We start from the raw sequence: 43,755 nt of genomic DNA, 5'->3' as shown, positions 1-43,755 counted from the left end.
GGGGAACGACCTCGCACGCCTGGGTGGAGTGCCGGCTGCCCGGACCCGGCTGGACGGGATTCGATCCCACGAACGCGACGCTGGCCGACGAACGCCACGTACGGGTGGCGGTGGGGCGGGACTACCAGGACGTGTCCCCCACGCGAGGCGTGCTGTTCGGAGGGGGCGATATCGAGCTTGAAGTGGAGGTGAATATGGAGACGATACCGGAAAATCCTGCCGATTCACCCTATTCGATGCACGAGGAGCCGAAACGATGAATGACCCGGGCCGGCCTTCGCACACGGTGGACACGCTGAAGGCTTACTTGCTGAGCCGTTTCTCACGGTTCGAACTGCCCGATGCCGCGACCTGGGAAGAAGAGGCCGGCAAGTTGCGACAGACCGTGCTGGACGAAGTGATTTTCAAGGGCGTGCCCGACGCGTGGAGAAACGGCGCGGCCGGCGTCGAGTGGAGCGACGTGATCGAAACCGGGAAGGGATACCGGATACGCAAGCTGACCTACCGCGCGTTGCCCGGTCAGCCCGGTCAGCCCGGTAAGGACGGTCAGCCCGGCCTGGTCATTCCGGCGCTGCTTTACGAACCGGACGAACCGGCGGTTTCGGCGCCGGGTGTGTTGAACCTCAACGGGCATGTGGGCCCGCCGGGCAAGGCGGTGGATTACAAGCAGATACGTTGCGTCAACCTGGCCCGCCGGGGCGTGTTTGCGCTGAATCCGGAGTGGCTGAACTTCGGAGAACTGCAGGGCCCGGGCTACCAGCACAACAACGCGGGCTACCTGGATCTGTGTGGTGTGGCCGGCATTGCCGTGTTCTACCTGGTCATGTGCCGCGCGCTGGAGGTGCTGCTGGGCCTGGAGCAGGTCGACCCGGAGCGGGTCGCCGTGACCGGACTGTCCGGCGGAGGCTGGCAGACGATCGTGCTCGCAGCCCTGGACACGAGGGTGCGTCTCGCCGCGCCCAATGCCGGTTACATCGGCCTGGACAGCCGCGTCAACCACCGGGCCGACCGGGGTGACATCGAACAGAACGCCTCGGACCTCGCCGCGACGGCCGATTATCCCATGCTCACGGCCCTGCTTGCGCCCCGTCCGGCCTTGCTGATGTATAACGAATATGACGATTGTTGCTTCCAGACCGCCAGGGCGCGTCCCTCGGTCTATGAACCGGTTCTGCCGCTGTACGATTCGCTCGGAAGACCGGACGCCTTTGCATTCCATAATAACCTGGATCCGGGCACCCACAACTACGAGCGGGAACACCGGGAGCGTTTCTACGGGTTCTTGAACCGGCATTTCCTGGACGGCCGGCCTGGCGCGCCGTCCCGCGACGAAGAGATTCCCTCGGAAGACGAAGTCCGCACCGAAGAAGCACTTTGGGTCGGAACGCCGGCGGATAACGCCGATTTCGTCTCCCTGGCCCGGTCCCTGGCCAGTGGACTGAAACGCCGGAAGCCGCCGGAGGATCCCGCCGCGTTCTCCCGGTGGCAGGCGGCGGGCAGGGAACGGCTGACGTCCTTGCTGCGTTACCGGCCCCTGACCGTTGAACGCGTGACCGGTCAGGCTTCGCGCACAGGAAACGGCCGGCGGCCGGAATACGCCTGTTACCATTTGCGGGACGGATGGGAACTACCCGTCGTGACCACCGTACCCACGGGCCAGGGCTCTGGAAAAAAGCGTCTGATCCTGGCGGACGAAGGGCGGCAGGGGACGGAAGCCCTGGCCGAGAAAGCCCTGCGGGACCAGGTCACGGCCACGGAGGTGGAAGTGGTCATGCAGGGCGCCTGCGGACTGGGCAAGGCGCCGCATCAGTGGACGATGATGATGGCGTCGGGCGGAGGCAGGATGCTGGGTCTCCAGGTCGCCCAGCTCGCGGCAGTCATGCATCATGTGAGCCCGGCCCGTCCGGATCCGGACCGTCCGGGCGTGGCGGCCCCGCTGGGGCTCGCGGCGCAAGGTCCCGTGTCCTCGGTGATCGCCCTGATGGCAGCGTCCCTTTGCGGCAAGGCGGTCGATGAAATCATACTGCATCGCGGCCTTGCCAGCCTGCACCGGTTGATTGATGAACCCGGGCGGTACGAATCCCTCTCGCCTCTCTTCTGCTTCGGACTGTTGGCCGAGTTCGATATCGAGGATCTCATCGCACTCGTCCGTCCCGCCCGGGTCAAATTCATATCGGCCGCCGAGCTGTAATGCGGCATGGAACTACAATGCGGACCGGATGGCCTCGATGACCAGCCGGGAAGGTAACGTGCGAAGGCAGAGGGCGCCCCGGGTGACCGTCGACGTGAGGGGTTCGTGCCGGCAGGTCATGAAACAACCCCGGCACGGCAGGTAGTCCGGATGTACGACGGTGTGCAGGTTCCTGTAACCGTAGCTTTCCGGATAGGGAAAGAAATACCCGAGGTGGCTGTCCGGACAGACACACACCGTGGGGGTACCCATGACCGTCGAGATATGGCTCAGTCCCGAGTCCAGTCCGACGAACAGGCGTGCTTCCCGTATCAACTTCATCACCCCGGTTAAAGACGTTTCGATCACGCGGACGCCTTGCGGCGCCGTCCGGCTCACTTCGTCGGCCCTGCCGGGCTCGACCAGCGCGACAAACTGCATTTCAGGGAATGCGCGGATCGTCTCCGCCCACCGCGCCATCGGGTAGTCCTTCCGCCGATTGTCGCTGAGGGGTTGCCACGCTACGTACTCCCCGGGTTCGACCCCGAAGCGATGGCATGCGTCGGCTCCCGATCCGACGTGATCCAGATCCGGCCGCCACGCCTCCCCGCCGTCCGTTTCAACGCCACAATGCGCCAGCACGCGTCGGATGTAATGGGCGTTGTGATGCAATAAATGGCATGAGGCGAAGTTCTTTCCCCCGCCTTCACCGTCCTCGTACTTGGGCACGACCTCGTACCCGGCCGGATAGGGCCGTTCCGGCGCCAGGTCTTCGCCCAGGTGGTATCCTTCGTAGACGAACCTGCGGTCCGCCCGCACGGCGGCAAGCACGGCATCCAGGGCGAAGAGCCCGCCGTAGAACGTGTGAATGTCCGCGATGACGCACCGGAACGACCGGTTCGCGATCCCATCGAGCGACGCGGCCGGGGCGCCTCCGGACCCGGTTAGGCGCGCGGCCGGTTCGGGGAACGGCAGGAAGGCGTCCACGTGCGGCTCGACGAGCGGCCTCACGCGCGACCTTCCCAGGAACCAGACCGGACTGGGGTGAAACCACCGCCGCATCCGCTTGAGATGCCCGGTGGCCAGGACCACGTCTCCGATCCGTCCCCATGCCACGTATAGCACGGGTCTGGGTTCCGGGTCCCGCGTTGGTGCAACCCGGACCGTCCACCGCTTGTTTTCACGGCGCGATATCCGGCTCCGGTACGCGAAGTAGAGCCGGTACGCGATGTTGTTGATCGTTTTCCACATAACATGTCGGCGGTGCGCAGCGTGGTTCCCCGGCCATGGAATCTACCTCGCTGGGGACCGCTGTTTTATTGAATGGCGCACCGTCCCCTTTTGTATAGATGTACTTGACAGGATGTCCTGATATTACGTTATTTCGGCCGTCCCGGCAAGTCGGCGTTGGCCGTCGGAAACAGTACGTCGGAAACGGTACACGCAGATATACAAAAGATATACAAGGAGCGGGCATCGATGATCAACCGCGCCAGGCACTGGTTGGGTTCGGCCGCATGCATGGTCGGCATACTGGCAGCCGCAGGCTGCAGTGAAAGCGGCAGCGCCGCCAACGAAGCGTCCGCCGTGGAGGAAACGCGGTCTGTAAACGTGGTGACCCGGGTGGTCGAGCCCCGGGAATTCATCAATCATCTCAGGCTGGTGGGCGAAGTCAAGCCGGTCCGGCGCGTCGTGGTGAGCATTGAAGCAACCGGCCTGGTAAGGCACATTGAGGTCGAAAAAGGCGAGTCTGTGCGGCAGAACGCCGTGCTGGCCCGGTTGGACGACGAACTGCTCAAGGCGGCCGCGGACGAGGCCGAAGCGGCCGTAAACGCCAGCGGCCTGACCCTGCGCAACCAGGAGCGGCTGTTGGAGCAGAAAGCGCTGGCGGAGTCCGTTTACCTCGACACCAAGTACCGCCATGACATAAACCTCGCACGGCATCAACAGGCCCAGACCTACCTGAGCAAGACCGTTATCCGGGCCCCGATCTCCGGGGTGGTGGACAGCCGCAATCTCGAGGTGGGCGAACTGGCAACGCCCGGAAGGGAGTTCGTGGACCTCGTGGAGATCGACCGTGTCAAGATCGTGGCCGGTGTCCCCGAACGTCATTTGAAACACGTCACCGACGGCACGCGGGCTACCCTTACGTTTCCTGCTTATCCGGACGTTACCCTGGAAGCGGACATCTCCTATATCGGAACGACGCTGGACCCGGACAGCCGAACCGTACCCGTGGAAATCACGCTGGACAATCCGGCGCACCGGCTTAAGCCCGAAATGGCCGTCACCATCCGCGTGGTCAAAGACAACATACCGGCAGCCATCGTCATCCCCCAGGACGCCGTTATCGACACCGATCAGGGCCGGATCGTGTTTTTGGCAGACCGGAACGTCGCCCGTTCCGTACCGGTTGAACTCGGTTCGACTTCCGGCGACCAGGTGCTGGTGACGAATGGGCTTGCGACGGGCGATACCCTCATTGTCGTCGGCCACCGGAACCTGGTAAACGGTGAAACCATTCAGGTCAGAAACGAAGGGATGTAGCACGGTGACCGCGTTTGCCGAGGGCGTCCACGGGAGTATTTCCAGTTGAAAGTTTCTGACCTGGCGATCAAAAACAGAATCAGCATCTTCGTTTTGACCGGGGCCGTGATACTCCTCGGCTTCATGTCCTACCTGTCCCTGCCGCGCGAATCAACCCCCTCGATCACCATACCGATCGTCTTTGTCGCCACCCCCTATTTCGGCGTGGCTCCCGCGGACATCGAGAACCTCGTTACCCAGCCGATCGAGAAGCATCTCGAAGAACTGTCCAATGTGAAAGAAATTTCCTCTACCTCCAGCGAGGGGATCTCGACGGTGGTCATCGAATTCGAAACCGACGTCGACATCAACAATGCGCTCCAGAAGGTTCGTGAGGAGGTCGACCTCGCGCGGGCCGAGATCCCGGAAGACGCGGAGGAATCCACCATCCAGGAGATCAACTTCGATGACATCCCCATCCTGGTGATCAACGTTGCGGGGACCCACAGCCTCGTAACGCTGAAAGACATCGCGGAAGACCTGGAGCAGCGCATCGAGCAGATCCCGGGTGTGCTGGACGTAACGGTCGCGGGAGGGCTGGAACGGGAAGTACAGGTCAATGTCGATCCGGACCGGCTGGTGTACTACGGCCTGGAGCTTGATGATATCATCGAGACGATACGCCAGGAAAATCTGAATATGCCCGGTGGTTCGATCAAGACCGGAACCCTGCGTTACGCCGTCAGGGTCCCGGGTGAATTCACGACGCCGGAGGAGATCGGGTCGCTGGTGGTCGAGACCCGCAACCGGCAACCGATCGCCATCACGGACGTGGCGGAGGTCCGTTTCGGATTCAAAGAAGAAACCTCCATCGCCCGGCTGAACGGCCTGCCCTGTGTTACCCTGAACGTACAGAAACGCAGCGGAGAGAACCTGATTCAGATCGCCGACGCCGTAAAGGAGCTGCTGGACGACGAACGGGAGCGGTTGCCGGCGACGGTAAACCTGGCGGTCCTGGCGGACCAGTCCAAGGACATCCGTTCCATGGTCAGCGACCTGGAGAACAATATCATCTCGGGCCTGATCCTCGTCGTCTGCGTGCTGTTCATGTTCATGGGCGTGCGCAACGCCCTTTTCGTGGCCATAGCGATTCCGCTGTCCATGCTGATCTCCTTCATCGTGCTCGATATCCTGGGCTACACCCTGAACATGATCGTGCTCTTCAGCCTGATCCTGGCACTCGGCATGCTGGTGGACAACGCCATCGTGATCGTCGAGAATATCTATCGCCACCGCGAGGAAGGCAGGCCCCTGGTCCGCGCCGCCCGCGAAGGCGTGGGCGAGGTGGCCGTGCCGGTCTGCACTTCCACCCTCACCACCCTGTGCGCCTTTGCCCCCATGCTGTTCTGGCCGGGCATTATCGGCGACTTCATGAGCTATCTCCCGGCCACGCTGATCATCACCCTGTCCGCCTCGCTGTTCGTCGCCCTCATCATCAATCCCACGGTCTGCTCCGTGTTGCTCAACGTGAACACGGCGCGGAAGGACCAGAAGTGGCTGATATCCCTGCGCGGGCGGTACAGCCGGTTTCTCATGTGGGCGCTGGCCCACCGGGCCCCGGTCATGTTCGTCACCTGCGGCGTGCTCATCGGGATGATCGTGCTTTACGGGTTGATCGGCAAGGGGGTGGAGTTTTTCCCGGAGACCGAACCCAACCAGGCTTACATCGACGTCAACACGGCGATCGGCACCCAGCTGGACGTCTCCGACGGCGTGGTCCGGCAGGCGGAAGATTTCATACAGGACGTGCCCGACATGAACCAGTACGTCGCCAGCGTGGGGGCAGCCTCGGACTCCCAGAATCCCGGCTCGGGCGGCGGCGGCGGGACGCCCCACAGATCGCGGATCATCGTCGACCTGGTGGAACGGCAGGACCGGGAACAGTCCTCCTTCTACACGGTGGAGATGATCAGACAGCGGATGGAACGGCTCATCGGCGCAGACGTGGAAATCGTAACGCCCGATGTCGGTCCGCCCACCGCAGCGCCGGTGAACATCGAAATCGTGGGGGAGGATTTCGCCATACTCGGCGGATTGGCGGACCAGGTGATGCTGCGCATCGAGAACATTCCGGGCCTGGTGGACCTCAAGGACGACTACGATTCGGGCAAACCTGAGCTGAAAGTCGAAATCGACCGTGAACAGGCCGCCCTGCTGGAAATGAACACCGCAGAGATCGCACGGGCGGTTCGCACCGCCATCAATGGTACGGAAGCCTCCAAGTACCGGGTAGGGGAGGAAGAATACGACATCGTGGTCCGGTTCGCCGAACCCGAGCGGGCCACGTTTGCCGACCTGGAACGCATACACATCATTCATGAAGACGAACTGGTCTCGTTGAGCACCCTGGCGCGGACCCGTGTGGACGGCGGCGTGGGATCCATCAGGCGGAAGGACCAGGAACGCGTGCTGACCATCGAAGGCGACGTGGAGGGCCGGCTCGCCAACGACGTGCTCGCGGATGTGCAGGCCACCCTGGCGGACCTCGACCTGCCCGAGGGATACGCCCTGCGGTACGCCGGTGAGAACGTGGAACAGGACGAAGCGACCGAGTTCCTGTCCAGGGCTTTTTTCATCGCCCTGATCATGATTACGCTCGTGCTCGTCACGCAGTTCAATTCCGTCACCATGCCCTTTATCATCATGATGTCCGTGGTGCTGTCGCTGATCGGGGTCCTGTTTGGACTGATCGTGACGGCCACGCCCTTCGGCATCATTATGACCGGAATCGGGGTCATCAGCCTGGCCGGTGTCGTCGTAAACAATGCCATCGTGCTGATCGATTACATCAGAAAACTGCGAAACCGCGGCCTGCGGCGGAGGGAAGCGATCGTCCAGGGCGGAGTGACCCGGCTTCGGCCGGTCCTTTTGACGGCGATCACGACCATCCTCGGCCTCATTCCCCTGACCACCGGGTTCAGCTTCAATTTCATGACGCTCTCGCTCGAGATCGGCGGAGAAAGCTCGCAGTGGTGGGGTCCCATGGGCGTAGCCGTGATCTTCGGACTGGCCATAGCCACGGTCTTGACCCTGATCGTGGTGCCCGTCATGTACGACTTCGTGTCGGGATGGGCCGAACGGGGTGACCGGGAAGCGAAGGCAGAAGAAGAAAGCGGGCGGGATAGCGGTGTCGCCGTTGATCAGCCCGTATCAGCGGTATGAACGTAAGCCGGAGAGTAAAGCTGGAGGATCGCATGATTCGCACCGTGAAAAATGCCGTGGTGTCGATCGCTATTGCGGTCGGCGTCGCACTACCGTTGTCCGCCCAGCAAGACGACGAGATCGTGCTTACGCTCGACCGGGCCGTCGAGCTTGCGCTCAGGAATAACGAATCCCTACTGAGTACCAGGGTGGAGGAAGACCGTGCCCGGGCGCGCGTGAGGGAAGCCTATTCCGAAGCGCTGCCCAAGCTCGACTTCAGCAGTTCCGTCACACGGAACTGGGCTCTTCCGGAGTTTAATTTCGGCGGCCAGACCTTCAAAGTCGGTACCGACAACGTAATCAACTTCGGACTCGATCTTTCCCAGACCATCTATCGGGGCGGACAGGTTGGCGTCGGCCTGAGAATCGCGCGTTACTACCAGCGGATTTCGGCATCCAACACGGACCGGATGCGAGGAAACATCGTGCACCAGATCCACGACGGGTACTACGATGTCCTTTTGGCCGAAGCCACGCTGGAGGTCTCCACGGCGGCCTTTGACCGTGCCGAGGCCCAGTACGAAGGCGTACAACGTTTTTACGAAGCCGGGACGGTATCGGACTATGACGTACTCAGGGCCCGGGTGGAAGTGACCAACGCCCTCCCGCCGGTCACACAGGCCAGGAACCGGCTCGCGATCGCGAAAGCGGACCTCAAGCGCCTGATCGGGCTGCCCCGGCAGGCGCGTATACGGTGTACCGGCGGCCTCGACGTAGACGTATCCGGCTTGCCCGAGGACATCGAAACGGCCGTGGACCAGGCGCTTACAAACCGATCGGACCTGAAAGCCGCCCGGTTGCAGACCACGATGAACGATGCGGCGATCCGGCTTGCCCGGGGAGAAAACGGGCTCGACGTATCGCTTTCCGCGGGATACCTGATGCAGGCCCAGGTGAACGACCCCGGTTTCAAGTCGATCGGGTTCAACGACTTCTCCCGAAGCTGGAACACGCTCATCAACGTATCGATTCCGGTCTTCGACGGGAGGCAGAACTCGGGCCGTATCATGCAGGCCCAGGCGGACTATGAGCTGTCGCGTTACGTCGAACGCCAGCTCGGGAAGCAGATAGAGGTGGACGTCACCGAGGCCGTGCTCAATGTGGTGGAGGCGTCGGAACGCGTTAGGGCGGGCGAGGAGGCCGTCGAACTGGCCAGTCGCGGCCTGTCCATCGCGCAGGTACAGTACGAGGGCGGCGTCAGCACCCAACTCGAGCTCATCGACGCCCAGTTCGTCCTGAAGCAGGCCGAGACCGATCACGTTACGGCGAAGTACGACTACGCCACGGCCGCTTCGAATCTGCGGAATGTACTGGGTATGATGGACGATCGATCGGATGACCGGTAACGCATCCGGTTCGTTACGGTCTACCGCGCCATGCCGGGCCCCCGGTAAGTGCGTGCGAAGGGCAGGCCGAAGGGCTCCTCGAAGGGCCGGAAGGGCACCAGGTCCGCGATCTCCCGCACCCGGTCCAGGACCGCCGCCGGGAGCGGCCCCGACGCCACGTAACCGACGTTCTGCTCGACCTCCTCGACCGACCTCGATCCCGATAGGACCGTAGAGACGGCGGGATTAGACAACACCCAGCGGATCGCCAGTTCCGGAAGGGGCATATCCAGGTCATCCACCAGGGCGTACAGCCGTCTGAACTGCTCGCGCCGGGGCGGTGACAACCAGGGCGCCCCGCGTTCCACCTGCTCCGTGAAACACGCGGATAGCGCCCCCTGCTGCAAGGGAGATCCCACGACAACCCCCATGTGCTGCTTCAAGGCTTCGGGAAGCACCGCGTGGACCGCTTCCTGCCAGAGCAGGCTGTAGTTGAATGCCGTAAGCACGACGTCGTACCCGCCTGTCGCCATGATGGCGGGCAGCGTATACGCCGTGGTGCCGCCCAGACCGGTGTACCGGATCACGCCTTCGGACTTCAACACCTCGATCAGCTCGCAAACGGGACCGTGAAACCGTTCCCAGTCCGTAAACCAGTCATACTGGCCGGGGCGGTCCGGTTCGTGGATCATGAGTATGTCGATCACGTCTCTCTTCAACAATTCCAGGCTGGTCTCCACGGACCGCCGCAACTGGTCCGGGTCCCTGGGATCGAAGGGTTGTGGCCTCCCGCCGAGCTTGGTGGAAAGGATGAAGGGTTGCGTCACACCATCCAGGGCCAGCCCCATCACTTCCTCGGAATCACGGTACGAAGGCGCCGTGTCCACGAAGTTTATTCCGAGTTCCAGTCCCCGCCGTACCGCCCGAATGCCCTCGGCCCGGTCCGAGCCATGGGATGAAACGAACAAACCGCCCATGCCGATCTCGCTGACCCGTATGCCGGTCTTCCCCAGGATTCTGTGCCGCATGACTGCCTCCGTGTGCGACTCCCTCTACTTGACAGGCCTGGATCGGATTGTATATAGTCCGACCATCTCAACGCCAGCAAATATTAGATAGACCGGCGTGTGTTTACCCGTCCCGGTACGTACCTGGACCGGACGGCGGCCCTACGGTTTCAGTGAGGGAACGTCCATGCCCTACAAGCTTCAGCCCGGCCGGATGCACATGATGCCGACCCATTTCGGACCTGCCGCGGGTCCGCGGCAGGGACCCGATGGACGGCGGTTCGAAGGCGTGGACTCGCCGCGGACCGCCTCGTATTCCGTGAGTTTCCTGACCCGGCCGGAACAGCTCGAAGCCCTGCTGCCGATGGGGTTCCGGCTGGCCGGAGATCCCGTGGTGACTGTGACGGTTTCTTATATGACTGAAATCGAGTGGCTGGCCGGGAGGGGTTACAATACCCTCGGCGTGAGTTTCCCGGCCGAGTACAGGGGGGAACGGGACCGGGCCCGCGGCCCCTTCCTCGCGGTGTTGTGGGAGAATCTGGCCGATCCGATTCTCACCGGGAGGGAACAGCTCGGTTTCTCGAAGATATACTGCGCGATCCCGCCGCCGTCCGTGCTGAACGGCGAGACGCATTGTACGGCGGACTGGCTCGGATTCCGCTTCATGGAAATGAACCTGTCGGAAATGGAATCGCCGCCCGCGGCGCCGACCGGTGAAGCCGCGGCCGAGACCAATGGCCCCGATGTAGCCGCGGCGGAGGACGCCGAGCTGACCGGAACCCTGCATTACAAATACATACCACGGACCGGAGATTGGGACGAGGCCGACGCGGAATACGCCGTACTGACCCCGTCCGCCACCCCGAACCGCAGGGTGACGGCGCAACGAACAGTCCGGGGAAGGGTGCGGTTCCAACGGGCGGAATGGCGGGACCTGCCCACGCAGTACCATATCGTAAACGCATTAGCGGGTCTGGAGCAAATCGCCTTCCCGGCCGCAAGTATCATGGAGACCGTCGGGGGCAAGGACCTCAGCGACCAGCGCATCCTGAGGTAAGCGGCCGGGTCTCCCATACCAATTACGGGCAGCACGCGCGATTCCTGGAGAGTACATGGACGGTCGAAGCGAACCGAAGGAGCGAATCTTCCACCGTGCGCGGAAGGACCACTGGCCGCGGATTTCACACGGCAGCGGATGCTACCTTTATGATACCGACGGCAAGGCCTACCTGGATGCCTGTGCCGGCGTGCATGTGGTCAGCATAGGCCACGGCGTGGAAGAAATCGCGGAGGCCATGGCCGGTCAGGCCCGGAAGGTCGCATTCGCTTACGGCCAGTTCATCAGCCAGCCGCAGATCGACCTGGCCCGGAAGATCACCGATATGGCCCCGGAGGGAATGGGCCGGGTGTTTTTTGTGTCCGGCGGGTCGGAGGCCACGGAAGCGGCGCTGAAGATCGCGCGGAAATACCACCTGGAATCCGGCAACCCGTCCAAGTACCAGGTCATTTCATGCTGGCAGAGCTGGCATGGCAATACAATCGGCGCCCTGTCCATGTCGGGCCGGTCGGCCTGGCGGAAAGACTACACGCCGTACCTGCTGGATTTCCCTCACATAGCGCAACACAGCATCGACGAACTGGAACGCGTGATCCGCCAGATCGGCGCAGAGTACATTTCCGCCTTCATCGTCGAACCTGTCCTGGGAACCTCCGCGGCCGGACTGGCGCCGCCGGACGATTACTTCAGCAAGGTAAGGGACCTCTGCGATCACTACCGGATTCTCCTGATCATAGATGAGGTCGTCACCGGGTACGGAAGGACCGGGGTTGACTTCGGGATCGACCACTGGGGTGTCATCCCGGACCTGATGGCTACCGGGAAGGGCCTGAGCAGCGGATACACACCCATCGCCGCGACGATAGCGCGGGACGAGATTTACGAGACAATCTATGAAACCGCGCCGGCCTTCGTACATGGCCATACCTACGGCGGCAATCCCCTTTCCTGCGCCACCGCGCTGGCCGTGCAGGAATACGTCGAACGTCATGATCTCGTCGCGCGTTGCGCCGAAATGGGTGAGATGATGCTGGAACACCTGCAGCCGCTGACCGAACGGCCCATGGTGAGCACGGTGCGCGGAAAGGGCCTTCTCTGCGGCGTCGAGTTTGCGGCGGATAAGGCGCGGGGCGCGCCTTTCGATCCGGCGCTGGGCGTGACGGGCCGGGTGGTCCGGGAAGCCTTCGATCGGGGCGTACTGATCATGCCAGGCGCACCGGGACCCGTGGACGGCGTCTACGGCGATCACGTCGCGATCAGTCCGCCCTACACCGTCAACGAGGACGAGGTGATCCGGATCGCCTCAGTGCTCGGTGAAGCAGTGGAAGCGGTCGAGCGGACGCTCTGACCCTGGCACGCCCCGCCCCTATTGCATGTAGTTCTTTACGCCCAGGTCCAGGTAAGACCGGTAGGCTCCGTCGGCAAAAAGCTGGCTGAACGAGCGCGTGTACTGGAGTACGGTGGTCATCAGGTTCCGTTCCACACGCAGCGGATGGGCGCGCTGCCTCAAATTGACGTAGGCACGTATCAATACGCTTCGACCGTCCGTGGGCAGATACCGGACGTTTGCCGCGAACTCGTCGAGACGGCCTTCGGGCTGGAGGTAGTACTCTACGTTCGAAAGATAGAACGCGGAGATGCGGTCCCCCCTTCCCCGGACGAAATCCCCAATGGCCCTGAGAGCATGGCCGCCCGCGAAGTCTCCCGTGACGGGAATGATGGCGTTGCGGGCCTGCATATCGCGGATGAACCGGTAGTCTTCGTCCGAAGCCAGGAAATTTCCGTAAGCACCCTTAAGGTCCCGGCCCAGCAGGAATGTTCTGTAGGTAATGAAGGATATGCCCCGGTCCCCGTCTGACCGGTACTCCCACCTCAGATCCAGATGCCGCTCGAAGAAGGAACGGTACAGCTCGGACACGCGCCGGGCATCACGATCTCCCGTCAGGACCTCGAAAGTGCTGATCCGAGCCCGGATGCGCTCCAGGTTGCGGTGGAACAGATCCTCGTCTCCGTCCGTTCGATCGAAATAGGTCACCAACGCTTCGATCGTGGGCTGGCCGGCGGTGAATTCGGCACGCGATATGGGTTTGCTGAAGAGGATGGAAAGGAATTCCGCCCGTGATTCCGCCAGGGCGAAAATAGCCTTGTAGAGCAGGTGCTCGATGAGGTTGTCCCGGCGGATATCGAGAATGAAGGCGTACCGCGGGCGAACCTGCGCGATGTAGGTGAAATTCTGGTCCGGTCCCACGCCGATGTAGACACCGCCCTCGACACCGAGCCGCTTAAGCGTTTGCTTTACGTGGAGATAGCCGGCCTCGTTGGAGACGAGGTTGTCGCTGTCGAAAAACCCGCCGGGCTCTGAAAGGGTATCCACAAGGGCCGCATAGCGTTCCGGAGAAAAGGACACGGGGGAGTCCGCCTGCCCGGTACCGCTGCATCCCGCGATCAAAAGGAGCATGGCGGAAAGGCCGGCCAACCCCGTTCCGGTTCTGAGCATGGATTCCTTTCCCCCGGTATTCCGGTGGACTGTCGGTTCGTCGTTCAGGTCTCAAAAACCTTATCTACTATAGCACAGGTCACGGTGGATTCAAAGTTGTTTGTGGACTATGCAACCCGCTCAGTGATCCATCCATTTGCTGCGGTCCAGGGACCGGTACTGTATGGCTTCGGCCACATGTTCGGCACCTATCGTTTCCTCGCCGGCCAGGTCGCTGATGGTCCGGGCGACTTTCAGGACGCGATCGTAGGCCCTGGCGGAAAGACCCAGACGGGCTATGGCGTTCCGCAACAGGTCGTGGGCCCTGCCGTCCAATCCACAGTAACGGCGCAGTTCACGGGGTGTCATGTGCGCGTTTCCAAAAGCGCCTGGACGGTTGGCAAAACGCGGTAACTGTCGTTCCCTGGCCCGGTTGATCCGGTCTCTGGCGCGGCGTGAAGGTTCACCACCGGAACGGCCGCCGAGGTCCGCGTACGGTACCGGCGGCACCTCGACGTGCAAATCGATCCGATCGAGCAGCGGACCCGATATCCGGGACATGTACTGGTGTATCCGGGCCGGCGGACAGGTGCATTCGCGGCCCGGATCGCCGAGGTATCCGCAAGGGCACGGATTCATGGCCGCGACCAGGGTGAATCGCGCGGGATAGGAAAGGGACCTGGAAACGCGGGACAGGTTGACCTTGCCGTCTTCAAGGGGCTGCCGGAGCAATTCGAGCACATGCTTCCGGAATTCAGGCAACTCGTCCAGAAAGAGCACGCCGTTGTGGGCGAGAGACACCTCTCCGGGTCTCGGTATGCTCCCGCCGCCGATCAGGCCCGCTTCCGTGATGGTGTGGTGAGGAGCCCGGAAGGGCCGGGTGGTGACCAAAGGGGTAAAGGGCGGGATTTTCCCCGCTACACTGTGAATCTGGGTCGTTTCCAGTGCTTCCTCCAGCGTGAAATCGGGCAGTACGGACGGCACGCAGCGGGCGAGCAGCGTCTTGCCGGAACCCGGTGGACCGATGAGCAGCAGGTTGTGAGATCCCGCGGCGGCCACTTCGATGGCGCGCTTGGCGTGATCCTGTCCTTTGACGATGGAGAAATCGAAGGGATAATCCGCACCGGAAGAAAGCATTGGCCCGGCTTCGTGCCGGGACCGTTCAAATCGCTTACGGCCCTGGAGGAAGTGGACCGCGGATTCCAGGGACGGCACGCCGTAAACGTCGATACCGCCGCCCATTGCAGCTTCTTTCGCGTTCTCGTTCGGAACGATCAGCCTGCGCGCGCCGAGGCGGTGTGCGGCGAGCGCAACGGGCAGCGCGCCCCGGATCGGCCGGAGCGTGCCGTCCAGTGACAGCTCGCCCAGCAGGATCGTGTCTTCAAGCGACTGGGCCGGCAACTGTGCCGACGCGGCGAGAATGCCTACGGCAATGGGCAGGTCGAAGGAAGTACCCGCCTTGCGCACGTCCGCGGGGGCCAGGTTGACGGTGATACGCCGGTACGGATAGGTAAAACCGGACTGCTTGATGGCGGCCACGACGCGGTCCTTGCTCTCCCGCACGGCGCTGTCCGGCAGTCCGACGGTCGAAAAATGAGGAAGGCCGTTGGTGATGTGGGTTTCCACCACCACGGGAATCGCTTCGATCCCCTGCACGGCGCCGCTCGATACACGTGATAGCAAGCTGTCCCTCCTTCGAATAATGGTTCCGTCTCGGGTCGCATGCCGACCAATCCGGGATGGATTCAATCGGCGCCAGCACATTCATATCAGTCGGCGGGAAGGGGCGGAATCTAGTTTCCTTTCGCCACCTCGAAGTTTACTGATTTCTGTTGCGACCAGGGCCCCTGTTCGCATATATTAGCAGACTGGTTTTTCGGTGAGGTTGATCTTTTGTCCACGATCAAAGAAAATCTGGTCCGGGTGTACGACCGTATATCCAGGGCTGCCGCGCGAGCCGGCCGTGAGGCCTCGACCATTCAGCTTATCGCCGTATCGAAGACCAAGCCCCTTTCGATGATCGAAGAGGCCAGGCGGGCCGGTGTCACGGATTTCGGTGAGAACAGGGTCCAGGAAGCGCTCGAGAAGATCCGCCAGGACGACGGTGCAAACTGGCACCTGATCGGTCCGTTGCAGCGCAACAAGGCCAGGTTCGCCGTGCGGGTTTTCGACATGATTCACTCCGTCGACCGCCTTTCCCTTGGCCAGGAACTCGACCGGCGGCTGCAGGCCGCGGGCAGGACCATGCCCGTATTGATCCAGGTCAATACGTCGTCGGAGGAGACGAAGGCCGGCGTGGAGCCGGACCGCGCACTGGAACTCGCGGAGCAGTTGTCCGTGCTGCCCGGATTGTCCGTAAGGGGACTGATGACGATCCCCGCGTTCACACCCGATCCCGAAGATGCCCGGCCCGCTTTCCGGCTGCTCCGTGAAACAAGAGACCGCATCGCTTCCGCCGGGATCGCAGGCGTGGGTATGGACGTACTCTCCATGGGCATGTCCCATGACTTCGAGGTAGCCATCGAGGAAGGCGCGGACACGGTCCGCATCGGTACGGCCGTTTTCGGTGCGCGCCAGGCATGAAACGCCGTTAATCCGGCAGTGAACGGGACCCTTCATGGGACTGATCGAATTCATCATCAACATCTACATGCTGGCCTTCGGACTCCGCCTGTTCATGCCCGCCGCGAGCCCCTTCAGCGAGAACCCGATCCAGCGGGGACTGTACACGGCGACCGAACCGGTGCTTCGGCCCATCCGCCAGGTGATCATGCGCGGCGAACCGCGTTTCGACTGGTCACCCGTCTTTGCCATAATCGCCCTCGTGATCGTGCGGGGATTCCTGGTGACGACCGTCATGGGCGTGCCTCTGTCCACTTCCCTGGCCGCCGGAATGCTGGACGTATTCGATTTCGTGGTGCGGGTGCTCGCCATCCTGTTTCTCGGCGCTTTCTTCATATCCATCGAATCTCCGTTCGCGTTCAGCCAGTCCGGACATATGATGCACAACATCGCCCACTTCTTCCTGGCCCCGATCCGCCGATTCACCGGCTACCGGATCGGACGGCCGGACGTGTCCGCACTGCTGGGCATCGTACTGCTTGGCGTTCTGCACGGTCTCGTACTGTACCAGGCCGGAGCGATGGTGGCACAGGCCGCCGGCACTCCGGCGGAAATGATCCTCGAGAGCATCGTCTACGTGATCGACTTCATTTTCGACGTGCTCTTCATCGTGATACTCGTACGCGCGGTGCTTTCGTTCTTCAACCCGGACACGGGCAACGCGCTTTTCCAGATACTCATTCTTTTCAGCGATCCCATTCTGGCGCCGATCCGCAGGATCCTGCCGTCGACGTACGGCATTGATTTTTCGCCGCTGATCGCCATTCTGATACTGAGGTTTATCCAGGTGAGTCTCCTGCCCCTGTTACTGCGGATCTGACAGGAGCGCGACGAGCAGACCAGGAAACAGAGGTGAACGCATGGACATAAGCCCGGAGGAAATACGGGAAAGGAAATTCAAGACGCGCTGGGTCAGCGGCTACGATATGGATGAAGTGGAAGCGTTTTTGAACAGTGCCGCCGGCGCGTTAGAAGACCTTGCGAATGAAAACGAATCGCTGCGGACCAGGATGGCGGAGATGGACAGCGAGTTGTCCGATGTGGGCCGGAGGAGGAAACTGCTCGAGGACGCGCTCGTATCCGCGCAGAAGGTCATTCACGACATGAAGGCCAATGCGATGAAAGAAGCGGAAAACGTATTGAAAGATGCGGAGAACAAGGCGGACCGGTGGATCTCCGACGCGAACAACCAGGTCGCTGAAATCAAGCGGGAACTGGGCGCGCTCACCACGTTGAGGAAGGACTACGAGGTCAAATTCAGGATTCTGCTCGAGTCCCACCAGGAGCAACTGGACGCCATGCGGAGCATGGACCGGGAAAGCGGCGAGCAACCGGCGCCGGGCTCCGCACGGCAACCCCGGCCAGGCTGAATCCCGATCGGGTTGATTCCGGGTTCGCCAGATATCCAAAGGCAGACACACGCGAGCGAATGACCTACGAGCGAATCTCTCGGCTGGCCGGCAGGATGGGCGATCACTTGCGGGGACACAGGATAGTCGGCCTGTCGCTCCCGGAATTACCTCCTGAGGCCTGTCCCTGGAGCACGGTGAGTGCGCCCGTATCCTGGGCACCCTTTGAAACCGTGTACCGGGCGGGGTCTGTACTGCTCCCCTGCCTGGGAAGGGCCATGGACCTGGAACGCCGCATCGATGCGGTGCGGGTCCTGCGGATGCTTCGGGCTGAAAGCATATTGTGCGCGACCGGATGTTCCGCGCTGAATCGCGGATGCGAAGCGGGTTCATTCGTGATCGTGGACGACCATGTAAACTGCACCGGCGAGAATCCGCTCCGGGGACCGAACGACGAACGCCTGGGTCCGAGGTATCCCGACATGGGCGCGCCCTATGACGCACGCTGGTCGAACGCGCTCAAAAGAGGCGCGGCTTCCCTGGGACTTGAGCTGCGGGGCGTCGTGTATGGACGGGTCGCACGGTCCGGGGCCGGTGACGAACTCGCCGCGTGGGTCCGGGCGGGAGTCGACGTGGTCGGCGAAGGTTTGCTGGATGAAGTGATTACGGCCGTACACTGCGGCCTGCCGGTCGCCGCGGTGGGAGTCGTTGAAAAGAGTTTGACGGTCGACGGAAAAGTCTTATGTTCGTCGATACCCGCGCGAAGTGAGGATTACGGAAGGTTGGCTGCTATCATCAATCAATGTCTTCTTTGCCGTGGAGGAATGGATGACGGGTGAAGATCTGAAACGCTTCGAAAAGCTCCTGCTCGAAAAACGCGAAACGCTGTTGCATGAGCTGGGCTATTTCGGAAACAAGACGATTAACTCCGCGGCGCGCGATGTCGCGGGCAGTTATCCCTTTTCGGAACACCCGGCGGACCAGGGTACCGAATCGATGGAGCAGGAACAGGCCTATGACCTCGCCTCCCGCGAGGGTCGATTCCTGTTTCATATCGACGAAGCCCTGGAGCGCATCAAGAACGGCGCCTACGGACTTTGCTACGTATGCAATGGAGAAATCGGCAAGGCCCGGCTCGAGGCCGTACCCCACGCCCGTATGTGCATTGAGTGCAAGTCCAAGGAAGAACGAGGTCTGATCTAACATCTCCGGACTGAAAGCTTTGGCAAAGCCGGCCGTCGTCTGCGCCGGTATCCTGATCCTGGACCAGATTACCAAGATCGCCGTTCAGCAGGGGATGGCGCTTCACCAGTCCTATCCCCTCCTGGGGGAAGTGGTCCAGTTAACGTACATTCGGAATCCCGGAGCCGCGTTCGGCATCACCCTCGGCGGCCGCTGGTTCTACCTGGTGCTGTCGGTCATCGCCTGCGCGGTCATGATCTACTACCTGTTCAGGCTTCCCCCCGTCGAGCGGTGGGGACGGTATGCCGTGATGAGCATACTGGGCGGCGCGATCGGCAATCTGATCGATCGCGCGGCCTACGGCGCGGTTACGGATTTCATCGATATCGGGGTGGGAGCGTACCGATGGCCCGTATTCAACGTGGCGGACTCCGCCATCACCATCGGGATCATCCTCCTGTTCACGCGACTGTCCGCCATCAACCGGATATTGAACGATGAAGCGCCTTCCGGATGAATGGGAGGGATCCTTCGTCGAGACCGTGGTGCCCGCCTCGCAGTCCCAGTGGCGACTGGACCGTTACCTGTCGGAGACGGACCTGCCGGTAACCAGGTCGAGAATACAGCGCTGGATCCGGTCCGGCGCAGTTTCGGTCAACTCGGTCGTCGTGGAAAAGTGCGGCCACGGGGTTTCCGAAGGCGACGTCGTCGCCGTGACCATACCCGAAACCCCTCCCTCGACCGCGGAGCCGGAGCCCATCCCACTGGACATCGTCTACGAAGACGAAGCGCTCCTGGTGGTGAACAAGGCGGCGGGCATGGTCGTGCATCCGGCCTGCGGTCATGCGCATTCGACGCTGGTAAATGCCCTGTTGCACCACTGCGGAAGCCTGGAGCAGTTCGACGATCCGGTCCGGCCGGGTATCGTACATCGCCTGGACAAGGATACGTCCGGTCTGATGATCGTGGCCAAACGGGAAGACGCCCACGCGTTTCTCTCCCGCCAGTTGGCCGAGCGGCGCATCAAACGTGGCTACACCGGCCTGGCATGGGGCCGTTTCGCCGAACCCTCGGGTACGATCGACGCGCCAGTCGGACGGCATCCCCGGTTCAGGCAGCGGATGGCCGTGGTGGAGGAAAACCGCGGCCGCCGTGCCGTCACCCATTACCGCGTGAGCGAATCCATGGAGGACGGGTCGTTGCTGGCCCTGGCGCTGGAAACCGGCCGTACGCACCAGATCAGGGTTCATCTTGCCCACCTGGGCCATCCCGTCATCGGCGATCCGGTATACGGGGGACGGCACAAGCGGCTGGCCGGCACGGCGCCCCGGCGCCGCCCGAAGTTGAAAAAGATGCTGGATGTCCTGCGGCGGCAGGCGCTGCATGCATCCGAACTGGAGTTTATCCATCCCTTCTCGGGCCGGCCCCATTCTTTCAAGGCAACCCTGCCCGATGACATGAAACAGGCTGTCGTCATGCTGTCAGACAGTACGTGTACGACCGGCCCCTGACCGGAGCACAAGGGGCCTGAAACCGCCCGCGATAACGCGGTGCACTTTCCCAATATCGCCATGCTTGATTCAACAGTCGTCGAAGCGCGTTCGGATATCCTGTGGCATCGTGTGGTCGATGGACTGACCCGCATGACGGCCGCAACGGGAGAAGCCGACCTGTCCGCTGCGATCGAAGAGATCTCGCTGGAGCTGTCCGGTGCGGAAGCCTGCCGGTTCTTCATGGTGGACTGCGTCTCGAACCGGATCGTCTTCGAAACTACCGGCCGGTATTTAATCCTGCCCGATACGGAGCGTGAGGTCGAGGCGTTGCTGGACTGGCTGCGGTCCCAGCCGAGCACCCGGCTGGTCGAGGACGTCCGGCAGCTGGACTGGCCCCTGCGGACCGTGTCCGGCCGCGATGTGCTGACCGGCCAGGCCGTACTTTTCCATCACCAGATCGACGAACGGTTTCACTGTGTCCTGCTCGCGGCCATGGCATCCGGCGAGACCGGTTTCGACCCGGAACGCCTCGAGGTAACCATTTCCCTGGCGCGCCACGCCGGCTACGCGGTCACGCGGCTGCTGCACTTTGAACTGGCCCGGCGGGAGATGATCCACCGGACCGCCCTGTACGAGGTGGGCAAGCGGATCAGCAGTTCGCTGGACCTGGGCGAGGTCCTGAACCTCATCATCGACGCGCTGCAGACCGTGGTGCCCTACGATGCGGCAGTCATCTTCCTGCTCGACGAGGACCAGAACGCGGTGGTTGAACAGACCATCCGGGGATATTCGCCGGACCTGGACGCGATCAACCTGAAGATGGGCGAAGGCATCAGCGGATCCGCGGCCGAGACCGGAAGGGCGATCATCGTGCCGGACGTGTCCCTGGACGACCGGTACGTGCAGCACAGGCCGGGCACGAAATCGGAAATGGCCGTTCCCATGCTTTCCGGGAACCAGGTCATCGGGGTCTTCAACATCGAAAACGACCGGGCGAACGCCTACGACGAGGAGGCCCAGTCCCTGCTGGAGGCCTTTGCATCACAGGCGAGTATCGCTATTCAGAACGCGCGCCTCTTCGATGACGCGCGGCGGAGCCGGCTGCTGGACCGGGAACTGGAGGTCGCCGGCGAGATTCAGCGCGCCTTGCTGCCGCGCGCCGTGCCGGAAGTGAAAGGCCTTTCCCTGGCCGCATTCAGCGAACCCAGCAGGGAGGTCGGAGGCGACTTCTACGATTTCATTCCCTTTTCGGACAAGCAACTGGGGGTGGCCGTGGGCGACGTGGTCGGCAAGGGCATTCCCGCCGCGTTGACCATGGCTTCGCTCTATACGTCGTTCCACGAATACGCCAATTACTACGTCTACCTTCCGAGTTACGTCATCGGTCACGTCAACGAGGTCCTGTACGAGGTCACGTCCGCGGACCGGTTCGCCACCCTGTTCTACGGTATCGCGAACCTGCAGGAAAACACCTTCGTCTACTGCAACGCCGGCCATCCACCGCCCCTGCTGTGCCGGAAATCCGGTGAAACGGTCAATCTCCACGCAGGGGGCCTGATCGTCGGTTCGTTCGAGGACGCGAGTTTCGAGGACGGCCGCGTGTACCTGGACGATGGAGACGTCGTGGTCCTGTATTCGGACGGCCTCATCGAGAAGTCCAACCTGGAAGACGAGATATTCGGCATCGAACGGCTGGAACAGGCGATCAAGGACTGTCATGACTGTCCGGTAGAGGAGATCCGGGATCACGTGATCGAGGTATGGCGCGCCTTCGTGGGCGGTGGCGGCCAGGACGACGACACGACGCTGATCGTCGTTAAGAGAGATTCATGATCGCAGGGGGTACACCGGCGGCAGGCATGGCCGGTCAACGTGGGATTCACGCGCAGGGAACAGCGGAGGACTTCGCATGGGCGTTCGTATAGGTTTTATCGGAACCGGAGGCATCGCGGGCATGCACCTGGGACTCCTGCCGGAAATCGAGCGGGCCGAACTCGTGGCGTACGCGGACATCCAGGTCGAGCGCGCGCAGGCGGCGGCCGACCGGTGCGGAGGCCGCGCGTACGGCGACTACCGCGAGATGCTGGACCGGGAAGAACTGGATGCCGTGTACGTGTGCCTCCCGCCCTTCGCCCACGGCGATCCTGAAATGGCCGTGCTGGAACGCAACCTCCACCTGTTCGTCGAGAAACCCCAGGCGCTGGACGTCGATACCGCGCGTGACATCGCGGCAAGAGTCGAAGAATGTGGCGTCCTCTCGTGCGTGGGGTACAACTGGCGGTACCTGGACGCTACGGAAAAGGCACGGAACCTGCTGTCCGGCGTGCGGCCGGCCCTGGCGATCGGATACTGGATCGGGAACACGCCCGGATCCCCCTGGTGGCGCGTGAAGTCCAAGTCGGGTGGACAGATCGTGGAGCAGACCACGCACGTGTACGACTGCGCCCGGTACCTCATGGGGGACGTGGTCAGCGTCTACGCGGCGGGGACGAAGGGACGGATGCTGGATCTGCCGAACTACGACGTGGAGGACGCCAGCACGGTGTCGCTCGTATTCGAAAGCGGCGCCGTGGCCACCATACTCTCTTCCTGTGTCGCCGAACAGGGTTACGGAACCGCCCTGGAGGTTATTGCCCGGGGGCTCACGGTGAAAATCGCCGGAGGCAACCTGGAGGTCGTGCGCGAAGATGAAACGGTGCGGTATCCCGGTCGGAACAACCCCTACCAGCTCGAAAACGAACTCTTCCTGCAGGCCATCGAAGAGGAGAATCCATCCCTCATCCGATCGGCCTACGGCGACGTCGTCAACAGCCTCGCCGTCACCCTCGCGGCGAATGAATCCATGGAATCGGGGGAAGTCATCCACCTCGCGTAGACCGCACGGTCAGCCCAGGTAGCACGGCGGACGCGGCGATCCGGACGGTTCCCGCGATCAGGCTGGCCAGCCTGGTCAGCCCAGGTAGCGCCTGAGGTTGTCGAGTCCGATGCGAACGCCGTCGACGGGGTGCTCGAGCCCTTCGAATTCGATGGAAAGCACGCCATCGTATCCGTGGCGTGAGAGGACGTGCAGGCAGGACGCCAGGGGGACTTCCCCGTGGCCGACGATAGCGCCCCTGAGATAGTTGCCGCCCCGGGTTCGGAACCATCCCTCACCGGGGTCTGTGGCCGTGCCCGGCCGGGTGTGGAAGTCCTTGGCATGGACGTGAAAGGCGTAGGGGATCAGTCGTCCCACGGCGGCGTCGGGCGGTTCGTCCACGCACAGGAAGTTGCCAATGTCGATGAGCACGCCGAAATTCTCGTGATTCACGGCATTGACCAGTCTTTCCACCCGCTCACTGTCCTGGCAGAACATCCCGTGGTTCTCCACCATGGTCCGGACGCCCAGGTCCGCCGCGAACTCCGTGACCGCCCGGATCGCGGGAACGAGGACGGCCAGGGCATCATCGAAAGAACGCTCGCCAGGGCGGCTGTCGGGGAATCCCCTCGTGGCGTCGTGGCGCATGCCGGGCGCGCCGAGCAGGTGGGCAATGCGCACCTCGTCCTTCACCCGCTCCACCTCGCGTTGCCAGTCTCCCCCGCTACCGTTGATGAAATCCGCGCCGACCGTGTAGTTGGCAATGGGAAGACCCGTCTCGTCGCAGGCCGTGCGCACGTCGGGAGCATACTGATCGAACGGCTCGCCTCCGGGCGGGTGCAGCGAGGAGAACTCGATCACGTCGTATCCGAGTTCCGCCGTCTTGCGGATGGCGTCGAATTCCGTCATCTCGCCGCTTCGGATCAACCGGCTGTAGCTGTATGAACTGACCCCGATCTGCATGGAACTCCCGGGTGGGCTCATGAGGCGGAAACGACGGGTGGGCGGACCGAGTGCTCGTATTCGGCGAGGACTTCCGCTACCGGCGGTGCATCGGGAAAGAAAGAGAGGATGCGCAGCAATACGTTGTCCAGCATGATATCCGGACAGGACGCTCCGCAGGTCAGGATGATGTCGACGGGCCGGGTGGCCGGCAGCCAGTCGATGGTCGCGACGATCGACTTGGATTCCAGGTCGAAGTGGCGGATCTGCCGGTCCGACAGTATGTCCTTGCTGCTGTTGATGAAGAAGGTGCTGATCGTTTCCTCGCAGAGCTCCACCAGGTGGGAGGTATTGGACGAGTTGTAGCCGCCGACGACGAGGGCGACGTCCGCCCCCTTTTCGATCATGGCGTAGGTGGCGTTCTGGTTCTCGTTACTCGCGTAGCACAGGGTGTCGGAGGTGTCGGCGAAGTGATCGGCAATGCGCTCGGGACCGTGCCGTTCTTCCAGCGCTTCCCTGATCAGCCGCGCGATCTCGTGGGTCTCGCTGGCGAGCATGGTGGTCTGGTTGATCACGCCGACCCGGTCCAGATGGATTTCCGGATCGAACCCCTCCGAGCAGTTGTCGCCGAATACTTCGAAAAACCGGTCCGTGTCGATCTCCCCCGTGATGATATCGGCGAGGATGAGGGTTTCCTCCCGGTTCCGCACAACGACGGTCGGGGCCTGCTGGACGCTGTGGGAGAAGGTCGCGCGCGTCTCTTCGTGCCGGGGCTTGCCGTGAATGACGACCGTGAACCCCTGCTGGCCGATCTGTCCGCCACGGGTCCAGACCTTCTCGACGAAGGGGCAGGTCGTATCGTAGGTGCAGAAATCGATCCCGCGGCGGGTCAGCATTTCCTTGATCTCCACCGTGGTGCCGAAGGCGGGGACGACAACCAGGTCGTCCCGGGTCAGCTCGTCCCAGGGAATGAGCTGTTCACCGAGGGTGGTATGGATGAACTGGATGCCCCTGGACTGCAGGTCGGTATTGACATTCGGATTGTGGATCATCTCGCTAAGCAGGAAGATCCGCTTGTCCGGGTTTTCCTCCAGCGTCTTGTACACGATCTCGATCGCGTTTTCCACGCCGTAGCAGAAACCGAAATGACGGGCGAAAATGAACCGTACGCCACCGAAATCCAGTACGGAGGGTGCCAGGTCCTTCTTCTTGGGATCTACCAGCCGCCGGCCCTGCTTGATCCGGGAGGTGATTTCACTCTTATAGTAGCTGGGGATGTCGAACTGGCGCGCCATCGCTAAGCCCTTGTGGATATGGCCGTTACCGGTATATCAATTTAACGGAAAGCGCCCGTGGGGGCAACGGTTTTCGGCTCCGTACCGGCTAGATCCGGTGCGCGAGGGTTTCGTCGATGTGCTTTTTCAGGTAGACGGTAAAGGGCGTGCCGCCCGTGCCCACGTGGCCCTTGTTCTCCTGCTGCCCGGGCTTGAGCACGTACATGGCGGCGTACTCGATATGCAGCCGCCGGAATTCGTACAGTGCCTCCACCGCGGCGTTGTAGGCGTTTTTCAGGTCGGGCTCGCCGTTCCCTCGTTCAAGGACGAACGCCCGGACGGAGGGTCCCGCTTCCACCGTTTCGATGAAGTACCGGTCCTGCACGGGCATGTAGTCGCGCATTTCCATCAGGTAGGCCCGCATCTCATCGTAACCGTGCTCGATCCCGAGAAAACCGTCCACGGCGTAAATGACCGCGCTCTGCGCCCCGGTTTCACCGCGGAACTGCCGGGGCTTTCCTTCATAGGCCCCCACGCCCGAATACACCATGCCGTCGGGCAGCTCGGGGTTGTTCTTCCAGCCGAACATGTACGGCCTGACCCGGTGATAGTAGGTATTGGGATCGCACCGTTCCGTCATGCGTTCCAGGACCGCCCGCATTTCGTGGAGCGTACCGGTCACAGCGTTCAGGCAGCGCCTAACGGTGCCGGCGTTGCCCCGCGCCACCGCATCCTGACCGGGGATCAGCACGGAGAGCGCCCGTCCCGAGACCGCCTCGATATGCACGTGGATCGTAACGAACCACTCTTCGTCCATCCCGCCGAGGAAATTCAGCATCATGTGGAGATTGCCGACCTCAACGGGGCCCTGGCGATCGAATCTGCGCCAGTTGTACATGACCTGGGAAGCGTAGGTCAGCATGGGAGGCCGACCAAGGCGGCAGGCCACGCCGTGCCAGGCCGTGGCCAGGTTCGGGGGGATGGCCGTGGCCACCGGGTGATCGGGGGCGAAAACGTACATGTTGGCCAGGAAGGAAAGCAGGCTCATGGCCCGTTCATGCTCGGCCAGAGTTTCCAGACTGCACCCCGGAAAGGGGGGCAGGTCCTCTATCGTGGGGCGGATATACCGTGTCAGGGCCAGCTTGGGCAGCACGCCGCCGGCCTGTTCCCAATCTCCGAAGGTTTCGGGCAGGCGGGAAAGGGGGTCTTCGGGCGGAAGAAATCCGTGGGCGAAGTCGCGCGTTGCGGGCGACATCAAGGCGGCGTACAGGGGCTCCGGTTCCACCTGGGTCATGGGAGAGACCCTCCGGGATTCGTCCTGACGGGATTCGTCCTGACGGGATTCGTCCTGACGGGAGATCAGGCCCTTCTTCAGGCCGTAATCTGAAATTCCTCGGCGTTCGGATCGTATTCGTCGAACAGGTCTTTTTTGGCGTAGTCCGCGGGGATGTCGCGGTAAACTTCAAAGGGCGGATCGGCCCTGAATTGATCCGGATCGATCAGTCCGTCCACCTCGCCGTCCCGGACCACATGCACGTTCACGTCATCGATCGAGGGTGGACACAGTCCCCGTTCGATCCCGACCTGCAGATAAACCAGGTTCCCGGGTTCGAAGCCCATGAGATGGGCCGCCACGAGGTCCACCGCGGCCATGGATGCGCCGGCGACGACGAGTCCGGCGGGGAAGTTGCGACCCAGGTAGAAGGCGTTCCCGTCCCGCCCCACGATGCCCTCCACCACGTTGAAATCGGGCTGAGAGGCCAGGAAGACGTCCCAGTGCATGTGGGCGATGGTCCGCTGCCAGGCCTCGTGGTCCTCGACGCCCATCCATTCCCTTCCCTGCTTTCGCCGATCGTCGCGCCCGAACGTGGCGCGCCACGCGTCCGAACAGAGGTGCCGTTCCGTGACCGGAATCATGACGCCCTGCTGGTTCTTGCCGCACAGGGTGACCACGCCCAGGTTGTGCGTCTTCAGCTTGGGTACGTTGACGTAGAATACGTTCTCCGCGGCCGCCCAGCGGGAAATCCCGATGTTGTGGAGTTGAATCGTGTTCCCCGGAGAGACGCGCACGTTGCCGTAGTCCGCGAGCTCCAGCAACCGCACCCGTTTTTCGCGCGCCATCTCAGTGTAGCCGCTCCGGGCCCAGGCCAGGTCGCGCTGGGCCTGCGAAGTCAGCCTGCTGGTCGCTTCACCCACGTATACTTCGTCGACCGGAACGCCCGCGTCTTCGACGAAGTAATCGACGAGACCGGCCACGAAGGCCGGATGGGTGACGATTCCGCTGTTCCGCGGCGCCCCGGCCGTGACGTTGGGCTTCATCATCACGGCGCGGCTCCCGGGATCGACGTCCAGCGCGCGCAGCATCTCACGGGCCGGTACGGCGAAAGCCGCATCGTTCAACGCGTCTTCGCCGTCCAGGCAGGTTTTCAGGATATACACATCGGGTTTGGACATCTTCTCATCTCCTGCGGGCCGCCGCGATCACGCCCCAGCCGGCCGTCGCGATCACGCCCACCGGCTCATCTTGTAATCCGCGGGCCGCCGCGATCACGCCCACCGGCTCATGGTGACTTTCTGCCGCGTGTAGAAGGCGAAACCTTCCTTGCCCTGGATGTGCAGGTCGCCGAAGAACGAGCCGTTCCAGCCCGAGAACGGGAAGAACGCCATGGGGGCCGGTACGCCTACGTTGATGCCCACCATCCCCGCGCTCACCCGGTTCCTGAACGTCCGGGCGGCCTTTCCGTCACCCGTGAACAGGACCGCGGCGTTGCCGAATCCGCTCTGGTTGCAGGCTTCGATGCCTTTGTCGAGGCTTTCGGTGCGGATCACGGAGAGGACCGGACCGAAGATCTCCTCGCGGACGATACTCATGCTGGTGGACGCTTCGTCGAAAATCGTGGGACCCAGGTAGAATCCGTCCGGCGTTTCCGGTACTTCGACCCCCCGACCGTCCCGGTAGAGCGAGGCCCCGTCCGACAGGCCCGAGGCGATGTATCCGTGCACCTTGTCGAGGTGCTGCCGGGTAACCACCGGTCCCATGTCTACCTTGGGATCCCGATCCGTCGGACCGATCTTCATCCCGTCCAGCGCTTCGCGCAGCGGAGGCAGCACGCGCCCGGCCGCGTCATCCACCGTCACCGCCACGCTGCCGGCCATGCACCGCTCCCCGGCGCAGCCGTACACCGACCCGATCAGGGCGTCCACCGTAAAATCCGGATCCGCGTCGGGCAGGATGACCATGTAGTTCTTCGCGCCGCCGGCCGCCTGCACGCGCTTGCCGTGGGCGGTCGCGGTCTGGTAGACGTGCCGGGCCACGGGCGAAGAACCTACGAAGGAAACGGCATCAATGCCCGGGTGGGTGCAGAGGGCGTTGACCACGTCCACGCCGCCGTGCACGAGGTTCATCACGCCGGGCGGCAGTCCGGCCTCCTGCAGGAGTTCCACGAGCCGGACGGCGGTCAGCGGCACCTTCTCCGACGGCTTGAGCACGAAGGTGTTTCCGCAGACGATGGCGATGGGATACATCCACATGGGCACCATCGCGGGGAAGTTGAAGGGCGTGATCCCCGCGCAGACGCCCACGGGCTGCCGGATGGTGTCGCAATCGATCCCGCTGGCGATCTCTTCCAGCGCGTCGCCCATGAGCAGCGTCGGCGCCCCGCAGGCAAACTCCACGACCTCGATGCCCCTCCGCACCGAACCCCGGGCTTCTTCCAGGGTCTTGCCGTGCTCCCGCGTGACCAGCCTTGAAAGTTCCTCGAAATGCGCTTCGAGCAGATGCACGTACCGGAAGAGTATCCTGGCCCGGTCCACGACCGGCGTGGCCGACCAGTCGGAAAGGGCTTCCCGGGCGGCTCGAACCGCGGCATCGACTTCGGAAGCGCCGCACATGGGCGTCCTCGCGATCACGCTGCCGTCCGATGGATTGAAAACCGGTTCCGTGGCCGCGTCGGCCGCACCGGTCCAGTTACCTCCGATGAAAAGTGGACATCCGTTCGTTTCCATATCACGCATGTGCTTCCTCGGTTTCTTCCTCGGGTTCAATTTGAATAGGTTGGATGTAAGCGATATCGATCAGCCCACGGCTTCGGGCTTGCCGCTCTCGGCCGATTTGTAGGCCGCCTCGGTCAACTGCACGACGCGCAGGCCGCAGATCGGCGGGGCCTGCACTTCCGCTTCGCCCAGGATGGCCTCGATGAAGTTCTCCGCCGGCGGCTTCCCCCGGCCCGGGGTTTGCGGCAGCCGGATATCCTCTCCCTTCCGGTGGACGAAGAGCGGCTCGGAAGCGCCGAAACGCATCACGCCTTCGGTGCCGTAGAAGGTGAATTCCTCGCGCCATTCGGGCGACATGGAGGTGTAGGACAGGTTGCCGACGGCACCGTTCGTGAACTCCACCGAGATGGCCGTATTGACGTCGACCAGGGTGCCTTCCGGGTTTATGAACGCGTGGACGGACTTCGGTTCCAGTCCCGTCGTCCACAGCAGGATGTCATTGATATGGCTGCCCGTATCCATGAAGTGCCCGCCGCCGGACAGTTCGGGATCGGCGCGCCACGAGGCGCCCGGGCTGAAGATCCCGAGGCAGTCCTGGGCGATGATGACGTGGACGAGACGCACGTCGCCGATGACGCCGTCCCCGATCATCTCCCGGGCCTTGATGAACTTCCCCTCGCCGTGACGCTGGTAGGCGACGGCCAGCACCCGGTCCGCCCGTTCCGAATATTCGATGAAGTCCCTGGCGTCCCGCGTCGTCGTCGCCATGGGTTTTTCGACGAGCACATGCAGTTCCGCTTCGAGGCTGGTACGGACCTGGTCCGCGTGGCGGGTATGGGGGGTCGCGATGACGATCGCGTCCAGTGTCTCCGCGTCGATCATCGACTCGAGCGAAGCATAGTGGTTCAATCCCTGTGCGGATGGCCCCAGGGTCTTTTCCATCCGGTTCATCGCGACCGGATCGGTATCAAACAGAGACACGACCCGGACATCTTCTCGGGCGGACAGCAACCGGGCGTGGTGACCGCCCATGCCGCCGGCGCCCGCAATGCCGATTCGGAGCGTTTCCATGAAGCGTGGTCCTCGAGATGGCCTGGTTCCAACTGGAATGATGAGATAATGTACCGGACCCGGTCGTTGCCGACCGTCACCGGCGATGGTTCACTATAAAAACGGGGCGTTTAAAGATCAAGCAGCAAAATGGAAAGTGCTTGACAGGCGTTCCGCCGGGCTCATAGGTTGGCCTTCGTTGTCTGCCCCATCACCCTCGCATGGAAGACCTCATGGAAAACTCGCTGCTTGAATACGTCGGCAACGTGCAGGCCCTGGTATGGGGAGTGCCCTTGCTGGTGCTGCTGGGCGGCACGGGACTCTACCTGACCATACTGTTGAAAGGCGTACAGTTCCGCTCCCTGTGGCACGCGCTCTACCTGGCATTCTTCAGGCGCCGCGAAGCCGGCGCCGAAGGCGATATCAGCCACTTCCAGGCCCTAATGACCGCGCTGGCGGCGACAGTCGGTACGGGAAACATCGCCGGCGTGGCCACGGCCATCGCGGCCGGGGGACCCGGCGCGCTTTTCTGGATGTGGATGACGGGCCTGGTGGGCATGGCCACGAAATACTCGGAAGCGGTACTGTCGGTCAAGTACCGCGAGACGGATTCGAAGGGGCTCATGAAGGGCGGCCCCATGTACTACATCTCCAACGCCATGGGCTGGAAGTGGATGGGGGCGGCCTACGCGCTGTTCGCGGCGCTCGCGGCCTTCGGCATCGGCAACATGACCCAGTCGAACTCCATGGCCGACGTGCTCCAGAGCAGTTTCGGCGTGGACCCCTGGGTCACCGGCGTCGTCCTGATGATCGGCACGGGCTTGGTCCTGATCGGGGGGATCAAGAGCATCGGCCGGGCGGCCAGCCTGATCGTCCCCACGATGATCGTGCTGTACATCCTCGGCGGACTTACCGCCATCCTGTTGAACGCCTCGGCGATCCCGGGCATCTTCGAGCTCGTGGTCACCCACGCCTTCACGCCTGCCGCGGCCGCCGGGGGCTTCGCGGGTGCGATGGTCCGGCAGGCGGTACAGTTCGGCGTGGCCAGAGGCATATTCTCCAACGAGTCCGGTCTGGGCAGCGCGGGCATCGCCGCCGCGGCCGCCCAGACGAAGGACCCGGTCACCCAGGCCCTGGTGTCCATGACCCAGACCTTCATCGATACCCTGGTCGTGTGCACGATCACCGGTTTCACCATCATCGGTACGGGAGTCTGGCTGTCGGGCGACACGGGCGCGCCGCTCACCGCGGCGGCTTTCGCCAGCGGCCTGCCTGGCGAATTCGGGGGATACCTGGTCGCCGTGGGGCTGGTTCTGTTCGCCTATTCAACGATCCTGGGCTGGAGCTACTACGGCGAGAAATCGGTGGTATACCTGCTCGGGGAACGCTCCGCATTGCCTTACCGCATGCTGTTCTGCCTCTTCGTGGGGGTCGGCGCCGTGTCGGAACTGGAACTGGTCTGGGGAGTCTCCGATATCATGAACGGCCTCATGGCATTCCCCAACCTGGTCGCCCTGCTCTTCCTTTCTCCCATCGTCGCCGCGGAAACCCGGCGGTACTTCGGCAGCCATGACGCGAAGACAGCATAGACGGATATTCTGGATACTCGTGGTCGTGCTGGCCGCGCTCCACGTCGATTTCTTCAACCACGGCGTCTCCCCGCCACCGCTGTTCGGCTGGCTTCCCGTAGACCTGGCCTACCACATCGTCTGGGTAATCGCCGCCGCCGCATTCGTCCTCTACTTCACCCGATACGTCTGGCGGGACTGCGATGAGTCCTGAAGCGACCATTCTCGTCGTGGTGGTGGTTTATTTCACCGTGGTGCTGGGCATCGGCGCCGCCGCGTTCCGCCGTTCCCAGCCGACGGCCGAGGACTACTTTCTCGGGGGCCGCCTCGCCCGGTCGCTCGTCATGTTCATGGCCCTCTTCGGCACGAACATCACGCCCTTCCTGATCATGGGCATTTCGGGCCTGGCCTACCACCACGGATACGGGGTGTTCGGCTACACGGCGGCCATGGCGGCCCTGATCATTCCCGTCGCCTACTACGTCATCGGCTACCCCGCATGGATCGCTTCCCGGAAACTGAAGGCCGTGACACCGGCCGAACTCCTTGCGCGCCGGCTCGACAGTCCCAACCTCGGCCGCCTGCTCTTCGTGGTATACTTCGTCTTCATGCTGCCCTACCTGTCCACCGGCGTCGCCGGCGTGGGACTGGCCGTCGACGTGTTCACCCAGCAGGCGATTTCCTTCGAAGTCGCCGCGGCCGGCATCCTGGTCATCACGCTGCTCTACACCACCACGGGCGGCATGCGGGCCACCATGTGGACCAACGTGTTCCAGGGCCTCGTCTTCGGCGTGTTCCTCTATGTATCGATCTTCGTTGTCGCGGCCGATTTCGGCGGCGTCTCGGGCGTCATGCAGGAAGTCGCCCGTCGGTTACCGGAACTTACGGTTACGAAAAACACGCCGCCCTTCACGACGGGCAACTGGTTCGTATGGGGCATGGCCATGGGGCTGGTCGTCCTCGCCTTTCCCCATCTGCTGGTGCGCGTATTCGCCGCGAAGGACGTGAAATCACTGAAGAACTCCATCCGGTATTATCCCATCATCATGATCGGGTTGATGCTGGTGGCCACGCTCTACGGCGTGTGGGGCCGCATCGAATTCCCGGATTTCGTGGGCCGGGATTCCGACATGGTCTTCCCCATGGTGATCCGCAGCCACTTCGGTCCCCTGATCCAGGGGCTCGCCCTGGCTGGTATCCTGGCGGCGGTCATGTCGACCCTGGACGCCCAGATGCTCACCCTGTCGTCCATGCTCACCCGCGACGTGTGGTACGGGCTGTCCCAGCGAAGACAGGTCGTGCTGGGCCGGCTGTTCCTCGTCATACTCGGCGCGATCGCCTACTACATCGTGATCCTCCGGCCGGCCTCCATCTTCGCCCTGGCCCAGTTGTCCTTCTCCGGTTTCGTCACATTGACCCCGATATGGCTGCTCGGTCTGCACTGGAGACGTTTCACGGCCACGGGCGCCATCACGGCCATCATCGCGGGGAACGCCGTGCTCGTCGTCATGTTCTACGAATGGTTGCCGAACCCGGGCCTCATGCCCGTCGCATGGAGTTTCATGGCCACATCCATCGTGGGCGTCGTGGTGTCGCTCTTCACGTCCCCGCCGCCCGATTCGGTTACCGATCCCGTGATGACCCCGATCCGGCAAGCCATGGGGGATGGTTGAGCATATGAACCACCTCGGCAAGGCTCCCCTGATCTTCGGCCTGCTCTTCCTCCTGGCCTTTCCCGTCATCGTGTTCCGCGGCGACGACCGCTCGGACACCCTGGAATTCTGGATCTTCGCGCAGACGCACTACGATGAGTTCAGTGCCAGGATCCCGGCGTTCGAGGCGGCCCATCCCGGCGTCAAGGTCGAACTTCGGCTGATCTCGAAACTGCACGACAAGCTCCTGGCTGCCTTCCTGTCCGGCATCGGCGGACCCGATCTGTCCGAAGTCGAGATCTCATCGGTAGGCAGGTTCTTCAAGGGCACGAAGGAGGAAATCGGCTTCGTGGACCTGACCGACCGCATCGATCGCGAAGGGATCACGGATGAATTCGTCCAGGCCCGCCTCGCGCCCTGGTCCTTAGGCGGCCGGGTGTACGGACTGCCCCGCGATGTCCATCCCGTCATGCTCCTGTACCGTCACGACGTGTACGAGGAAGCGGGGATCGATCCGGCATCCATCGAAACCTGGAACGATTTCGTCCGCGAGACGAGACCACTCGCACGCGACAAGGACGGAGACGGGCGGCCCGACCGCTACCCGATCATGCTGAGCGCCCACAAGCCCGGTCATTTCTGGCTTTTGCTCCTGCAAAACGGCGGCGGCATGTTCGATGCGGACGGCGGGGTCATCATCGACAATGACATCGCCGTTTCCACCCTGGAATTCTACTGCAGCCTGCTCAACGAGGCGCAGCTGGCCATCCCCGAATTCTCCCAGGACCCGGCCAGCTACGCCGCGATGAAGGAAGGTGTTATTCTGGGTGTGCTGGCACCGGACTGGTACATCAGCTTCGTACGGAGATTCGTCCCGGAGCTGGAGGGGAAATGGCGGGCCATGCCCCTGCCGGCGTGGCGGGAAGGCGAGCGCCGCACTTCGACCTGGGGCGGCACCATGATCGCGGTCACCAGACAGGCCGAGAACCCGGATCTCGCCTGGGAATTCGCCAAGTTCGCCTACATGGACGACGAGGCCCTCGCGAACCGTTACCGCAAGACCTTTATCATCCCGCCGATCCGTTCGGCGTGGTCCAACCCGGTGTACGGCGAGTCCGAGGCGTATCTGGACGGGCAGGTCCTGGGCAGAAGCCTTACGGAACTGGCGCCCGACATCCCCGGATTCCACCTGAACCCCTATTGGGCCGAAGCCAACGACCTGTTGCGGCAGGCTGTGTACGAAGCCGCCAATGGGATCCGGACGCCCGCCGAAGCGCTGTCGCACCTGGCAGAGCAGGTCCGCGCGCTGCGGGATAACACAGCAGAGACCGAATGAAGCCCCGGTACGCCCCTTACTTCTTCCTCGCGCCTTTCTTCGCGCTCTTCGGGGTCTTCATGGTCTACCCCCTGTTCGATTCGATCCGTCTTAGCACGTACAGCGTCCGGGGCATGCAGAACCAGACCTTCGTGGGCCTGGAGAACATCGAGCGGCTGATCGCCGACCCGCTCTTCTGGACCGCCCTCTGGAACACGGCCTATTTCGCCGCGGGCAGCCTGCTCCTGCAACTGCCTGTAGCCCTGGCCCTCGCCCTGCTCCTCAGCAACGCCCGCCTGAAGGGCCGGAACCTGTTCCGTCTTTCCTTCTTCTCGCCAGTGCTGATCTCCGGCGTGTTCATCGCCGTGATCTTCTACCTCTTGTACGACCGGCGCTACGGCCTGGTGAACAGGGTGCTCGGTTCCGAAATCCAGTGGCTCCAGGATCCGGACCTGGTCATGCCCGCCCTCGTGCTGGCCGGCGTCTGGCGGTGGGCGGGATTCAACATGGTCTACTTCCTCGCAGGACTTCAGAGCATCCGGCAGGAACTCTACGAGGCCGCGGCCGTGGACGGCGCGGGCCCCTGGCAGAGCTTCGTGCACGTGACGATCCCCGCCCTCAAGCCCGTGATCGCCTTCGTGGTCATCACCTCCATGATCGGGTCGTTCCAGCTCTTCGACCTGCCCTACGTGCTCACGGAGGGCGGTCCCGGCAACGCGAGCATGACCATGGTGATGTACCTGTACAAGCACGGATTCGAGTTCATCAACCTCGGCTACGCGGCGACCATCGGCTGGGCCCTGGCCGTGATCATCGGGGTCATTTCCATCATCCAGGTCCGGTTCTTCGGCGTATTCAGAGAAAACTGACACCATGAGAAACCCGGTTCGCACCACCATCACCTATGTGCTCCTGATCCTGCTGACCGTCCTGGTCCTGACGCCGCTGTTCTGGGTGGTTTCGGCTTCCTTCAAGCCGTCGGGCGAGATCTTCTCCTACCCGCCCACCTTTCTGCCCCAGGACCCCACGCTCGAGAATTTCACCCGGCTGTTTCAGGAAATGCCGATCATCCAGTACGTCGTCAACAGCACCTTCCTGGCCACTTCGCACACGCTGTTGCTCCTCGCCATCGCCACCATGGGCGGATTCGCCTTCGCCAAGTACTCGTTCCGGGGCCGCGGCGTCCTGTTCGCCATCGTTCTCGCCTCCATGATGATCCCCTTTCACCTGGTGCTGGTGCCCCTGTTCACCCTGTTGTACAAGTTCGGGTGGCTCGACACCTACCAGGGCGTGATCCTGCCCTACCTGGCATCCAGCGGCTTCGGCGTGTTCCTCATGCGGCAGTTCATCCTCGGCGTGCCATCGGACCTGCTCGATGCGGCACGGATCGACGGCACCTCCGAATTCGGCATCTATTGGCGCGTCATCATTCCGGCCGTGAAGCCGGCCATGGGCGCCCTGAGCATCTTTGGGTTCCTGGGGGCCTGGAACGAGTTTCTCTGGCCCATGATCGTGCTGCGGGACGCCGCCAAGTACACCCTGCCCCTCGGCCTGGCCAGCCTGGTGGGCGTCTACCGGCAGGAGTACGGCATGCTCATGGCCGGTACGCTGCTGTCCATCCTGCCCATCATGGCCCTGTTCCTCGCGATGCAGCGGGAGTTCGTGCAGGGAATCACGCTGGGGGCGGTGAAGGAGTAGTGGTGGTGTAGGCGTCGATGTGGCCGAACAGTCTGTTCTCCAGATTTGAACGAAACGTAAACGGTACGCGCTACTCAAAAGCGTTGACGGGTGGCGTTATAGTTTACAATTTGAACGATTTGCGAGCGGACGAGTCCAAACCAGCGTATGTATGTGCAAATAGAAGAATGGAAAGGAGAAGTATCTGAAATGGCAGATCAAGACCGCGATCGGAAATACACGATGGGACGCAGCGACGAGGAGACGGAACGCCTGATCGAGCAGTCCCGGCTACTCAGACCGATCACGGAGCGGTTTCTGAAGTCGGCCGGCCTTGCACGGGGCATGCGGGTCCTCGACATCGGAAGCGGCGCGGGTGACGTGGCGCTGATCGCGGCGGAACTCGTGGGTCCGGAAGGGGAAGTCATCGGGGTGGATATGAATCCGGAGATCCTGGAGACCGCCCGGGAACGGGTCCGGCAGGCGGGGCACCGCAACGTGGAGTTCCGTTCCGGCGACGTACATACCCTGGAACTTGGCGGCGATTTCGACGCCCTGATCGGAAGGCTGGTGCTCATGTACCTGCCCGATCCCGTGGCTGTGCTGAAGCAGCTTGTAACCCGCTTGCGCCCCCGTGGCCTCGTCGTCTTCCAGGAGATCGATTTCACGATGACACAGTCGTACAGTGGCGAGGATACTCCGCTCATGCGCCAGATGGTCGACTGGATCATCGACGTATTCGAGCGCTCCGGGGCGAATCCCAATATGGGACTGGACCTGCACCAGGTGTTCATCGAGGCCGGCCTGCCCGAGCCGACCCTTGACGCGGGCATGCTGCTGGGCGGTTCCGCCGACTGGCCGGGGTATTCGTACATCGCGAATTCCTTCCGAAGCGTCGTCCCACTGCTGGAACACTACGGGATCGCGACCGCCGAAGAGGTGGACATCGACACCATTCCCCAGCGAGTCCGGGAGGAAATCGTCGCGGCAAAGCGCCCCGTGGTTATCCCGCCGCATATCGGGGCGTGGGCGACGAAAGTGTGAAAATCGATAGCGTCGCTTTCGATTTTCTCGTTTGTTACGACACCGCGACAAAATCGCAATTAAAGTCAGGCATTCATAAGGCATGATTCCGCGATTGTATTTAATACAGGCTATAATAGTGGGCCGGTTTAGTTCTGTATTAAAGTCAGAATGCAACAAGCATCAAACGAAATTCTCCATGATATCCTGCCTCAAGTCACCCTATCTTCACCTTGCCGTTTTCCCCATAACGTCCTATATTACACGCTCTTGAATCTGCCCCATCGGCAACCGGATCAGGTACCTATGAGCACCGAAAAACCATACAGGGATTTCATACGCGAAATCATCGACGCGGACATGGAGAGCGGGAAGTTCGGGGGCAAGGTGCATACCCGTTTCCCCCCGGAGCCGAACGGTTATCTCCATATCGGCCATGCCAAGTCGATCTGCCTGAATTTCGGCGTGGCTGCAGCGTACGGCGGCCTGTGCAACCTCCGGTTTGACGACTCGAATCCGGAAACGGAGAACGTGGACTTCGTGGAGGGGATCAAGCGGGACATCAATTGGCTTGGGTTCGACTGGGAAGATCGTCTGTACTTCGCCTCCGATTACTTCGATCAGCTGTACGACTATGCGCTGCAACTCGTGGACCAGGGCGACGCCTATGTGGACAGCCTGACCTGGGAGGAAATGCGGGATCACCGGGGCACGCCCACGGAACCGGGCCGGAACAGTCCGTACCGCGACCGGACGGCCGCGGAGAACCGGGACCTGTTCGAACGCATGCAGGCCGGGGAGTTTCCGGACGGCGCCCATGTCCTGCGGGCCCGGATCGACATGGCCCATCCGAACCTGACGATGCGCGATCCCGTGCTGTACCGGATCCGGCACGCTCATCATTACCGCACTGGGGAGAAGTGGCGGGTGTACCCCATGTACGACTTCACTCACTGCCTATCGGATTCCATCGAAGGCATCACCCATTCGCTCTGCACCCTGGAGTTCGAAAACAACCGGCCGCTCTATGACTGGATCCTGAATCGGCTGGACGTTTACCACCCCCAGCAGATTGAATTCGCGCCGCTTGCGCTGGCCCACACCGTGCTTTCGAAGCGCTTCTACCGGCCGCTCATCGAAGAAGGCGTGCTTACTGGCTGGGACGACCCCCGCATGCCCACACTGTCCGGCCTGCGGCGCCGGGGATACACTCCCGAGGCCGTCCGGACCCTATGCGACCGCGTCGGCGTGGCCAAGAACCACAATCTCATCGACATGGCCCTGGCGGATTTCATCATCCGGGAGGACCTGAACAAGCGTGCGCCCCGGGTCATGGGCGTGCTGGACCCGCTGAAAGTCGTGATCACTAATTACCCCACCGACCGCACCGAGCAGATGGAAGCTGTGAACAACCCGGAAGACGAGGCCATGGGGACGCGTCAGGTGCCCTTTACCCGTGAGATATACATCGAGCGAAACGACTTCATGGAAGATCCGCCCCGTAAGTTCTTCCGGTTAGCGCCTGGCCGGGAAGTCCGCCTGCGCTACGGTTACTACATCACGTGCACGGACGTAATCAAAGACGATGACGGGCAAGTGGTCGAACTGCTCTGCACCTACGATCCCGAATCCCGGGGCGGGACCACGCCGGACGGCCGGAAAGTACGCGGCACCATCCACTGGGTATCGGCCGCGCACGCCCTGAACGCCACCGTGCGCCTCTACGACCGGCTCTTCAGCGATCCGGATCCCCGCCCGGGTGAAGTCGACGATGACCGGTCTCTGTTGAACCCTGATTCGCTCAAGACCGTCACGGACTGCAAGGTCGAACCCGGCCTGGCGGAAGCCGAACCCGGCGTGAACTACCAGTTCGAGCGGCTGGGCTACTTTTGCGTCGACGCCGTCGAAACACAGACCAACAGCCCCGTATTCAACCGGACGATCACGCTGCGCGATACCTGGGCAAAGATTCAGCAGAAGTAGAACAGAAATAGATACGAGTTCACGCAACTCTCAGAGACGATTCCATCCAGGAAGGTGACCATGGCACGTCTATTCGGAAAAGAGTATACACGCAGGGAACTGCTCGATCTCGTCGGCGACATGAGCCAGGTCGCCCACGCCCGGTACGGTGAACTGCGCGAAGGCAGCGACCGGGGCGCCGATCTCATCGAGGTATTCAACGCCTCGGGCCTGTGCTTCTCCCTGCTGCCGGGACGGGCGCTTGACGTGGCCTCGGCCCACTACAAAGGCATGTCGCTCTGCTTCCGTGGCAACACGGGCGACGTAGGGCCAGCGTTCTACGAACCGCAGGGCTACGGCTGGATGCGCGGGTTCTACGGCGGGCTGGTCCTGAGCTGCGGGATGACGTTCACGGGGCATCCGGAGACCGATCCCGAAGAAGAAAACGAGGAACTCGGCCTCCACGGGCGCCTGTCCTTCCTGCCGGCACGGCAGGTCCACACGGATGGCCAGTGGGACGGCGACGACTACATCGTTAAGGTACGCGGAAAGATCCGGGAAGCCGTCGTATTCGGCACCAACCTGGAACTCACCCGGGAGATTTCGACGGTCCTGGGCGAAAAGTCGCTTCATATCCACGACCGGATACACAACCAGTCGGTCGATCGTTCACCCCTGATGTTCGTCTATCATTGCAATCCCGGTTTCCCCGTCCTCGACGAGGGCACACGCGTCGTCATCGACAGCGAAAAGACGACCGAGTGGCTTGAAGACCGCGAAGTAGGACCCGAAACCTATGCCTCGGTCTCCGCGCCTGTGAACGAAGCGCACGACGACGTCTACATCATGCATCCAAGGGCCGATGCCAGCGGCCAATGCCGCGTGGGACTTATCAACGACCGCCTCGGCCTTGGCCTGTACTGGTCCTTCCCCAAGGCGGAAATCCCCATCGTCACCCACTGGCAGCATTTCCACCGGGGTACCTACGTCACCGGCATCGAGCCGGGCAACGTCAGCATGCTCGGAAGGGCCTGGAACCGCAAGAACGGTTACCTGCAGCACATTGAGCCCGATGAAGTGCGCGATTTTCACCTGGAGATCGGTGTACTGGAAGGTGCGGAGGAGATTGCGGCTTTCGAGGCGAAGGTTAGTGGGTGTTTTCTGAAGTAGGTTACTAACAAATTCCTGTATCGACTTCTGAATTGACCTATTGTAGATTCGAGTCGATAATTAGTTCTCTGGTTCCATGAAATGACGATTGACGTACATCGTCATTTCATGTAATTTGGTTTCAGCTATGATTCTTGGATACAAGGATCGCAGGACCGAGCGATTCGCCAGTGGCGAATTCACCGCTTCGTTTCAGGGATTTGAAAAACAGGCTGCGAAAAGACTTTCGATTCTGAATGCTGCCCCATCGCTTAATACCTTGAAAGCACTGACCAGCAACCGTTTGGAATCTCTCCGTGGAAAGAGAAGAGGGCAGTATTCAATTCGAATAAACAATCAATGGCGAATCTGCTTCAGATGGCCCGGTAACAGTCCGGGACCGTTAGACGTGGAAATTGTAGATTATCATTGAGGCAACATGGAGGATGGAATCATGCTCCTGCGTACCATTCATCCCGGCGAGATTCTTCAGGACGAGCTCGAAGAATTGGGCGTTGTGCCATCGGAATTCGCACGTCAGATTGACGTACCGCCAAACAGGATCAGCCAGATTATCTCAGGTAAGCGGTCGATTACGGCGGACACGGCCTTGCGCTTCGGTCACTGGTTCGGCGTGGAACCACTGTTCTGGATCAACCTGCAGTCACAGTTTGACCTTGCAGCAGCCCATAGGAGAGTCGGTACGGCTATCCGCGCATTGCCCACAGCATTCAATCGATCCTGACTGACCGTTACTACCCCCTTGATGGTTCATGCAGTCCGTCCTCCTCGTTCGATCATGTGTGCAAGATCAGTATCGAACACGTGCAGGAGACCACCATTCGGGACATGCGGTGTGATTCACGCAGGATATCCCTACTCGTTTCACCATCAAATCTGATGAAATGATTATGAAAGAGCGAGAGGAACATGACTGGCGACCATCGTAAAGCCATCAGGATCAGGACGGTCTCTATCCTGGTTATGGCATTGGCCACCATGGATATCGAACCGGTAGACGCCCAAGGGACTGCAATCTCAAGTAGAGACCATGTGCGTCAGACTGATACTGCAACTGAGCCGACCGAATCCGCCACCTACCAAAACACTCTATACCTTCGGGTCGGCGCGAGCCTCGATCTGTCCTCGAAAACCAGGTTCGGGGACAAGAATTGTCTAAGTACGTCTCCCGCGGCGCTCTACGGGTGTGGAACCGGGGGCAACGGCATCGCTAGAGGTACGCGGGGTGATTTTGGCGTGGCGGGAGGTGTCGAGATCGGCCTCGGATACATCGCGACACCGGGTCTGCGCTTGGAAACGTCCCTTTCCTACCGACCGAGTTTCACCTTCGAAGGAACCGCCAACTTCCTCCAGACCGATGCGCTCCAGTCCGTATCGGCGGACCTGCAGTCCGCGTCCGGCACGGTCGCCGCGTACATGGATCTCACATCGTACGGTCCTTTTCGCGTGTTCGCGGGAACCGGCGCCGGACTGCACTATGTCGATATCAGCGATTACTTAATGACATTTCCCAGGACGCAGACCATCGTTCCGGACGGCAGGCGGGTCGATTTCACCGTAATGCTCACGGCCGGTGTGGCCACGGCTCTTTCGGACAAGATCACGCTCGATCTTGCATGGCGATACGTGGATTGGGGAATCGTGGAGACCGAAAGAGCCATTGGTCAGGTCGTCTGGAAGGACGGTAGCCGCGAACCGCTGGAGCTAGACCTCGCCGAAACCTGGGCGATGCAAAGAGGGCAGGGATTCAGGGTGTCGATGCGCTATGGGTTCTGAGCCAGAGCGAACGTGCGTCGTTCATGCCCTGATTACGTGTATAGTATGGTTTCCAATTACGAATGCAATCTCGAGAAAAGGCTACAGATAACATGATTAAAATCGTTTGCTGGAATATCCGTAAGAGCAAGGCACCCTGGGACGAACTGCTCGCAATGGATGCAGACGTCGGTTTAATTCAGGAGGCTGGCAGGATACCTCCGGATCTACGCTCACGGATCGACACGGGATCAAATACGACCAGTGACCAGTGGTACTACCTAGATGATTACGATCGTTGGCCTTTGGTCGTAAAACTATCCGACCGAGTTGGGGTTGAGTGGTTCAAGCGAGTTGTTCCTCGTTACAAATCAGCTGCCCCCGACGAGATGATCGTCAGCGATGCCGGTACCATTTCCGCCGCGCGAGTGATTCCCCACGATCAGAAGCCTTTCATCGTAGTTTCGATGTATTCGCGGTGGTTGAAACCGCACAGATCTACCCCTACGAAATGGAGTGTCGGCTATTCGGACGCGTCTACGCATCGGATCATCTCCGATCTCTCGGCCTTTATTGGTTCCAATGATCCGACTACTCACCGGATAATCGCAGCGGGGGACCTCAATACCATTTACGAGTGTACTGACCCGGCATTAGTGATACCAACGAGAGACAAGACTGTATTCGAACGTATGGACGGACTTGGATTAGAATTCCTGGGGCCTCGATATCCACATGGGGTGAAAAAAACCCCTACGCCAAAGGGACTAACCTCCGATACGTTGAACGTACCTACATACTACACAGTACGCGCCAGAAAACCTGAGAATGCCCGCCATCAACTCGACTACGTGTTCGCTTCGCGGGGTTTCCACAAAGGCATCACCACCCGAGCCCTGAACGACCCAGACAAGTGGGGCTCGAGTGACCACTGTCGTATTATGATCGAAATCGACTAATCCTACTTCCCGGGCGGCGGGGGGGGGGAGCGGGGGGGCGGCCGGGCGGGGCGGGGGGGCGGGTGGGGGGGGGGGGGGGGGGGCGGGGGGGGG

Annotated in this window: 38 protein-coding genes and 1 pseudogene; 29 read left to right on the top strand and 10 right to left on the bottom strand. The window is 61.9% G+C overall.

Translation table 11 applies throughout. The features are described from left to right. A pseudogene (locus F4Z81_00310) lies at window positions 1-152 on the top strand (transglutaminase family protein). Window positions 153-256: 104 nt separating this feature from the next. Beyond that, the gene (locus F4Z81_00305) at window positions 257-2,191 is read left to right on the top strand and encodes an acetylxylan esterase (protein ID MXW03490.1); all 1,935 of its coding nucleotides are present in this window, start codon (window positions 257-259) and stop codon (window positions 2,189-2,191) included. A 12-nt stretch (window positions 2,192-2,203) separates the two neighbouring features. On the opposite strand, the gene F4Z81_00300 is transcribed toward F4Z81_00305, so the two are convergent. Then, a complete protein-coding gene (locus tag F4Z81_00300; protein ID MXW03489.1) occupies window positions 2,204-3,421 on the bottom strand; it encodes a glycosyltransferase family 9 protein in 1,218 nt (405 codons plus the stop codon). A gap of 228 nt (window positions 3,422-3,649) precedes the next feature. On the opposite strand from F4Z81_00300, the gene F4Z81_00295 reads away from it, so the two are divergent. From F4Z81_00295 to F4Z81_00285, 3 genes are read left to right on the top strand one after another with little or no spacing between them, the layout of a single operon-like run. After that, the gene (locus F4Z81_00295; GenBank protein MXW03488.1) at window positions 3,650-4,717 is read left to right on the top strand and encodes an efflux RND transporter periplasmic adaptor subunit; all 1,068 of its coding nucleotides are present in this window, start codon (window positions 3,650-3,652) and stop codon (window positions 4,715-4,717) included. A 45-nt stretch (window positions 4,718-4,762) separates the two neighbouring features. Further along, a complete protein-coding gene (locus tag F4Z81_00290) occupies window positions 4,763-7,918 on the top strand; it encodes an efflux RND transporter permease subunit (GenBank protein ID MXW03487.1) in 3,156 nt (1,051 codons plus the stop codon). After that, the gene (locus F4Z81_00285) at window positions 7,915-9,303 is read left to right on the top strand and encodes a TolC family protein (protein ID MXW03486.1); all 1,389 of its coding nucleotides are present in this window, start codon (window positions 7,915-7,917) and stop codon (window positions 9,301-9,303) included. The genes F4Z81_00290 and F4Z81_00285 overlap by 4 nt, the downstream gene beginning before the upstream one ends. A gap of 20 nt (window positions 9,304-9,323) precedes the next feature. On the opposite strand, the gene F4Z81_00280 is transcribed toward F4Z81_00285, so the two are convergent. Further along, window positions 9,324-10,310: an aldo/keto reductase gene (locus F4Z81_00280; GenBank protein MXW03485.1), complete on the bottom strand. Its 987-nt coding sequence runs from the start codon at window positions 10,308-10,310 to the stop codon at window positions 9,324-9,326. A 166-nt stretch (window positions 10,311-10,476) separates the two neighbouring features. Between F4Z81_00280 and F4Z81_00275 the strand changes: the two genes are divergently transcribed. Continuing rightward, window positions 10,477-11,346: a hypothetical protein gene (locus tag F4Z81_00275; GenBank protein ID MXW03484.1), complete on the top strand. Its 870-nt coding sequence runs from the start codon at window positions 10,477-10,479 to the stop codon at window positions 11,344-11,346. 55 nt (window positions 11,347-11,401) lie between these two features. Next, on the top strand, window positions 11,402-12,694 hold the full coding sequence (locus F4Z81_00270) for an aminotransferase class III-fold pyridoxal phosphate-dependent enzyme (protein ID MXW03483.1): 1,293 nt from the start codon (window positions 11,402-11,404) through the stop codon (window positions 12,692-12,694). An 18-nt stretch (window positions 12,695-12,712) separates the two neighbouring features. On the opposite strand, the gene F4Z81_00265 is transcribed toward F4Z81_00270, so the two are convergent. Both F4Z81_00265 and F4Z81_00260 read right to left on the bottom strand, forming a co-directional pair. Further along, complete coding sequence (locus F4Z81_00265; GenBank protein ID MXW03482.1) at window positions 12,713-13,843, bottom strand: hypothetical protein; 1,131 nt, start codon at window positions 13,841-13,843, stop codon at window positions 12,713-12,715. 120 nt (window positions 13,844-13,963) lie between these two features. Continuing rightward, entirely contained in the window at window positions 13,964-15,505 is a 1,542-nt protein-coding gene (locus tag F4Z81_00260) for a YifB family Mg chelatase-like AAA ATPase (protein MXW03481.1), read from the bottom strand. Window positions 15,506-15,715: 210 nt separating this feature from the next. On the opposite strand from F4Z81_00260, the gene F4Z81_00255 reads away from it, so the two are divergent. From F4Z81_00255 to F4Z81_00215, 9 genes are all read left to right on the top strand, one after another. Beyond that, window positions 15,716-16,405 carry a YggS family pyridoxal phosphate-dependent enzyme gene (locus F4Z81_00255; protein MXW03480.1) on the top strand — a complete coding sequence of 230 codons (690 nt, stop codon included), beginning with the start codon at window positions 15,716-15,718 and terminating at the stop codon, window positions 16,403-16,405. A 34-nt stretch (window positions 16,406-16,439) separates the two neighbouring features. After that, entirely contained in the window at window positions 16,440-17,264 is an 825-nt protein-coding gene (locus F4Z81_00250) for a YggT family protein (protein ID MXW03479.1), read from the top strand. A 40-nt stretch (window positions 17,265-17,304) separates the two neighbouring features. Continuing rightward, window positions 17,305-17,814, top strand: a complete 510-nt coding sequence (locus F4Z81_00245) for a DivIVA domain-containing protein (protein ID MXW03478.1) — start codon at window positions 17,305-17,307, stop codon at window positions 17,812-17,814. A gap of 59 nt (window positions 17,815-17,873) precedes the next feature. Continuing rightward, on the top strand, window positions 17,874-18,632 hold the full coding sequence (locus F4Z81_00240) for a hypothetical protein (protein ID MXW03477.1): 759 nt from the start codon (window positions 17,874-17,876) through the stop codon (window positions 18,630-18,632). Further along, on the top strand, window positions 18,622-18,996 hold the full coding sequence (locus F4Z81_00235) for a TraR/DksA family transcriptional regulator (protein ID MXW03476.1): 375 nt from the start codon (window positions 18,622-18,624) through the stop codon (window positions 18,994-18,996). Before F4Z81_00240 ends, F4Z81_00235 begins: the two co-directional genes overlap by 11 nt. Before the next feature lies 1 nt (window position 18,997). Next, window positions 18,998-19,492, top strand: coding sequence for a signal peptidase II (gene lspA, locus F4Z81_00230; protein ID MXW03475.1), 495 nt, complete (start codon window positions 18,998-19,000; stop codon window positions 19,490-19,492). Continuing rightward, window positions 19,473-20,486: an RluA family pseudouridine synthase gene (locus tag F4Z81_00225; GenBank protein ID MXW03474.1), complete on the top strand. Its 1,014-nt coding sequence runs from the start codon at window positions 19,473-19,475 to the stop codon at window positions 20,484-20,486. The genes lspA and F4Z81_00225 overlap by 20 nt, the downstream gene beginning before the upstream one ends. A 60-nt stretch (window positions 20,487-20,546) precedes the next feature. Continuing rightward, entirely contained in the window at window positions 20,547-22,301 is a 1,755-nt protein-coding gene (locus F4Z81_00220) for a SpoIIE family protein phosphatase (GenBank protein ID MXW03473.1), read from the top strand. Between the two features lie 76 nt (window positions 22,302-22,377). Next, on the top strand, window positions 22,378-23,343 hold the full coding sequence (locus tag F4Z81_00215) for a Gfo/Idh/MocA family oxidoreductase (GenBank protein MXW03472.1): 966 nt from the start codon (window positions 22,378-22,380) through the stop codon (window positions 23,341-23,343). A gap of 75 nt (window positions 23,344-23,418) precedes the next feature. Here F4Z81_00215 and F4Z81_00210 read toward each other — a convergent pair whose 3' ends face one another. From F4Z81_00210 to F4Z81_00185, 6 genes are all read right to left on the bottom strand, one after another. Further along, complete coding sequence (locus tag F4Z81_00210) at window positions 23,419-24,306, bottom strand: sugar phosphate isomerase/epimerase (protein ID MXW03471.1); 888 nt, start codon at window positions 24,304-24,306, stop codon at window positions 23,419-23,421. Beyond that, window positions 24,303-25,559 carry a 4-hydroxy-3-methylbut-2-enyl diphosphate reductase gene (locus F4Z81_00205; GenBank protein MXW03470.1) on the bottom strand — a complete coding sequence of 419 codons (1,257 nt, stop codon included), beginning with the start codon at window positions 25,557-25,559 and terminating at the stop codon, window positions 24,303-24,305. The genes F4Z81_00210 and F4Z81_00205 overlap by 4 nt, the downstream gene beginning before the upstream one ends. Window positions 25,560-25,647: 88 nt before the next feature. Next, window positions 25,648-26,793: a hypothetical protein gene (locus tag F4Z81_00200; GenBank protein ID MXW03469.1), complete on the bottom strand. Its 1,146-nt coding sequence runs from the start codon at window positions 26,791-26,793 to the stop codon at window positions 25,648-25,650. Window positions 26,794-26,909: 116 nt separating this feature from the next. Beyond that, window positions 26,910-27,992 (bottom strand): DUF362 domain-containing protein, encoded by a 1,083-nt coding sequence (locus F4Z81_00195; GenBank protein MXW03468.1) that lies wholly within the window; start codon window positions 27,990-27,992, stop codon window positions 26,910-26,912. A 93-nt stretch (window positions 27,993-28,085) separates the two neighbouring features. After that, window positions 28,086-29,543: a CoA-acylating methylmalonate-semialdehyde dehydrogenase gene (locus F4Z81_00190; protein MXW03467.1), complete on the bottom strand. Its 1,458-nt coding sequence runs from the start codon at window positions 29,541-29,543 to the stop codon at window positions 28,086-28,088. Window positions 29,544-29,612: 69 nt separating this feature from the next. Further along, on the bottom strand, window positions 29,613-30,602 hold the full coding sequence (locus F4Z81_00185) for a Gfo/Idh/MocA family oxidoreductase (protein ID MXW03466.1): 990 nt from the start codon (window positions 30,600-30,602) through the stop codon (window positions 29,613-29,615). Between the two features lie 212 nt (window positions 30,603-30,814). Between F4Z81_00185 and F4Z81_00180 the strand changes: the two genes are divergently transcribed. From F4Z81_00180 to F4Z81_00120, 13 genes are all read left to right on the top strand, one after another. Further along, window positions 30,815-32,170, top strand: a complete 1,356-nt coding sequence (locus tag F4Z81_00180; GenBank protein ID MXW03465.1) for a sodium:alanine symporter family protein — start codon at window positions 30,815-30,817, stop codon at window positions 32,168-32,170. Next, a complete protein-coding gene (locus F4Z81_00175) occupies window positions 32,151-32,363 on the top strand; it encodes a hypothetical protein (protein MXW03464.1) in 213 nt (70 codons plus the stop codon). Before F4Z81_00180 ends, F4Z81_00175 begins: the two co-directional genes overlap by 20 nt. Continuing rightward, the gene (locus F4Z81_00170) at window positions 32,353-33,822 is read left to right on the top strand and encodes a sodium:solute symporter family protein (protein MXW03463.1); all 1,470 of its coding nucleotides are present in this window, start codon (window positions 32,353-32,355) and stop codon (window positions 33,820-33,822) included. The genes F4Z81_00175 and F4Z81_00170 overlap by 11 nt, the downstream gene beginning before the upstream one ends. Continuing rightward, a complete protein-coding gene (locus tag F4Z81_00165) occupies window positions 33,815-35,137 on the top strand; it encodes a sugar ABC transporter substrate-binding protein (GenBank protein MXW03462.1) in 1,323 nt (440 codons plus the stop codon). Before F4Z81_00170 ends, F4Z81_00165 begins: the two co-directional genes overlap by 8 nt. Further along, window positions 35,134-35,985 carry a sugar ABC transporter permease gene (locus F4Z81_00160; protein MXW03461.1) on the top strand — a complete coding sequence of 284 codons (852 nt, stop codon included), beginning with the start codon at window positions 35,134-35,136 and terminating at the stop codon, window positions 35,983-35,985. The genes F4Z81_00165 and F4Z81_00160 overlap by 4 nt, the downstream gene beginning before the upstream one ends. Before the next feature lie 4 nt (window positions 35,986-35,989). Then, on the top strand, window positions 35,990-36,814 hold the full coding sequence (locus F4Z81_00155) for a carbohydrate ABC transporter permease (protein MXW03460.1): 825 nt from the start codon (window positions 35,990-35,992) through the stop codon (window positions 36,812-36,814). Between the two features lie 189 nt (window positions 36,815-37,003). Then, the gene (locus F4Z81_00150; protein ID MXW03459.1) at window positions 37,004-37,837 is read left to right on the top strand and encodes a class I SAM-dependent methyltransferase; all 834 of its coding nucleotides are present in this window, start codon (window positions 37,004-37,006) and stop codon (window positions 37,835-37,837) included. 285 nt (window positions 37,838-38,122) lie between these two features. Next, window positions 38,123-39,799, top strand: a complete 1,677-nt coding sequence (locus F4Z81_00145; GenBank protein MXW03458.1) for a glutamine--tRNA ligase/YqeY domain fusion protein — start codon at window positions 38,123-38,125, stop codon at window positions 39,797-39,799. Between the two features lie 60 nt (window positions 39,800-39,859). Further along, the gene (locus F4Z81_00140) at window positions 39,860-40,948 is read left to right on the top strand and encodes a DUF4432 family protein (GenBank protein MXW03457.1); all 1,089 of its coding nucleotides are present in this window, start codon (window positions 39,860-39,862) and stop codon (window positions 40,946-40,948) included. 127 nt (window positions 40,949-41,075) lie between these two features. Continuing rightward, complete coding sequence (locus F4Z81_00135; GenBank protein MXW03456.1) at window positions 41,076-41,360, top strand: plasmid maintenance system killer protein; 285 nt, start codon at window positions 41,076-41,078, stop codon at window positions 41,358-41,360. A gap of 21 nt (window positions 41,361-41,381) precedes the next feature. Then, the gene (locus tag F4Z81_00130) at window positions 41,382-41,672 is read left to right on the top strand and encodes a HigA family addiction module antidote protein (GenBank protein MXW03455.1); all 291 of its coding nucleotides are present in this window, start codon (window positions 41,382-41,384) and stop codon (window positions 41,670-41,672) included. Window positions 41,673-41,857: 185 nt separating this feature from the next. Further along, the gene (locus tag F4Z81_00125; protein MXW03454.1) at window positions 41,858-42,724 is read left to right on the top strand and encodes a porin family protein; all 867 of its coding nucleotides are present in this window, start codon (window positions 41,858-41,860) and stop codon (window positions 42,722-42,724) included. A 92-nt stretch (window positions 42,725-42,816) separates the two neighbouring features. Further along, on the top strand, window positions 42,817-43,662 hold the full coding sequence (locus F4Z81_00120; GenBank protein ID MXW03453.1) for an endonuclease/exonuclease/phosphatase family protein: 846 nt from the start codon (window positions 42,817-42,819) through the stop codon (window positions 43,660-43,662). The last annotated feature ends 93 nt before the right edge of the window (window positions 43,663-43,755 follow it).

It is taken from the genome of Gemmatimonadota bacterium (assembly GCA_009835325.1).
In the GTDB taxonomy this organism is placed as follows: domain Bacteria; phylum JAAXHH01; class JAAXHH01; order JAAXHH01; family JAAXHH01; genus JAAXHH01.
This window is presented reverse-complemented; position numbering and strand designations above follow the sequence as displayed.

What these genes read in the sequence shown, in the direction of transcription:
- F4Z81_00285 (MXW03486.1), top strand. Translation starts at nt 7,915, where the DNA reads ATGAACGTAAGCCGGAGAGTAAAGCTGGAGGATCGCATGATTCGCACC.
- F4Z81_00195 (MXW03468.1), bottom strand. Translation starts at nt 27,992, where the DNA reads ATGTCCAAACCCGATGTGTATATCCTGAAAACCTGCCTGGACGGCGAA.
- F4Z81_00210 (MXW03471.1), bottom strand. Translation starts at nt 24,306, where the DNA reads ATGAGCCCACCCGGGAGTTCCATGCAGATCGGGGTCAGTTCATACAGC.
- F4Z81_00200 (MXW03469.1), bottom strand. Translation starts at nt 26,793, where the DNA reads ATGTCGCCCGCAACGCGCGACTTCGCCCACGGATTTCTTCCGCCCGAA.
- F4Z81_00165 (MXW03462.1), top strand. Translation starts at nt 33,815, where the DNA reads ATGGTTGAGCATATGAACCACCTCGGCAAGGCTCCCCTGATCTTCGGC.
- F4Z81_00250 (MXW03479.1), top strand. Translation starts at nt 16,440, where the DNA reads ATGGGACTGATCGAATTCATCATCAACATCTACATGCTGGCCTTCGGA.
- F4Z81_00145 (MXW03458.1), top strand. Translation starts at nt 38,123, where the DNA reads ATGAGCACCGAAAAACCATACAGGGATTTCATACGCGAAATCATCGAC.
- F4Z81_00160 (MXW03461.1), top strand. Translation starts at nt 35,134, where the DNA reads ATGAAGCCCCGGTACGCCCCTTACTTCTTCCTCGCGCCTTTCTTCGCG.
- F4Z81_00170 (MXW03463.1), top strand. Translation starts at nt 32,353, where the DNA reads ATGAGTCCTGAAGCGACCATTCTCGTCGTGGTGGTGGTTTATTTCACC.
- F4Z81_00225 (MXW03474.1), top strand. Translation starts at nt 19,473, where the DNA reads ATGAAGCGCCTTCCGGATGAATGGGAGGGATCCTTCGTCGAGACCGTG.
- F4Z81_00240 (MXW03477.1), top strand. Translation starts at nt 17,874, where the DNA reads ATGACCTACGAGCGAATCTCTCGGCTGGCCGGCAGGATGGGCGATCAC.
- F4Z81_00140 (MXW03457.1), top strand. Translation starts at nt 39,860, where the DNA reads ATGGCACGTCTATTCGGAAAAGAGTATACACGCAGGGAACTGCTCGAT.
- F4Z81_00120 (MXW03453.1), top strand. Translation starts at nt 42,817, where the DNA reads ATGATTAAAATCGTTTGCTGGAATATCCGTAAGAGCAAGGCACCCTGG.
- F4Z81_00235 (MXW03476.1), top strand. Translation starts at nt 18,622, where the DNA reads ATGACGGGTGAAGATCTGAAACGCTTCGAAAAGCTCCTGCTCGAAAAA.
- F4Z81_00135 (MXW03456.1), top strand. Translation starts at nt 41,076, where the DNA reads ATGATTCTTGGATACAAGGATCGCAGGACCGAGCGATTCGCCAGTGGC.
- F4Z81_00305 (MXW03490.1), top strand. Translation starts at nt 257, where the DNA reads ATGAATGACCCGGGCCGGCCTTCGCACACGGTGGACACGCTGAAGGCT.
- F4Z81_00205 (MXW03470.1), bottom strand. Translation starts at nt 25,559, where the DNA reads ATGGCGCGCCAGTTCGACATCCCCAGCTACTATAAGAGTGAAATCACC.
- F4Z81_00275 (MXW03484.1), top strand. Translation starts at nt 10,477, where the DNA reads ATGCCCTACAAGCTTCAGCCCGGCCGGATGCACATGATGCCGACCCAT.
- F4Z81_00190 (MXW03467.1), bottom strand. Translation starts at nt 29,543, where the DNA reads ATGGAAACGAACGGATGTCCACTTTTCATCGGAGGTAACTGGACCGGT.
- F4Z81_00300 (MXW03489.1), bottom strand. Translation starts at nt 3,421, where the DNA reads ATGTGGAAAACGATCAACAACATCGCGTACCGGCTCTACTTCGCGTAC.
- F4Z81_00150 (MXW03459.1), top strand. Translation starts at nt 37,004, where the DNA reads ATGGCAGATCAAGACCGCGATCGGAAATACACGATGGGACGCAGCGAC.
- F4Z81_00125 (MXW03454.1), top strand. Translation starts at nt 41,858, where the DNA reads ATGACTGGCGACCATCGTAAAGCCATCAGGATCAGGACGGTCTCTATC.
- F4Z81_00185 (MXW03466.1), bottom strand. Translation starts at nt 30,602, where the DNA reads ATGGAAACGCTCCGAATCGGCATTGCGGGCGCCGGCGGCATGGGCGGT.
- F4Z81_00245 (MXW03478.1), top strand. Translation starts at nt 17,305, where the DNA reads ATGGACATAAGCCCGGAGGAAATACGGGAAAGGAAATTCAAGACGCGC.
- F4Z81_00175 (MXW03464.1), top strand. Translation starts at nt 32,151, where the DNA reads ATGACGCGAAGACAGCATAGACGGATATTCTGGATACTCGTGGTCGTG.
- F4Z81_00295 (MXW03488.1), top strand. Translation starts at nt 3,650, where the DNA reads ATGATCAACCGCGCCAGGCACTGGTTGGGTTCGGCCGCATGCATGGTC.
- F4Z81_00130 (MXW03455.1), top strand. Translation starts at nt 41,382, where the DNA reads ATGCTCCTGCGTACCATTCATCCCGGCGAGATTCTTCAGGACGAGCTC.
- F4Z81_00155 (MXW03460.1), top strand. Translation starts at nt 35,990, where the DNA reads ATGAGAAACCCGGTTCGCACCACCATCACCTATGTGCTCCTGATCCTG.
- F4Z81_00280 (MXW03485.1), bottom strand. Translation starts at nt 10,310, where the DNA reads ATGCGGCACAGAATCCTGGGGAAGACCGGCATACGGGTCAGCGAGATC.
- F4Z81_00215 (MXW03472.1), top strand. Translation starts at nt 22,378, where the DNA reads ATGGGCGTTCGTATAGGTTTTATCGGAACCGGAGGCATCGCGGGCATG.
- F4Z81_00270 (MXW03483.1), top strand. Translation starts at nt 11,402, where the DNA reads ATGGACGGTCGAAGCGAACCGAAGGAGCGAATCTTCCACCGTGCGCGG.
- F4Z81_00220 (MXW03473.1), top strand. Translation starts at nt 20,547, where the DNA reads ATGCTTGATTCAACAGTCGTCGAAGCGCGTTCGGATATCCTGTGGCAT.
- F4Z81_00265 (MXW03482.1), bottom strand. Translation starts at nt 13,843, where the DNA reads ATGCTCAGAACCGGAACGGGGTTGGCCGGCCTTTCCGCCATGCTCCTT.
- F4Z81_00180 (MXW03465.1), top strand. Translation starts at nt 30,815, where the DNA reads ATGGAAAACTCGCTGCTTGAATACGTCGGCAACGTGCAGGCCCTGGTA.